We start from the raw sequence: 54,928 nt of genomic DNA, 5'->3' as shown, positions 1-54,928 counted from the left end.
TCGAGGTCCGCCGGGCTGGTAAGGAACACGGTGACGCCCTCCTCGCCCGGCTCGAAGTCCTGGGCCCCGGCCTCGATGGCCGCGAGCTCAGGGTCGGCACCGGCCTGCCGGGCTTCGGCCTCGATCATCCCGAGGTGGTCGAAGTCCCAGGCGACCGAACCGGACGCGCCCAGTTGCCCCTTGCGGAACAGCACCCGCATCTCGGGCGCGGTGCGGTTGACGTTGTCGGTCAGGCATTCGACCATCACCGGCACCCGGTGCGGTGCGAAGCCCTCGTAGATCACGTGATCGAAATGCACCGACTCGCCGGTCAGGCCCGCGCCCTTCTTGATGGCACGCTCGAGCGTGTCCTTGGGCATCGAGACCTTGCGGGCCTGCTCGACCACCAGCCGCAGCCGCGAGTTTGACGCCGGGTCGGCGCCGCTGCGGGCGGCGATCATGATTTCTTTCGCGAGCTTGCCGAACAGCCGGCCCTTGGCGTTGGCCGCCAGGTCCTTGTGCTTGGCTTTCCATTGCGCGCCCATGTGTTGTGTTCCTTAGTTTTATCTGTGGCCGGCCTCGGAGGCTCGACATCAATGGGGCCGGCCGTCGAACGGATTCTCGATCGTCAATCGATCCTCGACGCGAAGCCCGGCATGCATGTCTTCCGAGTACAGCGTCTCACACCCAGCCAACAAGGCGGAAGCAGCGATCATCGAGTCGTAGACGGACAGTTGATATCGCTCGGCCAGTTGGCGGCCGAGGTCATGGGTTGCGATTGTGATCGGTTCGACGCGACACAGTGCACGCAGCAGTTCCGAAAAGTCGCCGATGTCAGTCCATGACATGCCCAGCTTGCGGCGCGCCACATTCGTGAACTCGTTCAACACCTGAACGCTCACAACCGGCCCCTCCGCCAGCACCGCTTCGGCACGATCCGCCTTCTTGCCGTCGTGCGACAGCAGGTACAGCACGACGTTCGTGTCGACAAACCGCTCAGCGCTCATTTGCGCCATCGCGATCGAATGAGAAATCAGCGGGCAGTCGGCCGCGGAACTCGCGCAACGCCGCAAGAACTTGTTCTTTTCCCGGCTTCTTGCTCAGCACCAGTTGGCGAGGACCACGCACGCTCACTTGCACGTCATCGCCATCGGCGAGTTCCAACTCCTTGACCAACGCCGCAGGCAAGCGAATCGCCAGGCTATTGCCCCACTTCGACACTTGCATCGGCGCTCCTCGTTGATTGGATATACAAGATAAAATGTATATCTATATCACACTGGGGTCAAGCTCAAGGCCACACAGCCGGATCCGTCCCCGGCGGCACCGAAGGCCGCGTCCACCCCGCCGGCGTCCGCGCCAACTGCGCGCTGTGCCTCAACCCGCAGAACTCGCCGAAGCCCGAGGCCGAGGTCTCCAGGTACGGCGTCCGATCGGGCACGGCCACGCCGAGACCGCCTTCGGTCCGCCCCAACCCGCGCAGCCAGCGCCCGGTCTGCGCCAGCGACACCTGCACGTGCCAGCTGCCGCCCTCGCGCTGCTGGCGCCACAGCGCCGCCGCCGCGCCCATCGCGATCAGGTAGCCGGTGGCCTCGTCGAGGATCTGCATCGGCAGCGGCCGGGGCTTGCCGTCGCCGGCGGCCTCGCCCTCGGCGTGGTTGAAGCCCATGGCCGTCTGAACCAGCGAATCGAAGCCGCGCCGCCCGGCCCAGGGCCCGCGCGTGCCGTAGGCCGAGAGCGAGACGTGGACGATGCCGGGCCGGATGCGCGACGTGTCTTCAGGACCGAAGCCGAGCGCCGCGAGCCCGCCGGGGCGATAGCCCTGCACGAACACATGCGCGTCCGCCAGCAGGCGCGCCAGCGTCTCCTTGCCTTCGGCGCTCTGGAGGTCGACATGCGCCGACAGCTTGCCGCGGCTGGTGTCGGCGATGGCCTCGATGTTCGGCAGCTTCGGCGAGTTGACCAGCATCACCTCGGCGCCATAGGCCGCAAGCGCGCGACCGCCCACCGGGCCGGCAAGGATGCGCGTGAGGTCGAGCACGCGCAGGCCGGTGAGCGGGCGCTGGTCGTCCGCCAGCGGCAGCAGTGACAGGGGCGATGCATCGCCGATGCGCTCGATGGTGAACAACGGCTGATCGGCCAGCGCCCTGCCCTGCGGGGTCGCATCCCACTCTTCGAAGCGCCGCAGCGCGGTCGCGACCAGGCCTCGCGCGGCCGCGGCTTCTTCGAAATCGACCGCCTTCCAGCCCCGCATCGCAGCTTCGGCATCGGCCCGCTGCGCGCGCTGCGGGTCCAGCCCCAGCAGCCGCAGCGCGCCTTCGCGATGGTGCGCGAAATTGGCATGGATGCGCACCCAGCCATCCGAGCTGCGATAAAGGCCCGAGAAGGCATCCCAGAGCTCGGGCACCCGGCCGTCGAGGCTGAACCAGCCGGTGCATTCGAGCGCCGCATGCCGCATGTCGACGCTCACCGCCTGGCGCGCGGCACCGCGCTGGTGGCCGAGTTCGCAGGCCGCCAGTGCCGCCGCCGCGATGCTGCATTGGGCCGCGGTGCCCACCGCAAAAGACGAAGGCAGCACCGGGTCGGCGCCCGGAAGCTGCGCAGAGGCCAGTGCCTCCTCGGGCAATCCGGCCTGCAGCCACAGGCTGCGCAGGGCATCGAAGGCGTTCATGGCGCGGCCTTTCGTCGGGTCGTTACTGCAGCAGTTCGAATCCCTGCTCGCGCACGCTCTGCGAGTCGAACCCGATCTGCACGTTGAAGCGGCCCGGCTCCGCCACGCGGCGCAGCTGGGCATTGAAGAACTTGAGCTTGTCCTCGTCGACCGTGAAGCGCACCTGGCGCTCCTCGCCGGGCTGCAGCATGAGCTTGCGAAAATCCCTCAGCTCCTTGACCGGACGAACCACCGACGCGGCCACGTCCTGGATATAGAGCTGCACCACGGCCTCGCCCGCGCGCTGGCCCGTGTTCTTGACGGTCACGCTCGCTTCCACCTTGCCGTTGCGCGCCATGGTCGGGCTCGACAGCGTGACGTCCGACAGCGTGAAGTCTGTGTAGCTCAGGCCATAGCCGAAGGGATACAACGGGCCGGTCACCTCCTCGTAGTACTGCGAGGTGTAGTTGCCCGGCTTGCCTTCCGTGAAGGGGCGGCCCAGCCGCGGATGGTTGTAGTAGGTCGGGATCTGCCCGACCGAGCGCGGGAACGAGATCGGCAGCTTGCCCGCCGGGTTGTAGTCGCCGTAGAGCACGTCGGCGATCGCGTTGCCGCCCTCGGTGCCGGTGTACCAGGTCTCGAGGATCGCGTCGGCCTCCTGCTGCTCGCGCACCAGCGCCAGCGGGCGACCGTTCATGAGCACCAGCACCAGCGGCTTGCCGGTGGCCTTGAGCGCGGTGATCAGGTCGCGCTGGCTCTGCGGCAGGTCCAGGCTGGTGCGGCTCGACGACTCGTGCGACATGCCGCGCGCCTCGCCGACCGCCGCCACGACCACATCGGCCTGCTGCGCGGCCTTCACCGCCTCGGCGATCATCTCGGCCGGCGTGCGCGGGTCCTGCGTCACCTCGGGCGTGTCCCAGTTGAGGAAGTTGAGGTACTTGACAACACCCTCGTCGTTGGTGATGTTGGCGCCGCGCGCATAGATCACGCGGCCCTTCCCGTCCTTCGCGACCGCGGCGTTCAGGCCCGCGCGCAAGGTGACCGCGTTCTTCGAATAGCCCGCCGCCGACCAGCTGCCGAGCATGTCGATCGGCGCGTCGGCCAGCGGGCCGACCAGCGCGATGGCGGCCGAGCGCGCCAGCGGCAGCGTGCGGTTGCGGTTCTCGAGCAGTACCATCGACTTGCGCGCCACCTCGCGCGCGGCCGGACGGCTCAGGCGGCTGTCTGCATTGAGGTCCGGCGGATCGTCCTTGGCCACGCCGATGCGCAGGTACGGGTCGCGGAACAGGCCCATGTCGTACTTCGCGCCCAGCACCTCGCGCACCGCGTTGTCGATCGCCTTCATGCTCACCTCGCCGGACTTGACCAGGCCCGGCAGCTCCTTCAGGTAGACCGAATCGGCCATGCTGAGGTCGATGCCGTTGTTGATCGCGAGCTTGGCGGCCTCGCGCTCGTCCTTGGCCACGCCATGGCGGATCAGCTCGATGATGGCGCCGTGGTCGCTGACCGCCACGCCCTTGAAACCCCAGTCCTTGCGCAGCAGGTCCTGCATCAGCCAGGTGTTGGAGGTGGCGGGCACGCCGTTGATCGAGTTGAGCGCCACCATCACGCCGCCGGAACCGGCATCGATCGCGGCGCGGTACGGCGGCAGGTAGTCCTGGTACATCCGCATCGGACTCATGTCGACCGTGTTGTAGTCGCGCCCGCCTTCCACCGCGCCGTACAGCGCGAAGTGCTTCACGGCCGTCATGATGCGGCCGGCGGGCACCGGCAAGGTGCCGCCCTGGAAGCCCTTGACCGCGGCCTTGGCGATCTCGGACACCAGGTAGGGGTCTTCGCCGAAGCCCTCCGAGGTGCGGCCCCAGCGCGGGTCGCGCGCGATGTCGACCATCGGCGCGAAGGTCATGTCGATCGAGTCGGCGCTGGCTTCGCGGGCAGCGGTACGCGCCATCACGTCGACCGCGCCCAGGTCCCAGCTCGACGCCAGCCCGAGGCCGATCGGAAAGGTGGTGCGATGCCCGTGGATCACGTCATAGGCGTAGAACATCGGGATCTTCAGCCGGCTCTTCATGGCCGCGTCCTGCAGCCGGCGGTTGTCGGGGCGGTTGACCGAATTGAAGGTGCCGCCGACCCGGCCGGCCGCGATCTCGTCGGCCAGCTGCGCGATCGGCATTTCGGGGCCGATGCTGATCAAGCGGAGCTGGCCGATCTTCTCGTCCAGCGTCATTCTTGAAATGAGGTCGGCGACCAAGGCCGTTTTGCTTTTCGGTGCGGCGGGCTGCGCCTGGGAGAAAGCCAGCGGGCTGGCCAGTCCGGCCGCCAGGGCCAGCACAAACGACATCTTCATTCAGTCTCTTTCATGGATTCGTCGCCGCGTGCGGCGATGCGTCTCGCGCACGGCCCCTCTCTCGAGGGGGAAGGCTTGTCTAGCCCTGGATGCTAAGCTAAGCCGATATTTGTCGACTCGGACAGATCCGAGATACGACAGGAAGTTTCCATAAGTTGATTCTCATGATTGCTCACGCCGCCCGCCGCCGGGGACCGAAGCCCGCGCTGCTGTCCCTGGCCTCCGCCGCCCTGCTGCTCTGGGCCTGCCAGGCCCAGGCCTTCTCGCTCGACGACGTCACGGCGCAGGCACGCACCCTGATGAACAAGCCCTACGTGGCGCCGGTGAACAACCTGCCGCCGGCTTTCAGCGACATGCAGTTCGCCGACTACCAGAAGATGCAGCCGCGCGCCGACCGCTTCGAATGGAAGGACCTGGACACGCCGTTCCGGCTGAACTTCTACCACCAGGGCATGCAGTTCAATTCGGCCGTGCGGATCAACGAGATCACCGCCGACGGCGTGCAGGAGATCAAGTACGACCCCGACCGCTTCGACTTCGGCGGCCTCGCCTTCGACCGCGGCGCGACCCAGGCATTGGGCTACGCCGGCTTCCGGGTGCTCTACCCGATCAACCAGCCCGACAAGCTCGACGAGATCGTGAGCTTCCTCGGCGCCAGCTATTTTCGCGTGATCGGCAAAGGCCAGGTGTACGGGCTGTCGAGCCGCGGGCTGGCGATCGACACCGCGCCGCCGGGCGGCGAGGAGTTTCCCAACTTCCGCGAATTCTGGATCCAGCGGCCGGCGCCGCAGGATCGCCAGCTGGTGATCTACGCGCTGCTCGATTCGCCGCGCGCCACCGGCGCCTACCAGTTCATCGTGACGCCCGGGGGCAAGGACGCGGTGGTCGACGTGCAGGCCAACATCTTCGTACGCGGCGACATCAAGACGCTGGGCATTGCGCCATTGACCAGCATGTTCCTCTACGGCCCGAACCAGCAGTCGGACCTCAAGCGTGGCTTCAGGCCCGCGATCCATGATTCGAACGGCCTGGCGCTGCGCACCGGCAGCGGCGAATGGCTCTGGCGGCCGCTCAACAACCCGCGCCAGCTGGCGATCAGCTCGTTCGAGGTCGAGAACCTGAAGGGCTTCGGCCTGCTGCAGCGCGGCCGCGAGTTCTCGCGCTACGAAGACCTCAAGGACCGATACGACCTGCGCCCGAGCGCCTGGATCGAGCCGCAGGGCCAATGGGGCAAGGGCCGCGTCACGCTGATGGAAATCCCGACGCCGGACGAGACCAACGACAACATCGTGGCCTTCTGGACGCCCGACGCGCCCACCCGGCGCGGCCAGATGCTGCAGTTCGCCTACCGCATGCACTGGACCACCGACGAGCCGGCGCTGCACGATGCCGCCAACGCCTGGGTCCGCCAGACCTTCCACACCGACAGCGAGCAGCTGCAGGCCAACCTGATCCGCAAGCTCGACGGCAACAGCGCCTTCCTGATCGATTTCGAAGGCCCGGCGCTGGCCAGCCTGCCGGCCGGCACCGAGGTCAGGCCGCGGGTCAGCGTGGGCGACAACGCCGATCTGATCGACGTCGGCATCGAGCGCAACCCGGCGACCAAGGGCTGGCGCGTGTCGCTGCGAGTACGGGTGAAGAACCCGGCCCTGCCGGTCGAGATGCGGGCCGCCCTGGTGCAGGGCGACCTGCCGATCAGCGAGACCTGGAGCTACCAGCTGCCGCCGAATCCGCCGCCGGCGGCAGCAGCGCCGCCAGCGCCCGCGGCGACGCCCTGAGCGGCTCGCGGCCTCAGGCCAGCAGCTTGGCGCCGGTCTTGGCCTGGAGGGCGTCGAAGCTCACGCCGGGCGCGAGCTCGACCACCTTCAGGCCCTCGGGCGTGACGTCCATCACGGCCAGGTCGGTGATGATGCGATCGACCACGCCGACACCGGTCAGCGGCAGGCTGCACTTCTCGAGGATCTTGAGGTCCTCGGTGCCGTCCTTCTTGCGAGCGACGTGTTCCATCAGGATGATCACGCGCTTGACGCCGGCCACGAGGTCCATGGCGCCGCCCATGCCCTTGACCATCTTGCCGGGAATCATCCAGTTGGCGAGGTCGCCCTTCTCGCTGACCTGCATGGCGCCGAGGATCGACAGGTTGATCTTGCCGCCGCGGATCATCGCGAAGCTGTCGTGGCTGCCGAAGATGGCCGAGCCCGGTAAGGTCGTCACGGTCTGCTTGCCGGCGTTGATCAAGTCGGCGTCGACCTGGTCCTCGGTCGGAAAGGGGCCGATGCCGAGCATGCCGTTCTCGCTCTGCAGCCAGACTTCCTTGTCGCCGACGAAGTTCGCGACCAGGGTCGGGATGCCGATGCCGAGGTTGACGTAGAAGCCGTCTTCGAGTTCTTCTGCCGCGCGTGCGGCCATCTGGTCCTGGGTCCAGGGCATGTCAGGCTCCTTTGGTGTTCTTGATGGGCGCGGGGACTTCGCTGCCGGCGGCGGCTTGCGCGATCGCGGCCTGGGCCTCGACCTTGGCGGCGGCGGCATCGACCGAGGCGCTCACGGTGCGCTTCTCGATGCGCTTCTCGGGCGTGGCGTTGAGCACGATGCGGTGCACGTAGATGCCCGGCAGGTGGATGTCGTCGGGCGCCAGCTCGCCGACCTCGACGATCTTCTCGACCTCGACGATGCAGATCTTGCCGGCCATCGCGGCGGCCGGGTTGAAGTTGCGCGCCGTCAGGCGGAAGCGCAGGTTGCCCGACTTGTCGGCCACGTGGGCCTTGACCAGCGCCACGTCGGGCACCAGCGAGCGTTCCATGACGTAGGTCTCGCCATCGAACTCGCGCAGTTCCTTGCCCTCGGCGACTTGCGTGCCGACGCCGGTCTTGGTGAAGAAGGCCGGGATGCCGGCGCCGCCGGCGCGCAGCTTCTCGGCCAGCGTGCCCTGCGGCGTGAATTCGAGCTCGAGTTCACCGGCCAGGTACTGGCGCTCGAACTCCTTGTTCTCGCCGACATAGCTGGCGACCATTTTCTTGATCTGCCGGGTCTCGAGCAGCCTGCCGAGGCCGAAGCCGTCGACGCCGGCGTTGTTCGAGATGCAGGTCAGGTTCTTGACGCCCGAGTCGTGCAGCGCGTCGATCAGCGCCTCGGGGATGCCGCACAGGCCGAAGCCGCCGACGGCAAGGGTCTGGCCGTCGGCCACGACGCCCTTGAGCGCCGCGTCGGCGGAGGGATAGATCTTGTTCGCCATGGTTCCTCGCTGGGTGATGGGATGGGGGTTGAATCGGGTCGAAATCCGAACCCGGACGATACTACGTACTGGCATACGTAGTATTTCGTAATGGACACACCCGACACCGCGCTCGCCGCCATCGACTACCGGCTCGCCTTCGAGCAGGCGCCGGTCGGCATGGTGCTGTCGCGCCATCGGATCATCGTCGACTGCAACCTGCGCCTGTGCGAGATGTTCGGTGCCACGCGCGATGCGCTGGTCGGACAGTCGTTTCGCGTCCTGTACCCGAGCGTCGTCGAATTCGAGCGCATCGGCAAGCGCATGGAGCCGATTCTGAACGCCAGCGGCCGCTATGCCGACAACCGCATGATGAAGCGCCTGGGCGGCCTGCACGGTGCCTTTGCGGGCGAAACCTTCTGGTGCCACGTCAGCGGCCAGGCGCTGAACCGCGAGGTGCCGCACGAGGCCGGCATCTGGACCTTCGAGGACCTGGGCTCGCGGCGGGCCGCAAAGGCCGACCTGACGCCGCGCGAGCGCGAGGTCGCGGCGCAGCTGATGAAGGGGCTGACCTCGAAGGAGATCGGCCGGGTGCTGGCGATCAGCCACCGTACGGTCGAGATCCACCGCGCCCGGCTGATGCGCAAGTACACCGCGGCGACCACGGCCGAACTGGTGCAGAAATTGATTGCTGGCTAGCGTCGGCGCCACACGATGAATCCGTACCACGACCCCGGCAAGTCGCACCACCGCCCGAACGGCTTCCAGAACAACTACCTCGAGTTCGAGCCCAAGAGCCTGTCGGAGCTGTTGCGCTGGCGCCGCGAGGCGGCGCGACTGCGCCTGCCGCCGCCGCCGCAGGCAGCGACGCCGCGCGTCGCGCCCGAACTGGACTGGCTGCGTGCCAACGCACTCGCGGGTGCCGCGATGCAGCCGGCCGTCACCTGGATCGGCCACGCGACGGCGATGGTCCAGATGGGCGGACTGACCCTGCTGACCGATCCGATGTTTTCACAGCGCGCCTCCCCGCTGCCGCTGCTCGGCCCGCGCCGCCATGCGGCCCCGGGGCTCGCGCTGGCCGAACTGCCGCACGTCGACCTGGTCCTGGTCTCGCACAACCACTACGACCACCTCGACGCGGCCTCCGTGGCGGCGCTGAACCGGCAGCCGGGCGGCCCGCCGTTGTTTGTCGTACCGCTGGGCCTCAAGGATTGGCTGGCGGCGCGCGGCATCACGCGCTCGATCGAACTCGACTGGTGGGACCGCCAGCGCCTCGAAGGCCCGCGGGGCCCGGTCGAAGTGGCCCTGGTGCCGGCCCAGCACTGGTCCTCGCGCAGCCCGCGCGACGCCATGGCCACGCTGTGGGGCGGCTTCGCCGTGCTGGCGCCCGACTGCCACCTGCTGTTCACGGGCGACACCGGCTACTCGCGCGACTTCGGCGACATCCGCCAGCACTTCAGCGACCGGCAGACCGTGACCCAGGGCGGCGGCTTCGATCTGGCGCTGATCCCGATCGGCGCCTATGCGCCGCGGTGGTTCATGCGCGATCAGCACGTGGATGTGGGAGAAGCCTTGCGGATCCACGCCGACCTCGGCGCCAAGCGCTCGCTCGGCATCCACTGGGGCGTGTTCCAGCTGACCGACGAGGCGCTGGACGAACCGCCGCGCAAGCTGGCGGAACTGCGCGAGCTCAGAGGGCTGGCGGAAGAGGAATTCTTCGTCACCGCGATCGGCGAGACGCGCCGGCTGCCGCCGCGCCGCGCGTTCAACCCGCTTTCCGAAACGTGAGGTTGATGCGCGAGGCGCCGAGCATCGGGTGCTCGCCCTCCTTCAGCGGCAGCACGCCGTGGAAATTGAGTCGGGCCGGCCCGCCCCACACCACGACGTCGCCGTGGGCGAGCGGCACGCGCCGCGGCCTGTCGCTGCGCGTCGGGCTGCCGAACTGGAACACCGCAGGCAGGCCGAGCGACACCGAGACGATCGGCTGGCCCAGATCGCGCTCGTCGCGGTCCTGGTGCAGCGACAGGCGGGTGCCGGGCAGGTAGCGATTGACGAGGCAGGCATCGGGCACGAAGCCGTCGAAGCCGGCCTCCGCGGCCGCCTGCGCCGCCAGCGCGGCAAAGGCGGCCGGCATCGAAGGCCAGGCCCGCCCGCTGTCGGGATCGATCGGGTCATAGCGGTAGCCGGTGCGATCGCTGACCCAGCCCAGCGCACCGCAGTTGCTCATCGCGACCGACATCGTGAAGCCGCCCGGGGTCACGAGATGGCGAAACGGCGCCCGCGCGGTCACGGCCTGCACGGCCGCGAGCAGGGCCGCATCGTGCCGGCACGCGAAGCGCCGCAGCACGACCGCGCCGGGCGCCAGCGGCTCCATCGACGGCGCATCGGGTTCGAACAGGTCCAGGGTCATTCAGGTGGCGTCGTGAAAGATGATGCCCAGCGTGTGCCGGCGGCCTGACCTCACGAGGCTCACGCCGTGGCGCAGGTTGACACGGTAGGCGCCGCGCGTGCCCTGCACCGGGCGGTGATGCACCGCGATCACCGCGGCGTCGCCCTGCCGCAGCGGCAGCACCATCGGCCGCGACTGCATGCGCGGGCGCTGCTCGGTCATGACGAATTCTCCACCGGAGAAATCGCGCTCCGGCTCGGACAGCAACACCACCATCTGCAACGGAAAGACCTGCTCGCCGTAGAGATCCTGGTGCAGGCAGTTGTAGTCGCCGGGGCCGTATTGCAGGAGCAGAGGCGTGGGCTTGCATTGCCCCGCCGCATGGCAGCGGGCGATGAACTCGGCATGCTGCGGGGGATAGCGCACATCGACGCCCATGGCCTCGTTCCAGCGGTTGGCGATCGGCGCGAGCCGCGGGTAGACCGATTCGCGCAGTCCCGCGACCAGGCCCGGCAACGGATGGTCGAAGTACTTGTACTCACCGCGTCCGAAGCCGTGGCGCTCCATCACGACCCGGCTGCGAAACGGGCCCGCCCCGGCGTAGAGCGCGGCCGTCGATCGGCACTGTTCGGGCGTCAGCAGTGCCTTGATGACGGCATGGCCCTGTTCGTCCAGGTCGCTTGCGACCTGCGCCCAGTCGACCGTGTCGATGTCGCGTGCGCTCACTGGGAAACCTCCGTGCTTCGCACTGCGGTGCGAGCCCCCTTCGGAACGGCCGGGCGGGGGCTCACGAGTGTTCCGCCTCTCGTTGCAGCAGCGCGCTCTTGCGCTCCACGCCCCAGCGATAGCCCGAGAGGCTGCCGTCGCTGCGCACCACGCGGTGACACGGGATCGCCACCGCCAGCGCGTTGGCGCCGCAGGCCTGGGCCACGGCGCGCACCGACTTCGGCGCGCCGATGCGCTCGGCGATCTGGCTGTAGCTCGCGGTCGCGCCGGCCGGGATCTCGCGCAGCGCCCGCCACACGCGCAGCTGGAAGGCCGAGCCGCGCAGGTCCAATGGCAGGTCGAGCCCGAGCGCCGGCGCCTCGACAAAGCCGACCACCCGGGCCACCAGCGCCTCGAAGGCCGGGTCGGCGCCGATCAGCAGGGCCTTCGGGAAGCGGTCCTGCAGATCGCGCGCCAGCGCATCGGGATCGTCCCCGAGCGCGATCGCGCAGACGCCGCGCGCGCTCTGCGCCACCAGGATGGCGCCGAGCGCGCAGGCGCCGATGGCAAAGCGGATCTCTGTGTCGGCACCGCCGGCACGCCAGGCCGTGGGCGTCATGCCGAGCGTCCGGTCGGCATCCTCGTAGAAGCGGCCGTTGGAGTTGTAGCCGGCGTCGTAGATGGCGCTGGTGACCGATTCGCTGCGGCCCAGCGACTCGCGCACGCGGTGGGCGCGGTGCGCGGCCGCGTAGGCCTTCGGCGTCAGCCCGGTCACCGCCTTGAAAAGCCGCTGGACGTGCGATGCGCTCAGGCCGGCACGCTCGGCCAGTTCGTCGAGTGTGGGGGCCTGCTCGGCGCATTCGATGAAGCGACACAGGTCGGCGACTTGGACCGCCTGCCGCTCGGCGCGCGCCGGCTGGCCGGGCTTGCACCGCATGCAGGGCCGGAAGCCTGCGCGCTCGGCCTCGGCCGGGCTGGCGTGGAAGTCGACGTTCTCGGGCCGCGCGGGTCGGGCGCCGCACGAGGGCCGGCAGTAGACGCCGGTGGTCCGCACCGAATAGACGAAGCGGCCATCGGCGGCCGGGTCGCGCGCGGCCACCGCCGCCCAGCGCGGATCGCTCACCGTCGCGAGGGCCCGCATCTCGTTGCTGTTGCTCATGTTCATCTCTGTCCTCGGCATGTTGTGGATCGGTGCCTCCACTGTAGGAAAGGCCGCCGCGCCGCGCACTCCGTGTCTTGCTTTCGAATTCGACTGTAGGACCAGGGCGCCCCTGCGGCGTCATCAGCCTTCGGCCTACGGAGTGCCGCCTATGCCGCCGCTAGATTGGGCCTCCATGATGGATCGTCGCTCACTTCTGGTCGCCGGTGGGGCCTCCCTGGCGCTGGCTTCCCTCGGACTGCCCGCGGGCGCGCGGGCAGCCGCCGGCCTTCGTTTCAGTCAACCCTCGCCCTTCTCTTTCGAACGCCTGGTTGCATTGTCGAAGTCCCTGGCCGCCAAGCCCCGGGTGGCCGATGCCTCGCTGCCAGCCGACGTACTGCAGCGCATCGACTACGACGCCCAGGGAAAGATCCGTTTCGACACCCGCAACGCGTTGTTCCGGGACGGTCCCGGCGCGTTCCCCGTGACCTTCTTCCACCTGGGACGCCTGGCCCCGGTACCGGTCCACATGTACCTGCTCGAAGAAGCACGCGGCGACAGCTTCGCGCGCGAGATCCTCTACGACGCGGCGCTGTTCACGATGCCCGCCGACAGTCCGGCCAGGCAGTTGCCCGCCGGCGCCGGCTTCGCGGGCTTCCGCCTGCAGGAAAGCCGGCTCGGCGAACAGGCCGGGCGGCCCTGGCAGGACAACGACTGGGTGGCTTTCCAGGGCGCCTCCTACTTCCGCGCCATCGGCGAGCTCTACCAGTACGGGCTGTCGGCGCGCGGCATCGCACTCGATGCGGCGGTGCCCGACCGGCCGGAGGAGTTCCCCGACTTCACGCGCTTCTACTTCGAGCCGCCCACCGCGGGCTCGGACGCCATGACGGTCTACGCGCTGCTCGAAGGGCCCAGCGTCACCGGCGCCTACAAGTTCCTGCTGCGGCGCGGCAAGGGCGTACTGATGAACATCGAGTGCCGGCTGTTCCTGCGCCGCGATGTCGAGCGCTTCGGCCTGGCGCCGTTGACCTCGATGTACTGGTACTCCGAGACCGTGAAGCCGGCCGGCATCGACTGGCGGCCCGAGGTGCACGACTCCGACGGCCTTGCGATGTGGAACGGCGCTGGCGAGCGCATCTGGCGGCCGCTCAACAACCCGACCCAGACCCGTGCCTCGACCTTCACCGACAACAACCCCAAGGGCTTCGGCCTGCTGCAGCGCGACCGCAGCTTCGATCACTACCAGGACGGCGTCCACTACGAGAAGCGGCCGAACCTGTGGGTCGAGCCGCTCGGTGCCTGGGGCGAAGGCGAGGTGCAGCTGATCGAGATCGCGACCGACGACGAGATCCACGACAACGTGCTGGCCTGCTGGGTGCCCAAGGCGCCCGCCAGCGCGGGCTCGAGCGTGACGCTCAAGTACCGCCTCCACTGGAGCGCCGAGGAGCCCTTCCCCTCGCCCTTGGCACGCTGCATCGCCACCCGCATGGGCCGCGGCGGCGAGCCGGGCAAACCTCGGCCGGCGGGGGTGCGCAAGTTCATGGTGGAGTTCATCGGCAAGCCGCTGGAATCGCTCGCCTCCGGGGTCAAGCCCGAACTGGTGCTGACCGCGGCGCGCGGCAAGTTCTCGTACGTCTTTGCGGAAGCGGTTCCGAACGGCGTGGCCGGACATTGGCGGGCGCAGTTCGACTTCACGCCGGAGGGCAATGAGGCGGTCGACATGCGGCTGTTCCTGAAGAATGGGGAACAGACGTTGTCGGAGACCTGGCTGTATCAGTTTCAGCCGGGTTGAGATCGTTCGTTGGTGGGGGCCCGGCAAGCGGTGCGGGCCATCCCGACGTCTCCAACGCCGATGCCACCCCAACGTATCAGCGGTGGTGGGCGGTATGCCCTGGGCTGGCCGTTGAGGCACCGCCGAGCAGCGGAGCGGCAGGCGGATCAGGGCCGCGCGTGTTTGAGTGGAGCGCAGCGGAGCGAGTTTGCGCGGACCCCGCCTGCCGCGAGCAGCGCAGGGAAGCCCGAAGGGCCGGTGACGTCGGCCGGCCCAGGGCATACCGCCCGCCGCCGCCGCCCACCGCCGTCAAACGTCCCCGATTCCCTACTTCCCCTTCACAGCAATCAACTCGATCTCGAAGTTCAAGGTCGCGTTCGGCGGAATCACCCCGCCCGCCCCGCGCGTGCCGTAGGCGATGCCCGGCGGGCAGGTCAGCTTGGCCTTGCCGCCGACCTTCATCAGCTGCACGCCCTCGGTCCAGCACGGGATCACGCCGTTGAGCGGGAACTCGGTCGGCTCGCCGCGCTTGTAGGAGCTGTCGAACTCCTTGCCGTCGGGGAAGGTGCCTCGGTAGTGCACCTTGACCACGTCGGTCGCGGCCGGCGAGGCGCCCTTGCCGTCGACCAGCGACTGGAACACCAGCCCGCTGGGCTTGGTGACCGGCGCCGACTGCGCAAAGGCGCTCGGCAAGACGAACAACGAAACGACGGCGGCACAAAGAACTGATCGCACGGCAAACCCTTGGTTGATTGGACGAAGAGCGTCATTATTGCCGGGTGGCGCCTGCCTGGCACCGCTCTTGCACATCGTCGCCGCCACCCATCGACTCTCTGCTCGCACCATGCGCTACCGCACCACGATCGACTCCCAGGTCTTCGACTTTGACGACCTGAGGCAGGTCATGGCCTTTGCCAGCCCCGCACGTTCGGGCGACTACCTGGCGGGCATCGGCGCCGCCACCGCGCAGCAACGCATGGCCGCGCGCCACGTGCTGGCCGAGACGCCGCTGAAGCAATTTCTGACCGAAGCGCTGATCCCCTATGAAACCGACAACATCACGCGCCTGATCATCGACGGCCACGACGCCGCGGCCTTCGCGCCCGTGGCGCACCTGACGGTCGGCGACTTCCGCAACTGGCTGCTGTCCGACCGCGCCGACACCGCGGCATTGAGTGCGCTGGCGCCCGGCCTGACGCCAGAGATGGTGGCCGCGGCCTCCAAGCTCATGCGCAACCAGGACCTGGTCGCAGTGGCCCGCAAATGCAGCGTGGTCACGCGCTTCAGGGACACCATCGGCCTGCCCGGCCACCTCTCGGTGCGGCTGCAGCCCAACCACCCGACCGACGACCTGCGCGGCGTCGCCGCCTCCACGCTCGACGGCCTGCTGATGGGCGCCGGCGATGCCGTGATCGGGCTCAACCCGGCGTCCGACAGCATGCCGGTCCTCGGCGAGCTGCTGCGGCTGCTCGACGAAGTCATCCAGCGCTTCGAGATCCCGACCCAGAGCTGCGTGCTGACCCATGTCACCAACACGCTGAAGCTGGCCGAATCCGGGGCGCCGATCGACCTGGTGTTCCAGTCGATCGGCGGCACCGAGCAGACCAACCTGTCCTTCGGCGTCACGCCCGAGCTGCTCGACGAGGCCCATGCCGCGGCGCAGTCGCTGCGGCGCGGCACCGTCGGGCGCAACTGCATGTACTTCGAGACCGGCCAGGGCAGCGCGCTGTCGGCCAACGCCAGCTTCGGCGTCGACCAGCAGACTTGCGAGGCACGCGCCTACGCGCTGGCCCGCCGCTACCAGCCCCTGCTGATCAACACCGTTGTCGGCTTCATCGGGCCCGAGTACCTGTACGACGGCAAGCAGATCATCCGCGCCGGCCTCGAGGACCATTTCTGCGGCAAGCTCCTCGGCCTGCCGATCGGCTGCGACATCTGCTACACCAACCACGCCGAGGCCGATCAGGACGACATGGACACGCTGCTGGTGCTGCTCGGCACGGCAGGCATCAACTTCATCATGGGCGTGCCGGGCGCCGACGACGTCATGCTCAACTATCAAAGCACTTCCTTCCACGACGCGCTGTTCCTGCGCCAGACCCTGGGCCTCAAGCGGGCGCCCGAGTTCGAGGCCTGGCTGCAGCGCATGCAGATCAGCGACGCCGCGGGCCGGCTCCATCCGCCTTCGTCCAATCGCCTGCTCGCCGACATGGGCGCCCTCGCGGCACTCGCCCGATGAACGACATCGTCACCGCCAGCCCCTGGGGCGCCTGGCGCAGCGCCACCCCGGCGCGGCTCGCGCTCGGCCGCGCCGGCGCTGGCATGCCGACCGACGAGGTGCTGCGCTTCGGCTGGGCGCATGCGATGGCGCGCGACGCGATCCACGCCGCGCTCGACGTGCCGGCGCTCGAGTCCGCCCTGCGCGACGGCGGCTGGGCCGTGGCACAGGCCCGCAGCCGCGCGCCCGACCGCACCGCCTACCTGCGCCGCCCCGACCTCGGCCGCCAGCTCGATGCCAGCGACGCCGAGCGGCTGCACGCCGCCGCCGGACCGCCGGCCGACCTCTGCATCGTGGTGGGCGACGGCCTGTCCTCGCTGGCGGTGGCGCGCCATGCCGTCCCGCTGCTGGCCGCGCTGCGCGCCCATCTGCCGGCCGGAATGACGCTGACGCCGGTGGTGGTCGCGACCCAGGCCCGGGTCGCCCTGGCGGACGAGATCGGCGAGGCCTTGGGCGCGCGGCTGTCGGTCATGCTGATCGGCGAACGCCCGGGGCTGAGTTCGCCCGACAGCCTCGGGATCTACATCACGCACGCGCCGCGCCGTGGCCGCCACGACGCCGAACGCAATTGCATCTCGAACGTGCGGCCCGAGGGGCTGGCCTACGCGACGGCGGCCTTCAAGCTCGGCTGGCTGCTGCGCGAAGCCCTGCGCCGGGGACTGACCGGCGTCGCACTGAAGGACGACAGCGAGCTCCATCTTCCCTCCTCCCTATGATGATCGGGAACAAGGAACCAAGGAGACGCTCATGACCGACCGCTATCCCCTCGCCGAGCTCAAGGACCTGCCCGACGACATCCGCGCCGCGGTGCTCGCAGTCCAGGAGAAGGCCGGCTTCGTGCCCAACGTTTTCCTCGGACTGGCGCGCCGCCCGGCCGAGTGGCGGGCCTTCTTCGCCTACCACGACGCCCTCATGCTGAAGGAGGAAGGCTCGCTCACCAAGGGCGATCGCGAGATGATCGTCACCGCCACGAGTGCGGTCAACAAGTGCCTCTATTGCGTGGTGGCCCACGGTGCGCTGCTGCGCGTCTACGAGAAGAAGCCGCTGGTGGCCGACCAGGTGGCCGTCAACTGGCGCAAGGCCGACATCACGCCGCGCCAGCGCGCGATGCTCGAATTCGCGATGAAGGTCTGCGAGCGATCGCACGAGATCGACGACAGCGATTTCGCGCCACTGCACTCCCACGGCTTCGACGACGAGGACATCTGGGACATCGCCGCCATCACCGCCTTCTTCGGCCTGTCGAACCGAATGGCGAGCTTCAGCGGGATGCAGCCTAACCCGGAGTTCTTCCTGATGGGCCGACTGCCGCGCGAGAAGAAGTAGCCATCGCATCTCGCCCGCGGCACGACGCCAGCGCATCGAGCGCGGGTAGGTAGGTGGGCGTCTTGACGTCCATCAGGCCGAGCACCGTGTGATAGAGGTTGTCGTGCGTGAGCGGCGTGTCGAGCCCCGCCGACATGCAGCTGGCGGACAGTTGCCGGCGGGCCGTCATTCCTTCGCCGAACCAGGCCACCATCGGCACGTGCTTCTGCACCTCCGGCGCGAAGCTGTAGGGCACGCCGTGCAGGAACAGGCCGTACTCGCCGAGCGATTCGCCGTGGTCGCTGAGGTAGAGCAGCGCCGGATCGAACGCCGCCGACTGGCCCTGGAGCCAGTCGATGGTCTTGCCCAGGAAGCGGTCGGTGTAGGCGATGGAGTTGTCGTAGCCGTTCAGCAGCTCGGAGTGACTGCACTCGGCCAGCGCATTGCTCCGGCATTCGGGCAGGAAGCGCTTGGAGTCCGGCGACGAGCGCTTGAAGTACGAGGGGCCATGGCTGCCCATCTGGTGCATCACCAGCACCACGCCCTTGGCGCGGCGCTCGGCGGGCAGTGCGGCCAGGCGCTGGTCCAGGCCCTTGAGCATGACGTCGTCCAGGCACTCGTCGCCGTCGCACAACGCGCTCTTGACGCCGACGTCGAGCGGGTCGAAGGCCGACGCATGGGGAATGCGATCGCACACGCCCTTGCAGCCGCCGGCCTGGTTGTCGAGCCAGAACACCGCCAGGCCCGAGGCCTGCAGCACGTCCATCAGGTTCTCGTAGTCGTCCTTGCGCCCCTCGAAGGCCTGCTTGCCCAGCGGCGAAAACATGCACGGCACGGAGGCCAGGGTGTTGGTGCCGCAGGAATGAACGTCGCGCCAGCTCAGCACCTTGCGCGCCGCGAGCTGCGGCGTGGTGTCGCGCGCATAGCCGTTGAGGCCGAAGTGGTCGGAGCGCGCGGTCTCGCCCACCACCAGCACGAACAGCGGCGGCTTGGCCTGTCCGGCATAGCTGGCGCCCAAGGCCGCACCGCCGCTCATCGGAATCAGGCGGCGGTTGTGCTTGAAGACCGGTCCGAAAGTCACCGACCCCGCGGAATACAGGCTCGCCAGCGGATTCATCATGTAGCGCAGGTTCGCGTTGTTGCGCATCAGCGGCGCCAGTTGCCGGTTCATGGCCATCGCACCGCCCGCGGCCAGCAGCGCCACGGCCAGCAGCAGCACGCCATTGCGCCAGGCCTGCGAGACCAGCCGCTGCGGTGCCAGCCGGAGGCACCAGAGCGCCCAGCCCGGCAGCGCAGCGACCAGGATCACATTGAGCAGCAGGCGCCAGCTCATCAGGTCGCGCACCTCGTTGGCATCGGTCTGCATGGCGTTGGCCAGCATGCTCGGGTCCATCACGACGCGGTAGCTCAGCATGTAGTGCTGGACCACCGCCGCCAGCACGACGACGCCGAACCAGACCGGCTTCATCCAGCGCGACCAGGCGGTGAACGACAGCAGCGCCACGGTGCCGCACACCGTGAGCAGCAGCATCGATGCGATCGAGGGCAGGTACACGCTGGGTGCGCCGCCGATGCGCGCGAGCTCGATCCACAGCGGCCAGTTGGCCACCAAGGCGAGATAGAGGCTCAGCCAGACGACGACGCGCCGAGCAGTGCGGGGACGTGCCAGCCAGGCGTCGACGGCCCGCCAGTGCGAACGTAGCGCGCCCACGGGCGCGGGAACGAGCGGGTCGTCGACCGCAGGCTCGCCCTGTGGCCGCGCAACGGAAGACGAATTGGAACCAAGCATCGGCGGAGACTACGGACCCGGACTGAAACGTCCCTGAATCGAGCGGTCAGGCTTCATTCAGCTTCGGCGACACATTCGGCCGCGTGCGCCGGTCGGACAGCACCCGAACGAGCGCATCGATCGCGAAGGCCGCCACCCAGCAGAACCATGCGGTCCACAAGGTGTGGCTCATGAAGTGGGCGCCCCGCATCTGCTGGGACAGGCCCAGGGCCAGCCCCGCGACCAGCGTGCAGGCGAACCAGGCCCGCGCGACACCGGGTGAGGCGCGGCGAAAGACGAAGTAGCCGCCCAGGTAGGCGAAGGCCGCCGAGGCATGGCCGGCTGGAAAGCAGTTGCCCGAGCCCCCGTCGCGCACGCCCCAGGCCCAGTGCGACACGTATTGCGCCACGCCGCCGAAGGCCTGGAGATCCCAGGGGCAGCTGGTCTTGCTGGTGAACTTGAGCAGCGAGATGAGGATGACGCTGGCCAGCGCGGTCGCGGCCAGTTGCACCCGCTCGCCCTGGCGCAGGCGTCGAAGCAGGCCGACCGGCCACCGGATGGCGGCAAAAAGCCCGATCACCAGCACCCAGCTGAGCGTCTTGGCGCCCTCGTGCATCACCTTGTTCAGGAACCAGTCGTCGCGCCACGGAAAACCCGTCGGCGTGCCTGCCATCCGGGCCAGCACGAGGTCCAGCCCGCTCGCATCCCACAGAAGCAGCAAGCCGAGGGCGACCAGCGTGAGGACGAGCAAGCGAGCGTAGGCAGAGCGAATCATGCGGCGCAAGGCTAGCCCACGGGCATGAACCCAGGCTGAAGGCCGGACCGGCAGGCTCTAGACTCCTCCTTTTTGAAAGGACGCAGCCGTGCGCATATTGCTGGTCGAAGACGACACCGGACTGGCCGACGCTGTCTGCAGTTATCTTCAGGCAAAGGCCTTCGTGGTCGACGTGGCACCTGGCTTGGCGGAAGCACGCGCCGCCCTGACCGCGGTGCAGTACGCGGCCGTGCTGCTCGACCTGCACCTGGGCGACGGCGACGGCCTGTCGCTGCTGCCGACCATCCGCGCCCTGCGAGAGCGGCCGATCGTGATCGTGCTGACCGCCCGCGACCAGGTGACCGACCGCATTCGCGGCCTCGATGCCGGCGCCGACGACTACCTCATCAAGCCCTACGACCCGGCCGAACTGCTGGCCCGGCTGCGGGCGGTCGAGCGCCGCCGCAGCACCAGCAGCGCCCCCGTGCTGCGGCTCGGGACGCTCGAGATCGACCTGGCGCGCGACCTGGTGCGCAAGGACGGCTTTCCGGTCACGCTGACCCAGAAGGAATGGGCCCTGCTGCGCGTCATGGCGACCCGTCCCGACCGCATCCACACGCGCGAGAACCTGGCCGATGCGCTGTACGGCTTCGGCGACGAGGCCGACAGCAACACGCTCGAGGTCTTCATCAGCCGGCTGCGCCGAAAGCTCGGGCGAAACCACATCCAGACCCTGCGCGGCCTGGGCTACCGGCTCTCGTTCGCACCGGAAGAAGAGCAGGAATGAAGCTCGGGCTGATGCAGCAGGTCGGCTTCGAGCCGCTGGGCCGCCGCGATTCGCTCGCCGGCCGGCTGACGCGCACGCTGATCGTCTGGGTCGGCGGGGTCTGGCTGCTGTGCGTGCTCGGGGTGGTCTGGTATGTGGACCGCGAGATCAACCACAACTTCGACAGCGAGCTGATCGAGGTCTCGCACCGGATGTTCGACATGGCGGTGCACGAGCTCGACAAGCTGCAGAGCGAGAACCCGGATGCGCGGCCGCCCCTGATCGCACCGCGGCAGCTGTACCCGACCGATGCGGTGATCTACCAGGTGGTCAGCCTGCATGAACAGGTGATGCTGCGTTCGGCCGAGGCGCCGATCAGCGCCTTCGACGTCCCGCTGGCGGCCGGCTTCGCCAACGCCGAACCCTGGCGCATCTACACCGTCCGGCATCCCACGCGCGAGCTGTTCTTCCAGGTCGCCGATCCGCTGGACGAGCGTCGCACTGCGCTCAACCGTACCCTTTTCGGCCTCATCATCCCGCTCGGCGCCGTGCTGCCGCTGCTGGCCCTGGTGCTGCGCAACGTGGCGCGCAACGAACTGCGCGTGCTGCAGCAGTTGGCCGGCGAGATCGAGCAGCGCAGCGGCGCCGACCTGCGCCCGATCCAGATACCGGGACTGCCGAAGGAACTGCGCTCGGTGGCCGACCACGTCAGCCAGCTGCTGGAACGCCTGTCGCAGGCCCTGGACGTCGAGCGGGCGCTGGCCGCCAATGCCGCGCACGAGCTGCGCACGCCGCTGGCCGCCGCCCGCCTCAGGTTGCAGACCGCGCTCGACCACGACCTCAAACACGACGACGTGCGGGCCGCGCTCGATGCGCTGCAGATGCTCGGCCACCGCACCGAGAAGCTGCTGCAGTTGTCGCGGGCCGAGTCCGGGGCCTCGCTGACCCGGGCGCCGATCGACCTGGTCCAGCTCGCCGGCACGGTGGCCCAGGAGTTCTGGCAGGATCCGCGCGTCAACGAGCGCCTGTCGCTCAGGGTCCCGGACAGCAAGGCGCCCGTGACGCTCGGCGACGTCGACGCGCTCGCGATCGCGCTGCGCAACCTGGTCGAGAACGCCTTGCGCTACGGACGCGGCCGCGTCGTGGTCGAAGTGCTGGAGCCCTGCACGCTGGCGGTCCGCGACTTCGGACCCGGCGTCAGCGCAGAGCAGCTGCGCACCCTGCAGCATCGCCATGTGCGCCACGGTTCCGACCGCGCCGGCTATGGGCTCGGGCTGTCGATCGTCGGCACCATCGTCGACAAGCTGGGCGCACGGCTCGAGCTGAGCTCGCCGCCGTCGGGCGCGCCCTCGGGTTTCGAGGCGCGGATCGTCCTGCGCCCGGCTTGAGGCTTTCCGGTCATCGGTGGGCCTTGATGGACGCCACGATGCCCAGCACGAACAGCAGCGCCGCCACCCATTCGGTCGCCAGCGGCCAGCGTCCGTCCCACATGAACGCATAGAGCAGCGCGAACAGGGTCTCGCTCACGATCAGCTGGCCGCAGAGGCTGGCGGACAGCCGTTGGCTGGCGACGTTCCACAGCACCGTCGCCAGCCATGACGAGCCGATGCCCCCGGCCAGCGCCAGCAGCACGAACAAGCCGCCGTTGGGCTGCGCCCGCATCGCCTGGTGGCTGGAACCCGCCAGCAGCCACAGCACGGCGGCGCCCAGTCCGGTCGCGATGCCGAGCCAGTTCGCCCAGTCGGCGGCGTGGACCTCGGGGTGCCGCCGCAGCCATGCGGCATTGAGCAGACCGAAGGCGGTCCAGCTCGCCATCGCCAGCAAGGCCAGCAACAGGCCCCAGCCGAAGCCGGCGCCGCCCGCGGCCTCGACGCCGCTCTGCGGCCATGCCGCCGCGACCATCAGCCCGATGCCGGCGGCGGTCAGCGCCAGGCCCGGCACAAGGGCCCGCAGCGCCAGGTCCGCAGGCCGGCCCAGCAGCATCATCCAGACCGGGATGGTGCCGATGATCAGGCTCGGCACCGCGGTGCCCGCGCCTTCGATCGCAAAGGCGAGCAGCACGTAGTAGCCGGTGAAGCCGAGCACGCTGAGCGCGAGCGCCGCGGCCGCCTGCCGCCCGCTGGGCCAGCGCCGCGTCGCCGGCCGGGTGGCGACGGCCAACCCGGCGACCGCCCCGAAGACCAGGAAGCGCGCGGCCGCGATGTCGACCATGCCGAAATTGCCCACCATGCGCGGCGCCACGAACACCAGGCCCCAGAGCGCCCCTGCGGCCAGCCCGGCGGCGACGCCGGCGAGCGAGCGCCGCGTCAGAGCGCGAACCCGTCGTCGGCCGCGATCACGGCGCCATTGACGAAATGGCTCTGGCTACTGGCCAGCAGCACGATCAGCCCGTCGAGGTCCTCCGGCTTGCCGACCCGCTTGCGCGGCAGCATGCCGACCAGCTTCTGGCCACCGTCCGTGACCCAGTGCTCCTCGTTGAGCTCGGTGGCGATATAGCCCGGACACAGCGCATTGACGTTGATGCCGAAGCGGCCCCACTCGAGCGCCATGGCCTTGGTCATCTGCACCAGCGCCGCCTTGCTCATGCAGTAGACGCCGATCTGGGGCAGCACCTTGAGCGCCGCCACCGAGGCGATGTTGATGATGCGCCCGCCGACGTAGGTGCCCGGCGCCGCCCCCTGGGCACGGGCCAGCATGCGCTTGCCGATCTCCTGGGCAACGAAGAAGGAACCCTTGACGTTGGTGTCGAAGATGAAGTCATAGTCATCGACCGACACGTCCTGCAATCGCCGGGTGTGGCTGACGCCGGAGTTGTTGACCAGCACGTCGATCGGCCCGACCTCGGTCTCGGCCCGCGCCACCGCCGCCTTGATGCTGCCGAGGTCGGTGACGTCGAGTTCGACCACGTGGGCGTCGCCGCCCTCGCCTTCGATGCGGGCGCGCAGTTCCTTCAAGCGGTCGGTGTTGCGGCTGGCCAGCACCACGGCGGCGCCGGCGCGCGCCAGCGTCTTCGCGAACTGGGCGCCGAGACCGGTTGACGCGCCCGTGACGAAGGCGACGCGGCCGGAAAGATCGATGCTGTAAGCCATGGGAAAAGCTCCTGTGGGAGTCGCCGAGGCGACGCCCCGGAGCGCGGGCGGGTGACGCATAAAATGGCCCGGCCCGCCGCGGTGCCTCGCACCCTCAAACCATTATCGACGAGACCCCCACATGACGAATGACGAAATCCTCGCCCAGTTCGGACCCCGCGAATCCATGGAATACGACGTGGTCGTGGTCGGCGCCGGCCCCGGCGGCCTGGCCACAGCGATCCGCCTGAAGCAGCTGGCCGCCTCGCACGGCAAGGACATCTCCGTGGTGGTGCTCGAGAAGGGCTCCGAGCCCGGCGCGCACATCCTTTCGGGCGCGATCATGGATCCGCGCGCGCTCTACGAGCTGCTGCCCGACTGGGAAGAGCTCGGCGCGCCCCTGAACCAGCCGGTCACGCGCGACACCTTCCTCATGATGACCGAGACCGGTGCCACCCGGACGCCCAACTTCATGCTGCCGAAGAACTTCCACAACGAAGGCAACTACATCGTGAGCCTGGGCAACGTGGTGCGCTGGCTGGCGCAGCAGGCCGAGGCGGCTGGTGTCGAGATCTTCGCCGGTTTCCCGGCGGCCGAGGTGCTCTACACCGACGACGGCAAGGTCCGCGGCGTCGCCACCGGCAACCTCGGCATCGGCAAGGACGGCGAGCCGACCGAGAACTTCCAGCTCGGCATGGAGCTGCACGCCAAATACACCATCTTCGCCGAGGGCGCGCGCGGCCACCTGGGCCGCCAGCTGATCGCCAGGTACAAGCTCGACGACGGCAAGGACCCGCAGAGCTACGGCATCGGCATCAAGGAGCTGTGGGAGATCGACCCGGCGCGCCACGAGCCCGGCCTGGCGGTCCACACGGCCGGCTGGCCGCTGCCCTCGGACACCTATGGCGGTTCCTTCCTGTACCACGCCGAGAACAACCAGCTGATCATCGGCTACGTGGTCGGGCTCGACTACCAGAACCCGTACATGAGTCCGTTCGAGGAGTTCCAGCGCTTCAAGACCCATCCCAACATCCGCTGGTACTTCGAGGGCCAGGACAAGGGCCTGAAGGCGCCCAAGCGGCTGAGCTATGGCGCCCGGGCGATCACCGCGGGCGGCCTGTTGTCGCTGCCCAAGACCGTGTTCCCGGGCGGCGCGCTGGTCGGCTGCGAGGCCGGCTACCTCAACGCCAGCCGCATCAAGGGCAGCCACGCCGCGATCAAGACCGGCATGCTGGCCGCCGAGGCCGCCTACGAGGCCGTGATGGCCGGCCGCCAGCACGACGAGCTCTCGGCCTACCCGGCCGCCTTCGAGAAGAGCTGGCTGCACACCGAGCTCAACAAGGCGCGCAACTTCAAGCAGTGGTTCAAGAAGGGCCTGGCGGTCGGCACGGTGATGACCGGCATCGAGCAACTGGTGCTGCGCGGCCACATCCCGTGGACCATCCACCGCCACCAGCCCGACAACGAGCGCCTCAAGCCGGCCGCCCAGTCCAGGAAGATCGCCTACCCGAAGCCCGACGGCAAGCTCACCTTCGACCGGCTCTCTTCGGTGTTCATCAGCAACACCAACCATGAAGAGAACCAGCCCGCGCACCTGACGCTGAAGAACGCCGCGGTGCCGACCACCATCAACCTGCCCGAGTACGCCGGCCCCGAAAGTCGCTACTGCCCGGCCGGCGTATACGAGTTCGTGCCGGACGCCGAGGGCAAGGAAAAGCTGCAGATCAACGCCCAGAACTGCGTCCACTGCAAGACCTGCGACATCAAGGACCCGACGCAGAACATCGTCTGGGTCACGCCAGAGGGCGGCGGCGGCCCGAACTACGTCGGGATGTAAGGGCCCCCACGCTCCCCACTGCGTGTGGTTCGCTGCCCCCCGAGGGGGCCGCAGGCCGCCTTGGGGCGGCCCGGTGCCGGCCTGGTCCCACGCGGGCCGCGTCTGGACTACTTGCCGACCAGCTGCGTCAGCCGCTCGGCCTCGAAGCACTCGTCCCGGGCCGCATCGCCCGGCACACAGTCCTTCTTGCCGGGCTGCTTCGACAGCGCCTCGATGGCCTGCCAGAGCAGCGCGATCTGGTGCTCCTGGCCGGCGGCGTTGTCGATCAGGCCGCGCATCGCGAGCGACAGCGGGTCGTCCTCCAGCGTGATGCCGTAGGCCGAGAACTTGCCCTCGGTGCCCGTGACATCGGCGCTGGTGTCCGACTTCGACGGGATGATGCGCGCCGGGATGCCCACCGCCGTGGCGCCCGCGGGCACCGGCTTGATGACCACCGCGTTGCTGCCGATCTTGGCGCCGTCGCCCACCACGAAGCCGCCGAGCACCTTGGCGCCGGCGCTGACCACGACGTTCTTGCCCAAGGTCGGATGCCGCTTGGTGCCCTTGTAGAGCGAGGTGCCGCCCAGGGTCACGCCCTGGTAGATGGTGCAGCCGTCGCCGATCTCGGCGGTCTCGCCGACCACCACGCCCATCGCATGATCGAAGAACACGCGATCGCCGACGACCGCGCCGGGATGGATCTCGATCCCGGTCAGCCACCGCGACACCTGCGAGACGAAGCGGCCGATCCACTTGAGCCCATGGCCCCAGCACCAGTGCGCCAGCCGATGCAGCACCACGGCATGCAGGCCCGGGTAGAGGGTCAGCACCTCCCAGCGCGTGCGGGCCGCCGGGTCGCGGTCGAGGATGCACTGGATGTCGGAGCGCAGGCGCGAAAACATGCTTTGTCGTTATATCGATAGGGGCTGAAAGTCTAAGCCGCCGGGTCTTCGCGCACCGCGGATGGGGTTTTCGGGGCGCCCGGGCGGCCCTGGGCCGCTTCGGTCATGGCCTTGGCGATGCCGCGCAGGATGTGGATTTCCTCCGGCGTCGGCCGGGCCCGGTTGAAGAGCTGCTGCAGCCGCGGCATCAGCTTCTTGGGCGCCTCGGGGTCGAGAAAGCCGATGTCGACCAGCGAACGCTCCCAGTGGTCGAGCATGCCGGCCACGGCCCGGGCGTCGGCCGCGGCCGGCGCGGGGGCGGCGTCGCGCACCCCGTAGCCGCCCAGCGCCAGCCGCCATTCGTAGGCGATCACCTGGATCGCGGCGCCCAGGTTCAGCGAGCCGAACTTCGGGTCGGTGGGAATGCTGAGCGCGACGTTGCAGCGGTAGACGTCCTCGTTGCGCATGCCGAAGCGCTCGGAGCCGAACAGGAAGGCCACGTGCTGCGCCTCGCCGCCGGCCAGCGGCTCCAGGTGCTCGCGCGGCGTCCGGGTGGGCGGGCCGAAGTCGCGCGGGATCATCGCGGTGGCGCACAGGTGGGTGACGCCGTCGAGCGCCTCGTCCAGCGTCTCGACGATGCGGGCGTTGTCGAGCACGTCGAGCGCCCCGCTGGCGCGCTGGATGGTCTCCTCGCGCCGCAGCACGTTGGCCCAGCGCGGCGCCACCAGCACCAGGTCGTCGAAGCCCATGGTCTTCATGGCGCGGGCGGCGGCGCCGACATTGCCGGCATGGCTGGTCTGGATCAGGATGAAGCGGGTGCGCATGGCTGCGGGTAAAATCCCATGATTCTCGCCGCCCGCATCGCCGGGCCGCTTTTCAGGGGGCCACCGCATCAACCGATCGCCCCTTTTCCGTTCTTCACACAATTCATGTCGTCCCCCAACCTGCACCCCATGCTCAACGTGGCCGTCAAGGCCGCCCGCGCCGCCGGCGCCATCATCAATCGCGCCGCGCTCGACGTCGAAGCGGTGCGCATTTCGCAGAAGCAGGTGAACGACTTCGTCACCGAAGTCGATCATGCGAGCGAGCGAGCGATCATCGAGACGCTGCTCACCGCCTATCCGGGGCACGGCATCCTGGCCGAGGAATCTGGCACCGAACACGGCGCCAAGGATTCCGACTACGTCTGGATCATCGATCCGCTCGACGGCACCACCAACTTCATCCACGGCTTCCCGGTCTATTGCGTGTCGATCGCGCTCGCGGTGCGCGGCAAGATCGAGCAGGCGGTCATCTACGACCCGAGCCGCAACGACCTGTTCACCGCCACCAAGGGCCGCGGCGCCTTCATGAACGAGCGCCGGATCCGCGTCAGCAAGCGCACCCGCCTCAACGAATGCCTGGTCTCGACCGGCTTCCCGTTCCGCACCGGCGACAACTTCAAGCAGTACCTGGCCATCATGGCCGACCTGATGCCGCGCATGGCCGGCCTGCGCCGCCCAGGCGCCGCGGCGCTCGACCTGGCCTATGTCGCGGCCGGCTTCACCGACGGCTTCTTCGAGACCGGCCTCAACATCTGGGACGTGGCGGCCGGCTCGCTGCTGGTCACCGAGGCCGGCGGCCTGATCGGCAACTTCACCGGCGAGCCCGAGTTCCTCGACCAGCGCGAATGCCTGGCCGGCGCCCCGCGCATCTATGGCCAGCTGGTGCCGCTGCTGGCCAAGTACTCCAAGTTCGCGGGCCTCGACGACAAGCTGCGCGCCAGCGACCGGATGCGCGCGGTCGACCCCTCGGCCCAGGGCGGCGACACCTACGCCCGCAGCACCATCGACGCCACGCCGGCCGCGGCGCCCGAGACCGAGCCGGCCGCGGACGCGGCGCCGGCACCGCGCAAGCTCACGCGCATCCGCCGCGAAGTCCCCGTGGCGCCCGCCGAGGGCGACGCCGCCGCGAAGTGATGGAGGCGCCCCGCGCGGCCGCCGTCCGCAGCCGTGCCGCCCTGCGCGTGGCGCTGGGCCACTACATCGCCAACGGCATCTCGGTGGCCTTCGGGCTGCTGCTGATCTCCGGCGGCGTCCACCTGGTGCTCGGAACCCTCGCGGCGTCGGCCGCCTCGGTCGGGGTCATCGTGACCGCACCGCCCGACCTGCCCGCCCCCCGCCGCGGCAAGCTGCTGCAGATGCTGCCGGCGCCGCTGATCGGGCTGCCGCTGCTCTTCCTGGTGCAGCTGCTGCACGCCAAGCCGCTCGAACTCGGCCTGCTGCTGGTTCCGGCCACCTTCCTGGCCTTCGTGGCGATGGCCTGGGGCAAGCGGGGCATCCCGATCGCGATCGCCGTGATGTTCTCGATGATCTTCTCGATGGCGACGCCGAAGCCCGACGACATGGCCGAGGCGGTGCAGCGCACGCTGTATTTCGGCCTCGGCGCCGGGCTCTACGTGATCTACGCGGTGCTCGCCAACCTGGCGCTCAACGCCCGCTACCGGGTGCAGGTGATGGCCGACCTGCTGCTCTCGCTGGCCGCCCTGATGCGGACCGAGGCGCGCCAGTTCACGCCCCGCGACGACTCCGGCGACATCCGCGAGGTGCCGGCCTCGCTGCTCGGCCAGCTGCTGCGCGAACAGGCCGCGCTGGCCGACCTGCTGCAGGCGGCGCGCGACATCGTTCTCGAATCGCCGCGCACGCCCTACCGGCAGCGCCTCGCCGGCATGCTGATGACGGTGCTCGAACTGCGCGACCTGCTGCTGGCCAGCGAGCTCGACCTCGACGCCCTCAAGACCCATCCCGGCCATGCGGCGGCGCTGGTCGAGATGCGCCGCATCCTGGAGGCCCTGGCCGCCGACACCGCGGCGCTGGCCGACGCCCTGCTGCTCGGGCGCCCGCCGGCCACGGTGCCCGACCGCCGGCGCGAGCTGACGGCGATCCACCTCGACGAGGACCCGGCGCGCCCGCGCAGCTACACCGGCCCGACGCCGGCGATGCTGGCGCGCGGGCTGGCCAGCCGCATCGGCCACATCAACGACGAGGTGCTGCGCCTGTCGGCGCTGGCGCGCGGCGAGCGCGAGCCCGACCTGGCGGTGGTGCGGGCCAGCTGGCAGATGTTCGTGAGCCCGACCGAATGGTCGCTGCGGCCCTTTCTCGCGCTCTGGCGCTGGGACGCGCCGCCGCTGCGCCATGCAATTCGCGCCGCATTGGCGATCGCGGCCGGCTACGGCATCGCGCTGGCCCTGCCCTGGGGCTCGCACGACTACTGGATCCTGCTGACCATCGTGGTGGTGCTGCGCGGCAGCCTCTCGCAGACCCTGGAGCGGCGCAACAGCCGCGTGGCCGGCACGCTGCTGGGCTGCGTCTTCGCGGTGGCGCTGCTGTCGGCCCATCCGTCGCCGCTGACGCTGCTGGCCGCCATGACGCTGGCGCAGGCGATCGCCCACGGCTTCGCGGTGCGGCGCTACCTGATCACCGCGGTGGCGGCCACCGTGCTGGGCCTGGTCCAGGCCCACATGCTGAACACCGGCATGAGCACCACCTTCGCGCTGTTCGAGCGCGTCGCCGACACCCTGATCGGCGCTGCGCTGGCCTGGGCCTTCTGCTACGTGCTGCCGTCCTGGGAGCGCGGGCAGATCCCGGCCCTGGTGGCGCGGGTGCTCGGCGCCCAGGCGCGGCACGCGCGGCTGGCGCTGGGGCTGGGCCAGCTGCGCTCGGTCGGCGTCAGCCCCGAGCTCGAATGGCGGCTGGCCCGGCGCGAGGCCTACGACAGCCTGTCGGCCCTGGTGCAGGCCACGCAGCGCTCGCTCTCGGAGCCGCGCGCGGTGCGGCCCCCGCTGGAGCCGCTCGAGCACCTGCAGGCCCACAGCTACCAGCTGCTGGCCCAGCTGAGCGCGGTCAAGTCGATGCTGGTGCTGCGGCGCGACCGGCTGACGCCGGCCGAGATCGAAGGCCCGCTGGCCCGCACGGCCCAGCGCATCGAGGCCAGCATCGGCGCCGCACCCACCAGCGGCTCGGTGATGCCCGAGGGCGCGCCCGCCACCACGCTGGCCGGCCCGATCCCCCTGCCCGACCCCTTCGACAACGACGTCACGCCATGGCTGCTGCGCCGGCTCGATCTGGCAACCGGCATCGCCGCCCAGCTGCGCGACGACGCGGCGCGCATCCTGCAACCCGCCGCCGAGGACAGCCCCCACACCGCCTCATGATGACGACCTTGCTCGCCTATCCGTGGTCCGCACCGCTGCTCGCGGCCTTGCTGGCGGTGCCGCTGGCGCTGCTGGGCCACCGCCTCGCCGGCCTGGTGCTCGAACGCCTCACCCGCTCGGTGCCGACGCTTCACGCGACCCTGCTGGCGATCAAGCGGCCGGCGCTCTTCGTGCTCCCGCTGGTGGCGCTGCAGCTGGTCTGGCAGGCCGCGCCCGACGACCTGCGCTTCGTCGGCAACGTGCGCCACCTCAACGGCCTGGCGCTGATCGGGGCGGCGACCTGGCTCGCCGTGCGGGCGGTCAGCGGCTTCGCCGAGGGCATGGTCAGGCAGCATCCGTCGGACGTGCGCGACAACCTGCAGGCACGCCGCATCCTGACCCAGGCGCGGGTGCTGGCGCGCACCGCCAACACGGTGCTGGTGGTGGCCGGGGCGGCGTTGATGATGATGACCTTCCCGGGCGCGCGCCAGGTCGGCGCCAGCCTGCTGGCCTCGGCCGGCGTGATCGGCATCGTGGCCGGCCTGGCCGCCAAGCCGGTGTTCAGCAACCTCATCGCCGGCCTGCAGATCGCGCTGGCGCAGCCGATCCGCATCGACGACGTGCTGGTGGTCGAGGGCGAATGGGGGCGGGTCGAGGAGATCACCGGGACCTTCGTCGTGCTGCGCATCTGGGACGACCGCCGGCTGATCCTGCCGCTCACCTACTTCATCGAGAAGCCGTTCCAGAACTGGACCCGGCACGACTCTCAGCTGCTCGGCTCGGTCTTCGTCTACGCCGACTACGGCATGCCGCTGGCGCCGCTGCGCGCCGAGGTCGAGCGCATCGTCAAGGCGGCGCCCGAATGGGACGGCCGCTTCTTCAACCTGCGCGTGACCGACGCCACCGAACGCACGATGCAGATCCGCGTGCTGTGCACCGCGGCCTCGTCGGCGCTGGCCTTCGACCTGCGCTGCACGGTGCGCGAGGGACTGATCGCCTTCATGCAGCGCGAGTACCCGCAGTTCCTGCCGCGGATGCGGATCGAGGGCGACGACGCCCGCCCGGCGGTGCCGGCGGCGCAGCCCTGAGGCGCGGCATCCGGCTCAGCCGCTGCCGACGCCGCGCCGCGATCGGTCGGCTTTCGGCAGCACCGCCTCGCCGGCCATGCGTTCGGCTTGCGCCTGCAAGCGCCGGAGCGCATCGTCCAGGCGGGTGGCGGTTTCCTCGTCCAGTGTCCCCAGCAGGTCGGCGTTGATCCGCGACACCAGCGGAAACAGCTCGTCGTACAAGGCCTGCCCGCTCGCCGTGAGGCCCAGCAGTACCTGCCTTCGATCGCCCGCCGGGTGCGTGCGCGACAGCAGCCCCTTGGCGACCAGCGAGCCCACCGCCTTCGAGGTCCGGGCCCGATCGAGCTGGGCATGCCCGGCCAGCTGCGAAGAGCTCAGCTCGCCGCGGCTGGCCAGCGTGGCGATCAGCCGCCACTCGCGCCGCGTGATGCCGAAGCGCCCTTCGCACAGGCGGATGACCATGCTGCCGCCGACCGCGATCAGGCGCGACAGGCGGTACAGCAGCAGGTCGTCCAGGGGTCGGCGTGGCGCGCTCATCTAGTGGTAAATCCTTGGAATGGTTGATTAGAACAATCGAATGGCACGACTCTAAAGTCGATCCAAAGGAGACACGCACCCATGCACCACGCATTCGACCGCCGCCGCGCACTCGCGGCCCTGGGCGGCCTGGCACTGGCGCCCCTCGCTCGCGCCCAGGCATTCACCCCCGGCCAACCGATCAAGGTCCTGATCGGCGTGCCGGCCGGCGGCACGCAAGACGTGCTGACCCGCGCCATCGCCCACGAGGTGCGCGATTCGCTCGGTCCGCTGATCATCGACAACCGCTCCGGCGCCGCCGGCCGCATCGCGGCCGAGGCGGTGAAGAACGCCGCGCCCGACGGCCGAACGCTGCTGCTCGGCACCGCCAGCATGATGGCGATGTTCCCGAGCGCCTACCGCAGCCTCTCGTACGACCCGATCAAGGACTTCATCCCGATCGTCAACGCGGCCCGCTTCGAGCTCGCGCTGGTGGTGAGCAAGGACGTGCCGGCCAACACGCTGGCCGAGTTCATCACCTGGGCCAGGGCGCAGGGCGACAAGCTCAGCTTCGGCTCGTACGGCGCGGGCACGCCCTCGCACTTCCTCGGCGAGATGCTCAATCGCTCGGCGGGACTGAAGATGGTCCACGTGCCGTATCGAGGCTCCACGCCGGCGCGGCAGGACGTGATGGGGGGCCAGATCCCGGTGTATTTCGACACCGTCGGCGGCGCGCTGCAGATGCAGCCCGGCGGCCGCGTGAAGGTGCTGGCGACCAGCGGCGAGAAGCGCTCGCCGCTGATGCCCGACCTGCCGACCTTCACCGAGGCCGGCCTCAAGGACGTGGTTGCGACCGCCTGGTTCGCCTACTACGCGCCGCTCAAGACGCCGCAGCCGATCGTCGACAAGCTGCGCGCCGAGTTCACCCGCGCGGTCAATTCGCGCGAGGTGCGGCAGCAGCTGCTGCAGAACGGCATGTATCCGGTAGGCGATGGCCCCGAGGCCTTGTTGAAGACAATGCGCGAGGACACCGCCCGCTGGGGCGGAATCATGAAGGCCGTGAACTTCCAGGCCAACGACTGACCCTGACCTTGCCTCGCATCGGAGCTCCCATGTTTTCTCGTCGATACTTTCCCCGCCTCGCCGCCGCCCTCGCCCTGGGCACCGCGGTGCTCGGCGCCCAGGCCCAGGCCCTCGAAGGCGGCCCGCTGCACATCGTGGTCGGCTATGCGGCCGGCGGCGCCACCGACCGCGTGGCCCGCATCGTCGGCGACAAGCTGCAGGCCAGGCTCGGCGTGCCGGTGATCGTCGACAACAAGCCCGGCGCCGGCGGCCGGCTGGCGGCGCAGCAGGCCAAGGCCACGCCGGCCGGCCAGAACGTGCTGATGCTCGCCAATCCGGCCGTGATGGTGGTGGCGCCGCTGGTCTTCAAGGACAACGGCTACGACGCCGAGCGCGACTTCGTGCCGGTCTCGCACGTCAACGACTACGAGTTCGCGCTGGCGGTATCGACCGCGGTGCCGGTGCGCGAGCTGTCGCACCTGCTGGCCTGGATGCGGGCCAACCCCGAGAAGGCCAACTTCGGCGTGCCCGCCACCGGCAGCCTGCCGCACTTCTTCGGCCTCATGATGGGCGAGAAGGCCAAGGTGCGGGCCGAGGTGGTCGGCTATCGCGGCTCGGGCCCGCTGCTGACCGACCTGATCGGCGGCCAGGTGCCGATCGCCTTCGACACCTTCGACGTCGACCTGCCGCAGCACCAGGCCGGCAAGATCCGCATCCTGGCGGTTTCGGGGGCCAAGCGCTCGCCCTTCGCGCCCGAGATCCCGACCTTCAAGGAGGCCGGTCTCGACCTGGTCGCCACCGGCTGGAACACCTTCTTCGCGCCGGCGACCATGCCGAAGGACAAGGTGGCGCGCCTGTCGCAGGAAATCCGCGAAGTCATGCAGGACCCGGACACCCAGCGCCGCTTCAAGGACACGCTGATGACGCCAGTGGTCAGCACGCAGGCCCAGACCGAGGCCATGCTCAAGGCCTACCGCGCGCAATGGGCGCCGGTGGTGCAGAAATCCGGCTACCAACCCTGAACCCCATGCAACGACCCAACATCATCTTCATCGTGGCCGACGACCTCGGCCATGCCGACCTCGGCTGCTACGGCGGCCGCGATGCCGAGTTCGGCCCGGTCTCGCCGGTACTCGACGGCCTGGCGGCCAGGGGCATCCGCTTCACGCAGGGCTATGCCAACTCGCCGGTGTGCTCGCCGACCCGCTTCGCGATGATCACCGCGCGCTACCAGTACCGCCTGCGCGGTGCCGCCGAGGAGCCGATCAACAGCAAGAGCCGCGGCAGCGCCACCCTGGGCCTGCCGGCCGACCACCCCACCCTGCCCTCGCTGCTGCGCGGCGCCGGCTACCGCACGGCGCTGGTCGGCAAGTGGCACCTGGGCTATCCGCCCAACTTCGGTCCGCTGCGATCGGGCTACGAGGAGTTCTTCGGTCCGATGTCGGGCGGCGTCGACTACTTCACGCACTGCGATTCGAGCGGCCGGCACGACCTCTGGTCGGGCGAGGAGGACTGCCCGCAGGAGGGCTACCTCACCGACCTGCTGTCGCGGCGCGCGGTCGACTACGTCGAGCGGATGGCGCAGCAAGAGGCGCCCTTCTTCCTGAGCCTGCACTACACGGCGCCGCACTGGCCCTGGGAAACCCGCGACGACGCGGCCAAGGCGCCGGCGGTGAAGGACAACCTGTTCGACCTCTCCGGCGGCAACATCCACACCTACCGCCGGATGATCCACCACATGGACGAGGGCATCGGCTCGATCATGGCCGCTCTCGAAAAGCACGGCATCGCCGACAACACGCTGGTGGTCTTCACGAGCGACAACGGCGGCGAGCGCTTCTCCGACAACTGGCCGCTGGTGGGCGGCAAGATGGACCTGACCGAGGGCGGCATCCGGGTGCCGTGGATCGCGCATTGGCCGCAAGGCATCAGGGCCGGCGGCGTGACCGCGCAGCAATGCATGACGATGGACTGGTCGGCGACGATGCTCGCCGCCGCAGGTGTCGCGGCCGACCCGCGCTACCCGCTCGACGGCGTGTCGCTGCTGCCGGTGCTGCGCGACGCCGGCAAAACCTTCGCGCGGCCGCTGCACTGGCGCATGAACCATCGCGGCCAGCGCGCGCTGCGCGACGGCGACTGGAAATACCTGCAGGTCGACGGCAACGAGTACCTGTTCAACATCCCGGCCGACGAGCGCGAGCGGGCCAATCAGGCAAAGAAGGAACCGGAGCGCCTGGCCGCGATGCGCGCCGACTGGCTGGCCTGGAACGCCACCATGCCGCCGATCCCGGAGGATGCGACGGTGAGCCTGGGCTATTCGGTCAAGGACATGCCGCAGCGCTGAGCCAGCGCCGGGCCGCCCTGCATTAGCTGGCCTGGTAGCGCTGCTGGGGGCGCTGGGCCGATGCGCGCAGGAAGCGCACGGTCTGCGCAAATGCCGAGAGGCCGGCGCCCAGGCGCTTCAGCAGCGGCATGAACACCGACGGTTCGTTGCGGCCCAAGTGGCTGGCGTCGTCGTTGGCCAGCTCGCGTTCGAAGGTGTCGGTGAACTTCGGATTGCGGGGGAAATAGGCGTTGGAGTGGGTCATGGAGGCTATTTTAAGGGTTTACCCTAGATTCAAGCGCTCCCAGTCCCAACAACCCCGGCCAAATCCGGGACTCTGTCACGTTTTCGGCGCCGATTTGGCGGCCGCGACCCAGCGGCTCCGCCATGTGGTTGCCAATGGCGTCACCTTGACTTCGATATCATTTAGATATATCTTTTATAAAATCGATAATGACTTCAAGGACACACATGCGAGATTGCAGACACTTTCTACACGGCAGCCGGCGCGATGAACACGCCGACGGGCTCGGCGGCGGCGGCCGAGCCGAAGCGGGCGAGCACCGCGGCGGACGCGGCGGCGGCCGGATCTTCGGCCACGGCGGCCTGCGCTTCGTGCTGCTGCAGCTGATCGCCGACAAGCCGAGCCACGGCTATGAACTGATCAAGGCCATCGAAGAGCGCCTCGGCGGCCGCTACAGTCCCAGCCCCGGCATCGTCTACCCGACCCTGACACTGCTCGAGGAACTGGGCTGTGTCAGCGTCGATGCCGCCGACGGCGGCGGGCGCAAGCGCTACAGCGTCACCGCGGGCGGCCTCGACTACCTCGCCGCCCATCGCGCGACCGTCGACGAGATGATGGCCCGCATGGCCGGCGGCGTCGACGGTGCCGGCCCGCGCGCCGGCCGTCCGCCGCAGGTCGTTCGCGCCATCGAGAACCTCAAGCTGGCGATGCGGCTGCGCCTCGCCGGCGCCCCCCTCACCGAACAACAGGCCCACGAATTCGCCGCGGTGCTCGACCACGCCGCCCAACAACTGGATCGAATCGGAACCTCATGAACGACACCTCCATCGCTTCGTCCACCCCCGACCGGCTGCCGCGCCGGGTGCGCCACGACCTGCGCTTCCGCAAGCTCGAAGTCCGTCGCGTGCAGCGCCTCACGCCGCACCTGATCCGGATCACGCTTGGCGGCGACGAGCTCGCCGGCTTCACGAGCCCGGGCTTCGACGACCACGCCAAGGTCTTCTTTCCCGATGCCGCGACCGGCCAACTCACGGTGCCCACGACCGGCCCCGAAGGCCCGGTCTGGCCGCCCGGTCCGAAGCCGGCCATGCGCGACTACACGCCGCGCCGCCACGATGCCCAGGCCGGCACGCTCGAGATCGACTTCGCGCTGCACGATGCCGGTCCGGCCACGCAATGGGCCGAAGCGGCCCGGCCCGGCGACCTGGTCGGCGTCGGCGGCCCGCGCGGCTCCTTCATCATCCCGACCGCCTTCGACTGGCACTTGCTGATCGGCGACGACACGGCGCTACCCGCGATCTCGCGGCGGCTGGCCGAACTGCCCGCCGGCGCGCGCGCCGTGGTGCTGGCCGAAGTCGACAGCGAAGCCGACCAAATCTCCTTCGACACCCAGGCCGGCCTCGACCTCCAGTGGGTGCACCGCCGCGGCGCGGAGCCGGGCACCGGGTCGCCGCTGCTCGATGCACTGCGCGGACTGACCCCGCCCGAAGGCGACTTCCACGCCTGGGTGGCCTGCGAGTCCAGCGCCGCCAAGGCCATCCGCGCCCATCTCGTGGGCGAGCGCGGCGCCCACCCGAAATGGGTCAAGGCGGCCGGCTACTGGCGCCGCGGCGCCGCCGCCACGCACGACACCCACGAGGACTGACCGCCGGCGGCTCTCCCCCAAACGCGCTATGCCGCGCGGCCGTTTGACGATGACGGCCCATGGTCCCAGAATTCCAGAAACTGAGTACTTTGGAATTAGGCGGCGCGTGCGCCGAGGGGGTTGAACGATGAGCACCGGAGCTGCGCACTGGCAGATATTGATCGCCGTGCTGACTGGCGCGCTGCTGTTGGCCCTGATGTGGGCATGGCGACGGGTCGCCGGTCGCCGCGAAATGGAACGCCGCATCGAGGCCGCGAGGGTTCGTTCCGGCCATGTGCCGTTGGAAATCCCGACCGTGCGCGGCGGGACCAACCCCTCGGGCGACTCGGTGCCCGACACGCTGCCCGAGTGGTTCATCCAGGGCAAGGGCGAACACGCGATCGTCGACGAGACGCCGCGCATCCGGGTCAGGTACTTCGATGGCCAGGACCGGAAGATCGAGTGCATCCTGCAGGTCGACCAGCTCGACCTGCAGAAGAAGATCATCGTCGGCCACGGCGAACTGCCGGGCGACACGCGGCGCTTGCCCCTGCACCGCATCGCGTCGGCGCGCATCGCCGAATCGGGCCAGCGCTTCAACATCGACACCTGGGTCGAGGCCGTCCGCGTGGCCCGCCGCCGGCGCGGCCAGGCCTGAGCGGCAACCTTCAGCCGACTCGGCGCATCCTGCAGACCGTCAGGGCGTCCCGCCTTGCTGGGGCTTCGGCTCCGCCACCGGCGGCGGTGCGCCGGTGCCGGGCGCGCGGACCCGCTGGCAGATCATCCGGCCGGTCTGCCGGTCCCAGTGGCAGGCCCTGTTGGACTTGGTCGCCGGTGGGGTCGAAGGCTCCGCCGACCAGGCAAGGCCTGCGAAGACGACGGCACCGAAAAGTAGGAGTGGTTGGAGGTGCTTCACGCCGGCAGCTTACTGCAGCCTTTGCGCCTCGCCTCATCATTTGTTGGGACGCGGATCGTCAGGCCTTGCGGATGCCGCCAGCGCGCGCCGGCTCGGGGCGCGGCGCCCGCTTCGCCGGCTTCCTCGGCCCCAGCTGAATGAGGCTCGCCGCTGTCGGCAGGGGCGTCTCGAGGATCCGGGCCATGCCACGCGCGAAGCGCTCGCACCCGGCGTCGAACTCGGCGACTGCCTGGAGGTATTCGCGGCGGGCGGACTTCTTGCTCATGACCCGGAAGTTAGCGCAAAAGGCCGACCCTCGCCGCATTCATTCCGAAGCAAAATGTCACCGGCCCGAGCCACCTACTCTTGAAGGGGATCGACGTGAAGAACGAGATGTCGCTCGCGCAGTTGCGTGGCCAGTTCATCGCCGGCAACGTCCTGCTCGAAAGTCTTCTGCAGTCATTGCCGGTGGAAACGCTGCGCACGCTGTACGCGCGGCACGAAACGAACACCCGGGAGGTCGCTGAAGCGCTCCGGCGTGCCAATCGCTCGCAAGAGGAACTGGACGCCTACAACGACTTCAGCTTGAACAACCAGGTCGTGATCGGCCGCATCTGGCGAAATTCGGCTTAGAGCCCGCAGGATCAGCCGATCACCTCGGGCCATTCGGTGTGGAAGAACCGCCCTTCGGGCTGGTCGGTCCGCTCGTAGGTGTGGGCACCGAAGAAGTCGCGCTGCGCCTGCAGCAGGTTCGCCGGCAGGCGCTCGGTGCGGTAGCTGTCGTAGTAGGCCAGCGAGGCGCTGAACGCAGGCACCGGGATGCCGTTGCCGACCGCCAGCGCGACCACTTCGCGCCAGTTCTGCTGGGTGCGGTTCAGCAGGTCCTTGAAGAAGGGGTCGAGCATCAGGTTGCCGAGCGCGGGGTCGGTGCGAAAAGCGTCGGTGATGCGGTTCAGGAATCGCGCCCGGATGATGCAGCCGCCGCGCCAGATCGCCGCGATGCGGCCGAGGTCGAGGCCCCAGTCCTTCTTGTCGCCCATGGTCTTGATGAGATCGAAGCCCTGGGTGTAGCTGATGACCTTCGACGCATAGAGCGCATCGTGGACCTTGGCCACCAGGGCCTTCTTGTCGAGCGACAGCGCGATCTTCGGGCCCTGCAGCAGCCGGCTGGCCGCCACGCGCTGCTTCTTCTGCGACGACAGCACCCGTGCCTCGACAGCGGCGTTGATGGTGCTGATGACCACCGCGTTCTCGGCGGCGTTGATCAGCGTCCACTGGCCGGTGCCCTTCTGGCCGGCCTTGTCGAGAATGACATCGATGATCGGCTTGCCGGTCTCCGGGTCTTTCTGTCCGAGCGCCTTGGCGGTGATCTGGATCAGATAGCTTTGCAGCTCGCCCTCGTTCCATTCATCGAAGATCGCGGCCATCTCGTCGGTCGAGAAGCCGGCCGCCTTGAACAGGCTGTAGGCCTCGCAGATGAGCTGCATGTCGCCGTATTCGATCCCGTTGTGGACCATCTTGACGTAGTGCCCGGCGCCGCCCGGCCCGATGTGGATCACGCAAGGCTCGCCGTCCACCTTGGCCGCGATGCTCTCGAAGATCGGCTTCATCACTTCCCAGGTGGAGAGCGGTCCGCCCGGCATGATCGACGGCCCCTTGCGCGCCCCTTCCTCGCCGCCCGACACGCCGGCGCCGATGAAGCGCAGGCCCTTGCCCGCCAGGTAGGCGTCGCGGCGCTCGGTGTCGGTGTAGAGGCTGTTGCCGCCGTCGATGACGATGTCGTCCTTGTCGAGCAGCGGGATGAGCTGCTCGATCACCTGGTCGACCGGTGCGCCGGCCTTCACCATGATCTGGATCTTGCGCGGCCTCGCCAGGCTCTGGACGAAGTCCTCAAGCGTCTTGGCGCCGACCAGCTTCTTGCCGGGGTTGGCGGCGACGAAGGCCTCGGTGGTGGCCTCGGTGCGGTTGTAGACGCTGACCTGGAAGCCGTGGCTCTCCACGTTCAGCACCAGGTTCTGGCCCATGACGGCCAGGCCGATCAATCCGAAATCGCTTTTGTCGTTCATCTGTAGATTCTCCGGCCCCTCGCGAAATGGCGCTGGCGGTGCAATTGATACAGATTGTGCGGACGTCAGGTGCCCGCAAGTTGAACCAGACCGTCGAAGACCGTGATATCCCTATTGAAATCAAAGGGATAGCGCAAAAAGGCCTTGCCCATCGCGCGCCTGCGAAGCCCGACCTTTCCGGTCACACGCCCATCACGGCTCGCGGTCGGCCAGAGGCGAAACAAACCACATCCCGAGCCACGCGGCGGGTGCCAACAGCACAGCCGCAAAAAGGAGCTCACCCGACACTTGCTGAAGCCGGTCGGCGACCGTTGGCATCCAAGCTAGTGCGCGCACGCGCCCCGCGCCCAGTGGGGTGAGGCGGCAGGCTACAGCTCCTCTTGGCGTAGACCGTTTACCCAAAGCCGAGCGTGACGCTGCTCGCGACTCTCGAAGCGATTCGTAAACCGATGGATCGCGGGCCGCTCTATCGCCGCGATGGTCATCCAGTCCGTCGTTCCAAAACCCGCTGACTCGTTGCTTCGCTCGACCAATGCAGGACGCAGCGCCACGATCGACTCGACTGGAATGTACGGATCTCGATCCAGGACTCGCAGTGCGATCTTGGCCGCCTTCGGAGAGAGCTCCCGGGCCTTGCGAAGGTAGTAATCCAAGTTCATCGCGCATCTCCTAAGCGTACGCAGGGTCACTTTGCGCTTAGATGGTAGCAACTTCACACACAAAATGTGAACTTTTCACATTTACGGCTTCGAGGTCCCACATTTGGCAAAGCGGCACTGGCGGCCACCCCTGATCGAGGGTCATGTCCTCGATGCCCAGGAAGTCCGAGTGCGTGTCTTGTCTCTGCTGTGAGGTTGTGAAACCGCTTGAGCACGAGGTCAAGGTGCCGCAAGACGAACTGGTTCCGGATCGACGCCCGAGTCCCGCATGCCCCGGAGCACCTCCCATTCGGCCGTCGCCTTCGCGGGCGACACCGCCGGCCAGCGGCCGAGCTTCTCCTGCCGCATCTAGCGGTAGTCCAGGTCCTGGTCGTTGCGGTGGCCTCGAGCCTCAGGCCCGGACAGGCGTCCACCATAATGTGCTGGCCCGGCTGCAAGAGCTTCGCAGTTCGCGCGTCGAAGTGCATGTGAATCACCTGCCAGCGTAGGTTTCCTGATGACCCGTTTCGCCTCCCAGCGCAACTTCCCAAACCAGCAGGTCAAAACCTACGCCCTTTTCGCAAGTGGAGCCAAGTTTTGTTAGGTGTCAGCAAGTTGAATCAGAACGTCGTCATTCGTGACATCCCCAATGAAATCAAAGGGATAGATCGCAAAGCCCTTGCAAATCAAGCACCTGCGAAGCCTGACCTTTCCGGCCACACGCCCATGATGGCGCAGTACCTCGGCCTCAAGGCCGACCACCCCGACACCCTCCTGTTCTACCGGATGGGCGACTTCTACGAGCTGTTCTACGCCGACGCCGAGAAGGCCGCGCGGCTGCTCGACATCACGCTGACCCAGCGCGGCCAGTCGGCCGGCCAGCCGGTCGTGATGTGCGGCGTGCCCTTTCACGCGGTCGATACCTACCTGGGCCGGCTGATCAAGCTCGGCGAATCGGTCGCCATCTGCGAGCAGGTCGGCGAAGTCGGCGCCAGCAAGGGACCGGTGGAGCGCAAGGTGGTGCGGGTGGTCACGCCGGGCACGCTGACCGATGTCGAACTGCTCAACGACAAGAGCGAATCGCTGCTGCTGGCCGTGCATGCGGGGGCGCGCAACTTCTGCGGCCTGGCCTGGCTCAGCGTCACGGGTGCCGAGCTGCGGCTGGCCGAATGCCCGTCCGACGCCCTCGAAGCCTGGATCGCACGGATCGCACCGAGCGAAGTGCTCTACAGCGCCGAGGTCACGCCCGCCTTCGAGCAGCGCCTGAAGGCAGCGCGCGGCGCCACCCCCTTCACCCTGTCGCTGCGGCCGGCCTGGCAGTTCGATGGCGGCCTCGGCGAGCGCAAGCTGTGCGAGCAGATGGGCAGCACCAACCTGGCGGCCTGGAATGCCGAATCGCTCGCCAACGCCCATGCCGCCGCCGCCGCGCTGCTGGGCTATGCCGAACACACCCAGGGCCGGGCGCTGGCGCACGTGCAGCGGCTGGCAGTCGAGCGCGACGGCGAACTGATCGAACTGCCGCCGACCACCCGGCGCAACCTCGAGCTGGTCCAGACCCTGCGCGGCGAAGAGTCGCCGACCCTGTTCTCGCTGCTAGACACCTGCATGACGGGGATGGGCAGCCGGCTGCTCAAGCGCTGGCTGCTGGCGCCCCGACGCGACCGCGGCGCGGCCCAGTCGCGGCTCGAAGCGATCGCCGCGCTGCAGGCCCCGCCGCCCGGCGGCACCGCGGCGCCCTGGCGCACCCTGCGCGACCAGCTCAAGAACACCAGCGACGTCGAACGCATCGCGGCCCGCATCTCGCTCAGACAGGTGCGCCCGCGCGAGCTGCTGGCCCTGCGGATGGCGCTGGCAAAGGCCGGGCAGCTGGCACCCGCCCTGCCCGGTGCGTCGGCGCTGCTGGCGCAACTGGCCGACCAGCTGGCGCCACCCTCCGGCTGCGCCGAACTGCTGGTCGCCGCGATCACCCCTGAGCCCTCGGCCCTGGTCCGCGACGGCGGCGTGATCGCCAGCGGCCACGATGCCGAGCTCGACGAGCTGCGCGCCATCAGCGAGAACTGCGACGACTTTCTGCTCCAGCTCGAGGCCAGCGAACGCGAGCGCACCGGCATCAGCAACCTGCGGGTGCAGTTCAATCGCGTGCACGGCTTCTACATCGAGGTCACGCAGAGCGCGCTGGCCAAGGTGCCCGACAACTACCGCCGGCGCCAGACACTGAAGAACGCCGAGCGCTTCATCACGCCCGAGCTCAAGGCCTTCGAGGACAAGGCGCTGTCGGCGCAGGACCGCGCACTGGCGCGCGAAAAGTGGCTCTACGAGCAGCTGCTCGACGCCCTCCAGCCCTCGGTGGCCGCGCTGACCCGGCTGGCCGGCGCCATCGCAACGCTCGACGCCCTCTGCGCGCTGGCCGAGCGCTCGCATGCGCTGCACTGGCGCGCGCCGAGTTTCGTCGCCCATCCCTGCATCGAGATCGAACAGGGCCGCCATCCGGTGGTCGAGGCCCGGCTGGCCGAGAAATCATCGGGCGCTTTCATCGCCAACGACACCCGCCTCGGCCCCCAGCAGCGCATGCAGGTCATCACCGGCCCCAACATGGGCGGCAAGTCTACCTACATGCGGCAGGTCGCGATCATCGTGCTGCTGGCGTCCATCGGCTCGCACGTGCCGGCCGCCGCCTGCCGGCTCGGGCCGATCGACGCCATCCACACCCGCATCGGCGCGGCCGACGACCTGGCCAACGCGCAGTCGACCTTCATGCTCGAGATGACCGAGGCGGCGCAGATCCTGCACGGCGCCACCGCCCACTCGCTGGTGCTCATGGACGAGATCGGCCGCGGCACCAGCACCTTCGACGGGCTGGCGCTGGCGGCCGGCATCGCCGCCCAGCTGCACGACCGCACGCGCGCCTTCACGCTCTTCGCGACCCACTATTTCGAGCTCACCGAATTCCCGGCCAGCCACCACGGCGCGGTCAACATGCACGTGAGCGCCACCGAGGCCGGCCGCGACATCGTCTTCCTGCACGAGATGCAGCCCGGCCCGGCCAGCAAGAGCTACGGCATCCAGGTGGCTCGGCTGGCCGGCATGCCGGCGGCGGTGGTCAACCACGCGCGGCAGGCGCTGGAGGCGCTGGAATCGCAGCAGACGCAGACCCGCGCCCAGGTCGACCTGTTCGCGCCGCCACCAGTGGCCGAGGCGCCGCTGGCGAGCGCCGTAGAATCCGCGCTGAGTGAGATCGACCCCGATGCGATGAGCCCGCGCGAAGCGCTCGAGGCCCTCTACACACTGAAGAAACTCCAGATGCGCGAGCAGGGCTGATGGCTCGATTCGTGCAAGAAGAACTCATGACCTACTGCGTCGGCATCAAACTCAACGCCGGACTGGTGTTCCTGTCCGATTCGCGCACCAATGCGGGCGTGGACCACATCAGCACCTTCCGCAAGATGATCGTCTACGAGCAGCCCGGCGACCGCGTCATGGTGCTGCTGTCGGCCGGCAACCTGAGCATCTCGCAGTCGGTGCGCGAAATCCTCCAGATCGAAGAGCTGCGCGAGACCAAGGAAAGCGGCGAGGAAAGCCCGCCGATCACCATCTGGAACGCCAAGAGCATGTTCGACGCCGCCCGCGTGCTCGGCTCGGCCGTGCGCCACGTGTACGACCGCGATGCCGAGGCGCTCAAGCACGCCGGGCTGGACTTCAATGTCTCCTTCATCTTCGGCGGCCAGGTCAAGGGCGAGGGCATGCGCCTGTTCCTGGTCTATGCAGCCGGCAATTTCATCGAGGCGACCACCGAGACGCCCTACTTCCAGGTCGGCGAGTCCAAGTACGGCAAGCCGGTGCTCGACCGCGTGCTGACCCCCGAGACCCCGCTCGACGAAGCCGCCAAGTGCGCGCTGGTGTCGATGGACTCGACCATGAAGTCGAACCTGTCGGTCGGCCTGCCGCTCGACCTGGTGGTGTACGAGGCCAACACCCTGCGCACCGACAAGGTGATCTGCATCGACGCCGACAACCCCTACTACCGAATGATGCACAACAGCTGGGGCCAGAAGCTGCGCGAGGTGTTCGACAGCATCGAGGACCCGGTCTGGGACGACGCCTACACCGAGCATCCGCTGAAGATGCCGGCCACGCGGCACAGCCCGCTGCGCAAGATCTCGACGCCCGAAGAAAAGCTGATCTGACCGTGCCCGGCGCCGCCCGCCGGTGCCCCCTTGCCATGCTCCCTCCAGTCATCTTCTCGCACGGGAACAGCTTTCCCGCGAGCACCTACCGCGTGATGCTCGACAGCCTGCGCAACCGCGGCTTCGACGTCGATGCGGTCGAGAAATTCGGCCATGACCCCAAGTACCCGGTCACCGACAACTGGCCGCACCTGGTGCAGCAGCTGGCGGACTTCGCCCAGGCGCGGGCCGACCGGGCCGGCGCCCCGGTGCTGCTGGTCGGCCATTCGCTCGGCGGTTTCCTGAGCCTGATGTGCGCCGCCCTGCATCCGGCGCTCGCCCGCGGGGTGGTGCTGCTCGATTCGCCGCTGATCGGCGGCTGGCGCGCCGGCACGATCAACCTCATGAAGCGCACGCCGCTGATGAAGAGCGTGTCCCCCGGCATGATCAGCCGCAAGCGCAGGAACACCTGGGAGCACCGCGAGGCGGTGTTCGAGCATTTCCGCAGCAAGAAGGCCTTCGCCAAGTGGGACGAACGCGTGCTGCGCGACTACATCGAGCACGGCACCTTCGATCTCGACGATGCGAGCGACGCCGGGCCGCCCCAAGGCGCGAGGGCCCCCTCGGGGGGCAGCGAGGACACGTCAGTGCCGAGCGTGGGGGCCAGTTCACGCGCCTTGAGTTTCGACCGCGATGTCGAGACCGCGATCTACGACACCATCCCGCACAACCTGGGCGCCCTGCTGCGCGCCCATCCGCTGAAGTGCCGCGCGGCCTTCGTCGGCGGCCGCCAGTCGGTCGAGATGAAGCGGGTCGGCATGGCGATGACCCAGCAGGTCACCAAGGGGCGGATCATGATGCTCGACGGCACCCACCTGTTTCCGATGGAAAAGCCGATCGCCACCGCCGCGGCGGTCGAGGCGGCGCTGCGCAACCTGCTCTGACGCGTCGGCGGCGGCCGGCACCGCCGCGGTCCCTTGCTATCATCCCGCCCCATCGGGAGGACGACCTCCCGGACGAGTGGAATCAATTCGGGACGGCCCGGCTTTTTCTTGAAGTGAGGGACACATGGCCTGGATCTATCTCGTCATCGCCGGCATTCTCGAAGTGGCATGGGCCTATTCGATGAAGCTCTCCGAGGGCTTCAGCCGCCCGTGGCCCACGGCCCTCACGCTGGTCCTCATGATCGCGAGCTTCGGCTTGCTGTCGATCTCGATGCGCTCGCTGCCGCTCGGTACCGCCTACACGATCTGGACCGGCATCGGCGCGGTCGGCGCCTTCGTGGTCGGCATCCTGGTACTCGGCGAGCAGGCCAGCCTCATGCGGATCGCCGCCGGCGCACTGATCGTCTGCGGCATCGTTCTGATGAAGCGCTCGTCGCCGCACTGAGCCCTTGCCGGCGTTCAGTCGGCCCAGGTGACGACGCCGCTCCACGCGGTCGCCAACACCACGATCCCGAAGGCGATCCGGTACCAGGCGAAAGGCACGAAATCGTGCGTGCTGATGTAGCGCAGCAGCCAGCGCACGCACAGCCATGCGCTCACGAACGAGAACACCAGGCCGACCGCGAACAGCGGGATGTCGGCCACCGACAACAGCGCGCGCTCCTTGTAAAGGCTGTAGGCGCCGGCGCCGATCAGGGTCGGGATCGCGAGGAAGAAGGAGAAGTCGGTCGCCGCCTTGCGCGACAGCCCGAGCAGCATGCCGCCGATGATGGTCGAGCCGCTGCGGCTGGTGCCGGGGATCATCGCGAAGCACTGCACCAGGCCGACCTTGAGCGCATCCCAGGGCGTCATGTCGTCGACGTTCTCGATCCGCACCGAGCCCGGCGGTCGCCGCTCGGCCCACAGGATGATGAAGCCGCCGATGATGAAGGTGCTCGCCACCACGGTCGGCGTGAACAGGTGGGCCTTGATGGCCTTGCCGAACAGCAGGCCCAGCACCACCGCCGGCAGAAAGGCGATCAGCACGTTGAGCGCGAAGCGCCGCGCCTTCGGCTGGCGCGGCAGCGCCACGACGGTCGAGTGGATCTTGTGCCAGAAGACCAGCACCACCGCGAAGATGGCACCGGTCTGGATCGCGATGTCGAAGACCTTGGCCTTGTCGTCGTCGAAGCCGAGCAGCGAACCGGCGAGGATCAGATGGCCGGTCGACGAGATCGGAAGAAATTCGGTCAGGCCCTCGACGATGCCCATGATGGCGGCCTTGGCCAGCAAAACGATATCCACGCGCGCTCCTTGAAAGAGCGTCGATTATCGCGATCGCGGCGGTCAGGTTCCGTTCAGATCAACACGGCGAGATGACGCGCACCACCACCTCGCGATGGTCCTTGAAGCCCATCCGCTGGTAAAGCCCATGGGCACCTTCGTTGTCGCGCATGACATGCAGGAACGGGGTCTCGCCTCGCTGCAGCTGGCGGCGAATCAGCTTCGCGGCCAGCCGGCGCGCCAGGCCGCGCCCCTGGTAGTCGGGATGGGTGCAGATGCCGCTGATCTCGCGCAACGTGCCGGCGCACATGCGTTCGCCGGCCATCGCGATCAGGCGGTCGCCCTCGAAGCAACCGAAGTAGTCGCCGAGCTCGGGTGTCCGCGGGCCGAAGGGCCCTGGGCGGGTCAGCGCGGCCAGTTCGACCGCCTGGGCCGCATGTTCAGGCCGCAAGGGCGTGGCATCGAGGGCCGGGTCGTCGTCCGGCATCGCGCCCTGCCACACCATCCTGAACATGGTCGAGTCCAGATCGATACGCCAGCCCGCGGGTGCGCTGCCGGACCAGTCCATGCAGTAGAAGTGATCGCCGGGGGCGCAGAACGGTATCAGGTCGTCGAGATCGGGATGGCCGGCATTCGCGAACCCGACGATCGGAGAAAAGCCGGGAGCGTAGCGGCGGGCGCGGTCGGTGCCGGTGGCGAAGCCGGCATGCGGGCCCGAGAGCGTGTTCCAGGCGATGTTGTCGAGCAGCGGGTTCATCGCGTTTCCAGTCGCCGCCGCAGGGCGCGCACCGCGCTGTCAACGGTGGTCAACACCGGCAGCCCCGAGGCCGCTTCGCAGGCCGCCCGGGCGCGTGCCAGGCTGAACTGCGCCAACGCGATGCGGGTGCAGCCGCGCGCGCGCAGGGCCCTGGCCTGGGCGGCGACCAGCGCATCGTGCCGCTCGCCGTCGCCGGCATTCAGGGCCTCGAGCGCGCCCTCGGCCAGCGCCAGTTCGAGCGCCACGCCGGGCGGGAATTCGGACGGCATCGATTCGAGCGTGGGCCCGAAGCTCGCGATCAGGCCCAGCGTGCCGGCGCCGGCCGCGGCCTCCTCGATCATCGCCTCGTTGGGCTTCAGCACCGGCATGCCGGCGTGGCGCCGCGCCACCGCCTCGATGCACGGACCGAAGGCCGAGCAGGTGAAGAGGATGCCTTGCGCGCCGCAGTCGACCGCGTACTGCGCCAGCCGCTGGAAACGCTCGTGCATGGCCTCGTCGAGCCCGCGCCCGCCGCGAGCGAGATCGCCCGACAGGCTGTCGTCGAGCAGGTTAGTGCGCAAGGCCTCGGGCCATTCGCGCGCCAGCGCTTCGTTGATCGGCGCGACCGAATGCGCCAGGGCGTGGATGAGTGCGATACGGGTCATCGGCGGTGCTCAGATCCCCTTCGACGACGGATTCGCGAAAGCGTCCCGGGTCTCGGCGTTGAGCGGGTAGTTGATGTTGATGTTCTTCGGCGGAATGGGCGACATGAACCAGCGGTTGTAGAGCTTTTCCATCTCGCCCGATTTCATCATGCCACCGACCACGCGGTCCACCAGCGCCTTGAATTCGGGATCGTCCTTGCGCAGCATCAGCGACTGGTTCTCGGTGCGCAGGCTTTCGCCGGTGATCCTGAAGTCCTTCGGGCTGCGGGCGTTGGCGATCTGCCCCGCCAGCAGGATGTCGTCCAGCACGAAAGCCTGAGCGCGGCCGTTCTCGACCAGCAGGAAGGACTCGGTGTGGTCCTTCGCCGCGACGTTCGTGACCTCGAGGTTCTTGCCCTTGTCGGCCTCGCGCAGCAGCCGGAACGAGGTCGTGCCGGTGGTGGTGACGACCGTCTTGCCCTGCAGGTCGGCGATGTCCCTGATGCCCGAATCGGCCTTCACCAGCATGCGCACGTTGTAGCGGAAGATGTCGGGCGAGAACGCCACCTGCTTCTGCCGCTCGACCAGGTTGGTGGTCGAGCCGCATTCGATGTCGACCGTGCCGTTGGCCACCAGCGGGATCCGGTTGGCCGAGGTCACGGCCTGGTAGCGGACCTCCAGGCTCGGCATCCGGAGCTCGGTCTTGATGGCGTCGACGATCCGCATGCAGATGTCGATGCTGTAGCCCACCGGTTTCAGGCTGGCATCGAGGTACGAAAAACCGAAGGACGACTCGCGGTAGCCGACGGTGATGGCGCCGCTGGCCTTGACCTTGGCCAGCGTGCCGCCCTCCTGGGCCTGGGCGGTCGTGAGCGGCAGCAGCGTGCAGGCCGCCATCAAGGCGGCGAAGGCGAACGGGGACAGGCGAGCGAAGGCCATGGAGCAACTCCTCGAAACAGGTGGGTGAAGGCGAAGGGGGAATTCGTTGCAGCGCGTCAGCGCAGCGCGGCGCGCGTGACGCTGTCGATCGCGCCGGCCAGCCGCGTCGCGATCTCCTGCAGATCCTGCCGGGTGGCAATGAAGGGCGGCGCCAGCAGCACGTGGTCGCCCTGCCGGCCGTCGACCGTGCCGCCGAAGGGATAGCACAGCAGGCCGCGCGCCATCGCGTCGTTCTTGATCCGGGCGTGCAGCTTCAACCCCGGCGCGAACGGCGACTTGGTGGCCCGTTCGGCCACCAGCTCGACGCCCCAGAAGAAGCCGCGGCCGCGGATGTCGCCCACGTGCGGATGGTCGCCGAGCGCCTCGCGCAGCATCGCGCCGAAGGCTTCGCCGTCATCCCGCACCTTGGCCAGCAGGCCGTCGCGCCGGATCACCCGCTGCACCGCCAGTGCGGCCGCGCAAGCCACCGGATGACCGAGGTAGGTGTGGCCATGCTGGAAGAAACCGCTGCCCTGCGACATCGCCTCGACGATGCGGCGCTGCGCGAGCACGGCGCCGATCGGCTGGTAGCCGCCGCCCAGGCCCTTGGCGACCGTCACCAGGTCGGGCACCACGCCCTCCTGCTCGCAGGCGTACAGCGTGCCGCAGCGGCCCATGCCGCACATCACCTCGTCGAGGATCAGCAGCACGCCATGGCGGTCACAGACCTCGCGAACGGCCTTGAAGTAGCCCGGCACCGGCGTCAGCACGCCGGCGGTGGCGCCGCCGACGGTCTCGGCGACGAAGGCGATCACGCGGTCGGCGCCCTGCGCCAGGATCGCCGCCTCGAGCTCGGCCGCGAGCCGCACGCCGTACTGATCGGCGCTCTCGCCTTCGTGCTGCTCGCGGTACGGATAGCAGGGAGAGACGTGCGTGGCCGGCACCAGTATCGGCGCGAAGGGCTCGCGCCGCCAGGCGTTGCCGCCGACGGCCAGCGCCCCCAGCGTGTTGCCGTGGTAACTCTGGCGGCGGGCGATGAAGTGGGTGCGCTGCGGCTGGCCGATCTCGACGAAATACTGGCGCGCCATCTTGAGCGCCGACTCGACCGCCTCGGAGCCCCCGCTCACCAGGTAGACATGGCTCATGCCCTCGGGCGCGCCGCCGATCAGCTCGTCGGCCAGCTGCTCCGCCACCTCGGTGGTGAAGAAGCTGGTGTGGGCATAGGCCAGGCGATCGACCTGCGCGTGCATCGCGGCGATCACGTCCGGATGCCCATGGCCCAGCGAGGAGACCGCGGCGCCGCCGGAGGCGTCGAGGTAGTCGCGGCCGGCGGCGTCGCGGATCGTCATGCCGCTCGCGGCAATGGCGACCGGCGGGGTGTGGTGGAGATGGCGGTGGAAGACGTGCGTCATGGCGTCGGCTGAATGGAACTAATGTACCGAATGAATTATTGTTTGGAACATTTGTTCCGTCAAGGGATTCTGGAACACCTCCGTTCCATCCGGTACATTCGTTCCAAACCACGACAGGACTTCCATGGGCGTCAAGGACGATCTCCGCCAGCGCTTCGCCGGCCTGAGCCCCGCTCTGCAGCAGGTGGCCAGGTACGTGCTCGACCACCCCAATGACGTGGTCACTCATTCGATGCGCACGATCGGCACGCGCTCGGGCGGCACCCCCGCCACGCTGGTGCGCTTCGCCCAGCACCTGGGCTATGCCGGCTGGCCGCAGTTCAAGGAAGCGGTGGCGTCGGAGATGGGGCTCGGGCCGGAGGCCTACGGCGAGCGGGCCCGCACGCTGGTCGGCCGGGCGACCGACCGCGGCCTGGTCGAGGAGATGTTCGAGGTGCAGCGCCGCAACCTAGAGGCGACGCAACGGCAGAGCGCCGCCTCGTTGCAGAAGGCTTGCGCCCTGCTCGAAAAGGCGGCCACGGTGCATGCCGCCGGCTTCAGGGCCTGCTTCCCGATCGCCTTCTCGTTCGTCTACGTGTACCGGATGTTCCGCACCAGCGTGCAGCTGATCGACGGCCAGGGCGGCTCGCTGGAGATGCAGCAGCGCGCGATGAGCAAGGGCGATGCGCTGGTCGTCGCCAGCTTCGCCCCCTATTCACGCGAGGCGCTGCAGGTGGCCGAGGCCGCCCGGGCGGCGGGCTGCAAGGTGTTGGCGCTGACCGACAGCGCGGCCTCGCCGCTGTCGCTGCTGGCCGACGAGACCTTGCTGTTCGCAATCCAGAGCCCGTCGTTCTTTCCCTCGGTCGCGGCCGGCACGGCGCTGACCGAAGCGCTGCTGGAGCTCCTCGCGAGCCGCGCCGGCAAGCCGGTCGTGAAGCGCATCGACCAGGCCGAAACCCAGTTGTTCGAGTCCGGCGCCTACCTGCAGCCGCCGCGGCTGCGCGGCGCCTGAATCATGACTTGGGCAGCGCGGCCGCGGCGACCGGCTGCGGCGCCGGCGCCATCCACTCGGCGTGCCAGCCGCCACCCAGCGACTGGATCAGCGTGATGGCGGCCACCTGCCGGTTGACCTGAACCTGCAGCAGCGCGCGCCGGCTGTTGAGCGCCGACACCTGCGCCACCACCACGCTGGTGTAGTCGATGGTGCCGGCCCGGTAGCGGTTCAGGAACTGCTGCTCGGTGCGGTCGGCCGCGGCCGAGCTCTGGCGGCGCAGGTCCTCCTGCTGCGCCAAGCTGCCGCCCGCGGTCAGCTGGTCCTCGACGCTCTGGAAGGCGGCCAGCACGGTCTGGCGGTAGCGCGCCACCGTGGCCTCGTGGCCGGCCTTGGCGGCATCGACGCTGGCGCCGATCGCACCGCCGTCGAACACCACCTGCGCGACCGACAGGCCGAGCGACCACAGCGTGTTCGAGGCATTGAACAGGTCGCCGATGCGCGATGCGCTGGTGCTGATGCCGCCGCTCAGGCTGAAGTTCGGGTAGTAGGCCGAGCGCGCGATGCCGATCTGCGCGTTCGCCGCCGCCACCTGGCGCTCGGCCGCCGCGATGTCGGGCCGGCGCTCGAGCAAGGTCGACGGCAGCTCCGCAGGCACGCCGGGCACCGTCATCTTCCACTGGGCCACCGGCAGGCTGAAGTCGGCCGGCGCGACCCCGACCAGCACCGCGATCGCATGCTCGAGCGCATCGCGGTTGCGCTTCAGCGCCGCGCGCTCGGCCTGGGTGTTGGAGTAGAGCGTCTCGGCCTGCAGCACGTCGCTCTGGGCGGCGATGCTGGCGGCATAGCGGTTGCGCGTGATCTGCAGGCTGCGCAGGTAGCCTTCGAGCGTGTCGTCGAGGATCTGCAGTTCGGCATCGGCTTCGCGCAGCGAGAAGTAGTTGGTGGCGAGGTCGCCCACGGCCGACAGGCGCGCCGCCGCCAGGTCGGCCTCGCTGGCCTGTGCGTTGGCCTGCGCGCTGTCGACCGCCTGGCGCAGGCGGCCCCAGACGTCGGGCTGCCAGTCGACGCCCAGCGCGGCCGCGGAGGCGGTGGCGGCCGAGATGTCGCGGCCCCCGGTACGGCGCGCGCTGCCGTCGAGCGTGACCTGCGGGAACAGCGCGGCGCGCTGGCCGCGCACCAGTGCCTGGGCCTGCGCATAGTTGGCGACCGCGGCGGCAATGTTCTGGTTCGAGATCTGGACGCGCGCCGCGAGATCGTCGAGCGTGGCGTCGCCAAAGAGCTTCCACCACTCGCCGCGATCGAAGGCATCGGCCGGTGCCGCGGGTTGCCAGCCGGCAGCGGCCGGGGCCGACTTCCAGGCGGCCGGCGCCGCCACCGGTGGCCGCTCGTAGGCCGGGCCGACGGCGCAGCCGGCCAGCAGCGCCGCCAGGGCCAGTGCCAGGGGAAGGCGGGGGAAAGAACGTGTGGCTGCAGTCATGGATTCAAGGCGATATCGGGCGTGCCGGGCGGGGCGGAATCGGCGCCGCGGCTCAGGGACTTTTCATTGGCGGGCCGCCGGCGCAGCTTGTCGAGCAGCACATAGACGACCGGCGTGGTCAGGAGGGTCAGCAGCTGGCTGGCGATCAGCCCGCCGATGATCGCGACGCCCAGCGGCTGGCGCAGCTCCGAACCCAGCCCGAAGCCGATCGCCAGCGGCAGCGCACCGAGCGCGGCCGCCAGCGTGGTCATCAGGATCGGGCGGAAGCGCAGCAGGCAGGCCTCGCGCACCGCCTCCACGGCGCTGAGCCCGCGCGAGCGTTCGGCCTCGAGCGCGAAGTCGATGATCAGGATCGCGTTCTTCTTGACGATGCCGATCAAGAGGAAGACGCCGATCAGCGCGATGATCGAGAACTCCATGCGGAACATCAAGAGCGCCAGCACCGCGCCGACCCCGGCCGAGGGCAGCGTGGTCAGCACGGTGATCGGATGCACCAGGCTTTCGTAGAGCACCCCGAGCACGATGTAGATCACCACCAGCGCCGCGACGATCAGGAACCACTGCTGGCCCTGCGACTGCTGGGCCGCCAGCGCCGTGCCCTGGAAGCTGCCGCGCACGTTGATCGGCATCGCGATGTCGGCCTCGGCCTGCGCCACGATGCGCTTGGCGTCCGACAGGCTGACGCCGTCGGCCAGGCTGAACGACACCGTGCTGGCGAGCTCGGTGTCCTGGTGGTCGATCGAGGTCGGCACCGCCCGCTCGCCGAGCTTGGCGAAGGCCGACAGCGGCACCATCAGCGTGGTGTCGGTGGCGATCTGCTGCCCGGTGGACGCGGTGCGCAGGGCCGGATTGGCCGGCGGATTCAACCGGTCGTCGCAACACTTTCAATCATGGAGGTGTTTATGGGACGACCCGCGGGGTGGATGCAAAAGTTAACGGGGCGAGGTGCAATGCGCTCACCCGGTG

The 54,928-nt window shown here is 69.0% G+C and carries 53 protein-coding genes and 1 pseudogene (1 of these 54 cut by a window edge); 25 read left to right on the top strand and 29 right to left on the bottom strand.

Annotation, left to right across the window (positions count from 1 at the left end; translation table 11 throughout):
- From QZH52_RS15535 to bglX, 5 genes are all read right to left on the bottom strand, one after another.
- Window positions 1-524 carry the 5' portion of a YebC/PmpR family DNA-binding transcriptional regulator gene (locus QZH52_RS15535; RefSeq protein WP_301810630.1) on the bottom strand. 187 nt of this gene lie to the left of the window's left edge, so only the first 524 of its 711 coding nucleotides appear in the window; the start codon lies at window positions 522-524; its stop codon lies off the left edge, out of view.
- Between the two features lie 48 nt (window positions 525-572).
- Window positions 573-995 carry a PIN domain-containing protein gene (locus QZH52_RS15530; RefSeq protein WP_436411587.1) on the bottom strand — a complete coding sequence of 141 codons (423 nt, stop codon included), beginning with the start codon at window positions 993-995 and terminating at the stop codon, window positions 573-575.
- Window positions 976-1,206, bottom strand: a complete 231-nt coding sequence (locus tag QZH52_RS15525) for an AbrB/MazE/SpoVT family DNA-binding domain-containing protein (RefSeq protein ID WP_301810627.1) — start codon at window positions 1,204-1,206, stop codon at window positions 976-978. The genes QZH52_RS15530 and QZH52_RS15525 overlap by 20 nt, the downstream gene beginning before the upstream one ends.
- Before the next feature lie 64 nt (window positions 1,207-1,270).
- A complete protein-coding gene (locus QZH52_RS15520; RefSeq protein WP_301810625.1) occupies window positions 1,271-2,650 on the bottom strand; it encodes a CoA transferase in 1,380 nt (459 codons plus the stop codon).
- 22 nt (window positions 2,651-2,672) lie between these two features.
- Window positions 2,673-4,970 (bottom strand): beta-glucosidase BglX, encoded by a 2,298-nt coding sequence (gene bglX / locus QZH52_RS15515; protein WP_301810876.1) that lies wholly within the window; start codon window positions 4,968-4,970, stop codon window positions 2,673-2,675.
- Window positions 4,971-5,140: 170 nt separating this feature from the next.
- Here bglX and QZH52_RS15510 point away from each other — a divergent pair, with 170 nt between their 5' ends.
- The gene (locus QZH52_RS15510) at window positions 5,141-6,754 is read left to right on the top strand and encodes a glucan biosynthesis protein G (RefSeq protein ID WP_301810623.1); all 1,614 of its coding nucleotides are present in this window, start codon (window positions 5,141-5,143) and stop codon (window positions 6,752-6,754) included.
- Between the two features lie 13 nt (window positions 6,755-6,767).
- On the opposite strand, the gene QZH52_RS15505 is transcribed toward QZH52_RS15510, so the two are convergent.
- Window positions 6,768-7,406 carry a 3-oxoacid CoA-transferase subunit B gene (locus tag QZH52_RS15505; RefSeq protein WP_286522712.1) on the bottom strand — a complete coding sequence of 213 codons (639 nt, stop codon included), beginning with the start codon at window positions 7,404-7,406 and terminating at the stop codon, window positions 6,768-6,770.
- Between the two features lies 1 nt (window position 7,407).
- Window positions 7,408-8,208 carry a CoA transferase subunit A gene (locus QZH52_RS15500; RefSeq protein ID WP_301810621.1) on the bottom strand — a complete coding sequence of 267 codons (801 nt, stop codon included), beginning with the start codon at window positions 8,206-8,208 and terminating at the stop codon, window positions 7,408-7,410.
- 90 nt (window positions 8,209-8,298) lie between these two features.
- On the opposite strand from QZH52_RS15500, the gene QZH52_RS15495 reads away from it, so the two are divergent.
- Both QZH52_RS15495 and QZH52_RS15490 read left to right on the top strand, forming a co-directional pair.
- Window positions 8,299-8,886, top strand: a complete 588-nt coding sequence (locus tag QZH52_RS15495; protein WP_301810620.1) for a PAS and helix-turn-helix domain-containing protein — start codon at window positions 8,299-8,301, stop codon at window positions 8,884-8,886.
- 15 nt (window positions 8,887-8,901) lie between these two features.
- Window positions 8,902-9,975, top strand: coding sequence for an MBL fold metallo-hydrolase (locus tag QZH52_RS15490; protein ID WP_301810619.1), 1,074 nt, complete (start codon window positions 8,902-8,904; stop codon window positions 9,973-9,975).
- Here the strand turns inward: QZH52_RS15490 and alkB are convergent.
- From alkB to ada, 3 genes are all read right to left on the bottom strand, one after another.
- Window positions 9,953-10,597, bottom strand: coding sequence for a DNA oxidative demethylase AlkB (gene alkB, locus QZH52_RS15485; RefSeq protein WP_301810616.1), 645 nt, complete (start codon window positions 10,595-10,597; stop codon window positions 9,953-9,955). The genes QZH52_RS15490 and alkB overlap by 23 nt on opposite strands.
- Window positions 10,598-11,302: a 2OG-Fe(II) oxygenase gene (locus QZH52_RS15480; RefSeq protein WP_301810614.1), complete on the bottom strand. Its 705-nt coding sequence runs from the start codon at window positions 11,300-11,302 to the stop codon at window positions 10,598-10,600.
- Window positions 11,303-11,363: 61 nt separating this feature from the next.
- Entirely contained in the window at window positions 11,364-12,446 is a 1,083-nt protein-coding gene (gene ada, locus QZH52_RS15475; protein ID WP_301810612.1) for a bifunctional DNA-binding transcriptional regulator/O6-methylguanine-DNA methyltransferase Ada, read from the bottom strand.
- 169 nt (window positions 12,447-12,615) lie between these two features.
- On the opposite strand from ada, the gene QZH52_RS15470 reads away from it, so the two are divergent.
- A complete protein-coding gene (locus tag QZH52_RS15470) occupies window positions 12,616-14,211 on the top strand; it encodes an OpgD/OpgG family glucan biosynthesis protein (RefSeq protein ID WP_301810874.1) in 1,596 nt (531 codons plus the stop codon).
- Between the two features lie 306 nt (window positions 14,212-14,517).
- Here QZH52_RS15470 and QZH52_RS15465 read toward each other — a convergent pair whose 3' ends face one another.
- Complete coding sequence (locus QZH52_RS15465; RefSeq protein WP_286522726.1) at window positions 14,518-14,925, bottom strand: FKBP-type peptidyl-prolyl cis-trans isomerase; 408 nt, start codon at window positions 14,923-14,925, stop codon at window positions 14,518-14,520.
- A gap of 109 nt (window positions 14,926-15,034) precedes the next feature.
- Between QZH52_RS15465 and QZH52_RS15460 the strand changes: the two genes are divergently transcribed.
- From QZH52_RS15460 to QZH52_RS15450, 3 genes are read left to right on the top strand one after another with little or no spacing between them, the layout of a single operon-like run.
- A complete protein-coding gene (locus QZH52_RS15460; protein ID WP_301810873.1) occupies window positions 15,035-16,429 on the top strand; it encodes an ethanolamine ammonia-lyase subunit EutB in 1,395 nt (464 codons plus the stop codon).
- Window positions 16,426-17,184 carry an ethanolamine ammonia-lyase subunit EutC gene (eutC, locus tag QZH52_RS15455; protein ID WP_301810609.1) on the top strand — a complete coding sequence of 253 codons (759 nt, stop codon included), beginning with the start codon at window positions 16,426-16,428 and terminating at the stop codon, window positions 17,182-17,184. The genes QZH52_RS15460 and eutC overlap by 4 nt, the downstream gene beginning before the upstream one ends.
- Window positions 17,185-17,215: 31 nt before the next feature.
- Window positions 17,216-17,794 carry a peroxidase-related enzyme gene (locus QZH52_RS15450; protein WP_301810606.1) on the top strand — a complete coding sequence of 193 codons (579 nt, stop codon included), beginning with the start codon at window positions 17,216-17,218 and terminating at the stop codon, window positions 17,792-17,794.
- Here the strand turns inward: QZH52_RS15450 and QZH52_RS15445 are convergent.
- Together QZH52_RS15445 and QZH52_RS15440 are read right to left on the bottom strand one after the other, a co-directional pair.
- The gene (locus QZH52_RS15445; protein ID WP_301810604.1) at window positions 17,745-19,562 is read right to left on the bottom strand and encodes a phosphoethanolamine transferase; all 1,818 of its coding nucleotides are present in this window, start codon (window positions 19,560-19,562) and stop codon (window positions 17,745-17,747) included. The two genes, QZH52_RS15450 and QZH52_RS15445, sit on opposite strands and share 50 nt — an antisense overlap.
- Window positions 19,563-19,608: 46 nt before the next feature.
- Complete coding sequence (locus QZH52_RS15440; RefSeq protein WP_301810603.1) at window positions 19,609-20,316, bottom strand: phosphatase PAP2 family protein; 708 nt, start codon at window positions 20,314-20,316, stop codon at window positions 19,609-19,611.
- 88 nt (window positions 20,317-20,404) lie between these two features.
- On the opposite strand from QZH52_RS15440, the gene QZH52_RS15435 reads away from it, so the two are divergent.
- Together QZH52_RS15435 and QZH52_RS15430 are read left to right on the top strand one after the other, a co-directional pair.
- Entirely contained in the window at window positions 20,405-21,082 is a 678-nt protein-coding gene (locus tag QZH52_RS15435; protein WP_286531402.1) for a response regulator, read from the top strand.
- Window positions 21,079-22,449, top strand: a complete 1,371-nt coding sequence (locus QZH52_RS15430; RefSeq protein WP_301810600.1) for a sensor histidine kinase — start codon at window positions 21,079-21,081, stop codon at window positions 22,447-22,449. Before QZH52_RS15435 ends, QZH52_RS15430 begins: the two co-directional genes overlap by 4 nt.
- 10 nt (window positions 22,450-22,459) lie before the next feature.
- On the opposite strand, the gene QZH52_RS15425 is transcribed toward QZH52_RS15430, so the two are convergent.
- Both QZH52_RS15425 and QZH52_RS15420 read right to left on the bottom strand, forming a co-directional pair.
- Complete coding sequence (locus tag QZH52_RS15425) at window positions 22,460-23,371, bottom strand: DMT family transporter (protein WP_301810871.1); 912 nt, start codon at window positions 23,369-23,371, stop codon at window positions 22,460-22,462.
- Window positions 23,368-24,150, bottom strand: a complete 783-nt coding sequence (locus QZH52_RS15420; protein ID WP_353506689.1) for an SDR family oxidoreductase — start codon at window positions 24,148-24,150, stop codon at window positions 23,368-23,370. The genes QZH52_RS15425 and QZH52_RS15420 overlap by 4 nt, the downstream gene beginning before the upstream one ends.
- Window positions 24,151-24,271: 121 nt before the next feature.
- On the opposite strand from QZH52_RS15420, the gene QZH52_RS15415 reads away from it, so the two are divergent.
- Window positions 24,272-25,966: an electron transfer flavoprotein-ubiquinone oxidoreductase gene (locus QZH52_RS15415; RefSeq protein WP_301810598.1), complete on the top strand. Its 1,695-nt coding sequence runs from the start codon at window positions 24,272-24,274 to the stop codon at window positions 25,964-25,966.
- A gap of 107 nt (window positions 25,967-26,073) precedes the next feature.
- Here QZH52_RS15415 and cysE read toward each other — a convergent pair whose 3' ends face one another.
- Window positions 26,074-26,847 carry a serine O-acetyltransferase gene (cysE, locus tag QZH52_RS15410; RefSeq protein ID WP_301810597.1) on the bottom strand — a complete coding sequence of 258 codons (774 nt, stop codon included), beginning with the start codon at window positions 26,845-26,847 and terminating at the stop codon, window positions 26,074-26,076.
- Between the two features lie 32 nt (window positions 26,848-26,879).
- Window positions 26,880-27,650 carry an RNA methyltransferase gene (locus QZH52_RS15405; protein ID WP_301810596.1) on the bottom strand — a complete coding sequence of 257 codons (771 nt, stop codon included), beginning with the start codon at window positions 27,648-27,650 and terminating at the stop codon, window positions 26,880-26,882.
- Between the two features lie 105 nt (window positions 27,651-27,755).
- Here QZH52_RS15405 and QZH52_RS15400 point away from each other — a divergent pair, with 105 nt between their 5' ends.
- The 3 genes from QZH52_RS15400 to QZH52_RS15390 are packed head-to-tail and all read left to right on the top strand — an operon-like array spanning window position 27,756 to window position 32,085.
- Complete coding sequence (locus tag QZH52_RS15400; RefSeq protein WP_286531387.1) at window positions 27,756-28,784, top strand: inositol monophosphatase family protein; 1,029 nt, start codon at window positions 27,756-27,758, stop codon at window positions 28,782-28,784.
- On the top strand, window positions 28,784-31,018 hold the full coding sequence (locus QZH52_RS15395; RefSeq protein WP_301810593.1) for an FUSC family protein: 2,235 nt from the start codon (window positions 28,784-28,786) through the stop codon (window positions 31,016-31,018). Before QZH52_RS15400 ends, QZH52_RS15395 begins: the two co-directional genes overlap by 1 nt.
- The gene (locus QZH52_RS15390) at window positions 31,015-32,085 is read left to right on the top strand and encodes a mechanosensitive ion channel family protein (protein WP_301810592.1); all 1,071 of its coding nucleotides are present in this window, start codon (window positions 31,015-31,017) and stop codon (window positions 32,083-32,085) included. The genes QZH52_RS15395 and QZH52_RS15390 overlap by 4 nt, the downstream gene beginning before the upstream one ends.
- A 15-nt stretch (window positions 32,086-32,100) precedes the next feature.
- On the opposite strand, the gene QZH52_RS15385 is transcribed toward QZH52_RS15390, so the two are convergent.
- Window positions 32,101-32,601 carry a MarR family winged helix-turn-helix transcriptional regulator gene (locus QZH52_RS15385; RefSeq protein ID WP_301810590.1) on the bottom strand — a complete coding sequence of 167 codons (501 nt, stop codon included), beginning with the start codon at window positions 32,599-32,601 and terminating at the stop codon, window positions 32,101-32,103.
- An 81-nt stretch (window positions 32,602-32,682) separates the two neighbouring features.
- On the opposite strand from QZH52_RS15385, the gene QZH52_RS15380 reads away from it, so the two are divergent.
- The 3 genes from QZH52_RS15380 to QZH52_RS15370 are packed head-to-tail and all read left to right on the top strand — an operon-like array spanning window position 32,683 to window position 35,986.
- Window positions 32,683-33,663 carry a Bug family tripartite tricarboxylate transporter substrate binding protein gene (locus QZH52_RS15380; protein WP_301810588.1) on the top strand — a complete coding sequence of 327 codons (981 nt, stop codon included), beginning with the start codon at window positions 32,683-32,685 and terminating at the stop codon, window positions 33,661-33,663.
- 29 nt (window positions 33,664-33,692) lie between these two features.
- The gene (locus tag QZH52_RS15375) at window positions 33,693-34,664 is read left to right on the top strand and encodes a Bug family tripartite tricarboxylate transporter substrate binding protein (protein WP_301810586.1); all 972 of its coding nucleotides are present in this window, start codon (window positions 33,693-33,695) and stop codon (window positions 34,662-34,664) included.
- A 5-nt stretch (window positions 34,665-34,669) separates the two neighbouring features.
- A complete protein-coding gene (locus QZH52_RS15370; RefSeq protein ID WP_286531376.1) occupies window positions 34,670-35,986 on the top strand; it encodes a sulfatase family protein in 1,317 nt (438 codons plus the stop codon).
- A 22-nt stretch (window positions 35,987-36,008) separates the two neighbouring features.
- Here the strand turns inward: QZH52_RS15370 and QZH52_RS15365 are convergent, their stop codons facing one another.
- Window positions 36,009-36,230, bottom strand: coding sequence for a hypothetical protein (locus QZH52_RS15365; RefSeq protein ID WP_301810584.1), 222 nt, complete (start codon window positions 36,228-36,230; stop codon window positions 36,009-36,011).
- A 206-nt stretch (window positions 36,231-36,436) separates the two neighbouring features.
- Between QZH52_RS15365 and QZH52_RS15360 the strand changes: the two genes are divergently transcribed.
- From QZH52_RS15360 to QZH52_RS15350, 3 genes are all read left to right on the top strand, one after another.
- The gene (locus QZH52_RS15360) at window positions 36,437-37,024 is read left to right on the top strand and encodes a PadR family transcriptional regulator (protein ID WP_301810582.1); all 588 of its coding nucleotides are present in this window, start codon (window positions 36,437-36,439) and stop codon (window positions 37,022-37,024) included.
- Complete coding sequence (locus QZH52_RS15355; RefSeq protein ID WP_301810579.1) at window positions 37,021-37,854, top strand: siderophore-interacting protein; 834 nt, start codon at window positions 37,021-37,023, stop codon at window positions 37,852-37,854. The genes QZH52_RS15360 and QZH52_RS15355 overlap by 4 nt, the downstream gene beginning before the upstream one ends.
- Before the next feature lie 127 nt (window positions 37,855-37,981).
- Window positions 37,982-38,491, top strand: a complete 510-nt coding sequence (locus QZH52_RS15350) for a hypothetical protein (RefSeq protein WP_301810577.1) — start codon at window positions 37,982-37,984, stop codon at window positions 38,489-38,491.
- A 316-nt stretch (window positions 38,492-38,807) separates the two neighbouring features.
- On the opposite strand, the gene QZH52_RS15345 is transcribed toward QZH52_RS15350, so the two are convergent.
- Window positions 38,808-39,014, bottom strand: coding sequence for a hypothetical protein (locus QZH52_RS15345; protein WP_301810575.1), 207 nt, complete (start codon window positions 39,012-39,014; stop codon window positions 38,808-38,810).
- A 95-nt stretch (window positions 39,015-39,109) separates the two neighbouring features.
- Here QZH52_RS15345 and QZH52_RS15340 point away from each other — a divergent pair, with 95 nt between their 5' ends.
- Window positions 39,110-39,361: a hypothetical protein gene (locus QZH52_RS15340; protein ID WP_301810574.1), complete on the top strand. Its 252-nt coding sequence runs from the start codon at window positions 39,110-39,112 to the stop codon at window positions 39,359-39,361.
- Window positions 39,362-39,372: 11 nt separating this feature from the next.
- Here QZH52_RS15340 and gnd read toward each other — a convergent pair whose 3' ends face one another.
- Both gnd and QZH52_RS15330 read right to left on the bottom strand, forming a co-directional pair.
- Window positions 39,373-40,794 carry a decarboxylating NADP(+)-dependent phosphogluconate dehydrogenase gene (gene gnd / locus QZH52_RS15335; RefSeq protein WP_301810571.1) on the bottom strand — a complete coding sequence of 474 codons (1,422 nt, stop codon included), beginning with the start codon at window positions 40,792-40,794 and terminating at the stop codon, window positions 39,373-39,375.
- 368 nt (window positions 40,795-41,162) lie between these two features.
- Complete coding sequence (locus QZH52_RS15330; RefSeq protein WP_301810570.1) at window positions 41,163-41,453, bottom strand: hypothetical protein; 291 nt, start codon at window positions 41,451-41,453, stop codon at window positions 41,163-41,165.
- A gap of 705 nt (window positions 41,454-42,158) precedes the next feature.
- On the opposite strand from QZH52_RS15330, the gene mutS reads away from it, so the two are divergent.
- The 4 genes from mutS (at window position 42,159) to QZH52_RS15310 (ending at window position 46,984) form a co-directional block, all read left to right on the top strand.
- The gene (gene mutS, locus QZH52_RS15325; RefSeq protein ID WP_301810568.1) at window positions 42,159-44,750 is read left to right on the top strand and encodes a DNA mismatch repair protein MutS; all 2,592 of its coding nucleotides are present in this window, start codon (window positions 42,159-42,161) and stop codon (window positions 44,748-44,750) included.
- A 26-nt stretch (window positions 44,751-44,776) separates the two neighbouring features.
- Complete coding sequence (locus tag QZH52_RS15320) at window positions 44,777-45,616, top strand: proteasome-type protease (RefSeq protein WP_301810567.1); 840 nt, start codon at window positions 44,777-44,779, stop codon at window positions 45,614-45,616.
- A gap of 35 nt (window positions 45,617-45,651) precedes the next feature.
- Window positions 45,652-46,539: an alpha/beta hydrolase gene (locus tag QZH52_RS15315; RefSeq protein WP_301810565.1), complete on the top strand. Its 888-nt coding sequence runs from the start codon at window positions 45,652-45,654 to the stop codon at window positions 46,537-46,539.
- A gap of 124 nt (window positions 46,540-46,663) precedes the next feature.
- A complete protein-coding gene (locus QZH52_RS15310) occupies window positions 46,664-46,984 on the top strand; it encodes a DMT family transporter (RefSeq protein WP_301810560.1) in 321 nt (106 codons plus the stop codon).
- Between the two features lie 14 nt (window positions 46,985-46,998).
- Here QZH52_RS15310 and QZH52_RS15305 read toward each other — a convergent pair whose 3' ends face one another.
- From QZH52_RS15305 to QZH52_RS15285, 5 genes are read right to left on the bottom strand one after another with little or no spacing between them, the layout of a single operon-like run.
- Window positions 46,999-47,823, bottom strand: a complete 825-nt coding sequence (locus tag QZH52_RS15305; RefSeq protein ID WP_286531354.1) for an undecaprenyl-diphosphate phosphatase — start codon at window positions 47,821-47,823, stop codon at window positions 46,999-47,001.
- A 58-nt stretch (window positions 47,824-47,881) separates the two neighbouring features.
- Window positions 47,882-48,559, bottom strand: coding sequence for a GNAT family N-acetyltransferase (locus tag QZH52_RS15300; RefSeq protein WP_301810556.1), 678 nt, complete (start codon window positions 48,557-48,559; stop codon window positions 47,882-47,884).
- Complete coding sequence (locus tag QZH52_RS15295) at window positions 48,556-49,203, bottom strand: aspartate/glutamate racemase family protein (protein ID WP_301810554.1); 648 nt, start codon at window positions 49,201-49,203, stop codon at window positions 48,556-48,558. Before QZH52_RS15295 ends, QZH52_RS15300 begins: the two co-directional genes overlap by 4 nt.
- Window positions 49,204-49,212: 9 nt before the next feature.
- Window positions 49,213-50,121, bottom strand: a complete 909-nt coding sequence (locus tag QZH52_RS15290; protein ID WP_286531350.1) for a transporter substrate-binding domain-containing protein — start codon at window positions 50,119-50,121, stop codon at window positions 49,213-49,215.
- Window positions 50,122-50,177: 56 nt separating this feature from the next.
- A complete protein-coding gene (locus QZH52_RS15285) occupies window positions 50,178-51,512 on the bottom strand; it encodes an aspartate aminotransferase family protein (protein ID WP_301810551.1) in 1,335 nt (444 codons plus the stop codon).
- A gap of 124 nt (window positions 51,513-51,636) precedes the next feature.
- Between QZH52_RS15285 and QZH52_RS15280 the strand changes: the two genes are divergently transcribed.
- Window positions 51,637-52,503, top strand: coding sequence for a MurR/RpiR family transcriptional regulator (locus tag QZH52_RS15280; RefSeq protein ID WP_301810550.1), 867 nt, complete (start codon window positions 51,637-51,639; stop codon window positions 52,501-52,503).
- A 1-nt stretch (window position 52,504) separates the two neighbouring features.
- Here the strand turns inward: QZH52_RS15280 and QZH52_RS15275 are convergent, their stop codons facing one another.
- Window positions 52,505-53,962, bottom strand: a complete 1,458-nt coding sequence (locus QZH52_RS15275) for an efflux transporter outer membrane subunit (RefSeq protein ID WP_301810545.1) — start codon at window positions 53,960-53,962, stop codon at window positions 52,505-52,507.
- Window positions 53,959-54,816: pseudogene (locus tag QZH52_RS15270) on the bottom strand (efflux RND transporter permease subunit); the annotation flags it as partial. The gene QZH52_RS15275 and the pseudogene QZH52_RS15270, both read right to left, overlap by 4 nt.
- Window positions 54,817-54,928: the final 112 nt, after the last annotated feature.

The organism is Variovorax ginsengisoli, from assembly GCF_030486595.1.
Classification (GTDB): Bacteria; Pseudomonadota; Gammaproteobacteria; order Burkholderiales; family Burkholderiaceae_C; genus Variovorax; species Variovorax ginsengisoli_B.
Note: the sequence above shows the minus strand (reverse complement) of the source record. Positions and strands in the feature narration are given on the sequence as shown.

Bases quoted from the DNA above. Each gene is read 5' to 3' on its own strand.
- QZH52_RS15530 (WP_436411587.1), bottom strand. From the start codon at position 995: ATGGCGCAAATGAGCGCTGAGCGGTTTGTCGACACGAACGTCGTGCTG.
- QZH52_RS15525 (WP_301810627.1), bottom strand. From the start codon at position 1,206: ATGCAAGTGTCGAAGTGGGGCAATAGCCTGGCGATTCGCTTGCCTGCG.
- QZH52_RS15520 (WP_301810625.1), bottom strand. From the start codon at position 2,650: ATGAACGCCTTCGATGCCCTGCGCAGCCTGTGGCTGCAGGCCGGATTG.
- bglX (WP_301810876.1), bottom strand. From the start codon at position 4,970: ATGTCGTTTGTGCTGGCCCTGGCGGCCGGACTGGCCAGCCCGCTGGCT.
- QZH52_RS15510 (WP_301810623.1), top strand. From the start codon at position 5,141: ATGATTGCTCACGCCGCCCGCCGCCGGGGACCGAAGCCCGCGCTGCTG.
- QZH52_RS15505 (WP_286522712.1), bottom strand. From the start codon at position 7,406: ATGCCCTGGACCCAGGACCAGATGGCCGCACGCGCGGCAGAAGAACTC.
- QZH52_RS15500 (WP_301810621.1), bottom strand. From the start codon at position 8,208: ATGGCGAACAAGATCTATCCCTCCGCCGACGCGGCGCTCAAGGGCGTC.
- QZH52_RS15495 (WP_301810620.1), top strand. From the start codon at position 8,299: ATGGACACACCCGACACCGCGCTCGCCGCCATCGACTACCGGCTCGCC.
- QZH52_RS15490 (WP_301810619.1), top strand. From the start codon at position 8,902: ATGAATCCGTACCACGACCCCGGCAAGTCGCACCACCGCCCGAACGGC.
- alkB (WP_301810616.1), bottom strand. From the start codon at position 10,597: ATGACCCTGGACCTGTTCGAACCCGATGCGCCGTCGATGGAGCCGCTG.
- ada (WP_301810612.1), bottom strand. From the start codon at position 12,446: ATGAACATGAGCAACAGCAACGAGATGCGGGCCCTCGCGACGGTGAGC.
- QZH52_RS15470 (WP_301810874.1), top strand. From the start codon at position 12,616: ATGATGGATCGTCGCTCACTTCTGGTCGCCGGTGGGGCCTCCCTGGCG.
- QZH52_RS15460 (WP_301810873.1), top strand. From the start codon at position 15,035: ATGCGCTACCGCACCACGATCGACTCCCAGGTCTTCGACTTTGACGAC.
- eutC (WP_301810609.1), top strand. From the start codon at position 16,426: ATGAACGACATCGTCACCGCCAGCCCCTGGGGCGCCTGGCGCAGCGCC.
- QZH52_RS15450 (WP_301810606.1), top strand. From the start codon at position 17,216: ATGACCGACCGCTATCCCCTCGCCGAGCTCAAGGACCTGCCCGACGAC.
- QZH52_RS15445 (WP_301810604.1), bottom strand. From the start codon at position 19,562: ATGCTTGGTTCCAATTCGTCTTCCGTTGCGCGGCCACAGGGCGAGCCT.
- QZH52_RS15440 (WP_301810603.1), bottom strand. From the start codon at position 20,316: ATGATTCGCTCTGCCTACGCTCGCTTGCTCGTCCTCACGCTGGTCGCC.
- QZH52_RS15430 (WP_301810600.1), top strand. From the start codon at position 21,079: ATGAAGCTCGGGCTGATGCAGCAGGTCGGCTTCGAGCCGCTGGGCCGC.
- QZH52_RS15420 (WP_353506689.1), bottom strand. From the start codon at position 24,150: ATGGCTTACAGCATCGATCTTTCCGGCCGCGTCGCCTTCGTCACGGGC.
- QZH52_RS15415 (WP_301810598.1), top strand. From the start codon at position 24,272: ATGACGAATGACGAAATCCTCGCCCAGTTCGGACCCCGCGAATCCATG.
- cysE (WP_301810597.1), bottom strand. From the start codon at position 26,847: ATGTTTTCGCGCCTGCGCTCCGACATCCAGTGCATCCTCGACCGCGAC.
- QZH52_RS15405 (WP_301810596.1), bottom strand. From the start codon at position 27,650: ATGCGCACCCGCTTCATCCTGATCCAGACCAGCCATGCCGGCAATGTC.
- QZH52_RS15400 (WP_286531387.1), top strand. From the start codon at position 27,756: ATGTCGTCCCCCAACCTGCACCCCATGCTCAACGTGGCCGTCAAGGCC.
- QZH52_RS15395 (WP_301810593.1), top strand. From the start codon at position 28,784: ATGGAGGCGCCCCGCGCGGCCGCCGTCCGCAGCCGTGCCGCCCTGCGC.
- QZH52_RS15390 (WP_301810592.1), top strand. From the start codon at position 31,015: ATGATGACGACCTTGCTCGCCTATCCGTGGTCCGCACCGCTGCTCGCG.
- QZH52_RS15385 (WP_301810590.1), bottom strand. From the start codon at position 32,601: ATGAGCGCGCCACGCCGACCCCTGGACGACCTGCTGCTGTACCGCCTG.
- QZH52_RS15380 (WP_301810588.1), top strand. From the start codon at position 32,683: ATGCACCACGCATTCGACCGCCGCCGCGCACTCGCGGCCCTGGGCGGC.
- QZH52_RS15375 (WP_301810586.1), top strand. From the start codon at position 33,693: ATGTTTTCTCGTCGATACTTTCCCCGCCTCGCCGCCGCCCTCGCCCTG.
- QZH52_RS15370 (WP_286531376.1), top strand. From the start codon at position 34,670: ATGCAACGACCCAACATCATCTTCATCGTGGCCGACGACCTCGGCCAT.
- QZH52_RS15365 (WP_301810584.1), bottom strand. From the start codon at position 36,230: ATGACCCACTCCAACGCCTATTTCCCCCGCAATCCGAAGTTCACCGAC.
- QZH52_RS15360 (WP_301810582.1), top strand. From the start codon at position 36,437: ATGCGAGATTGCAGACACTTTCTACACGGCAGCCGGCGCGATGAACAC.
- QZH52_RS15355 (WP_301810579.1), top strand. From the start codon at position 37,021: ATGAACGACACCTCCATCGCTTCGTCCACCCCCGACCGGCTGCCGCGC.
- QZH52_RS15350 (WP_301810577.1), top strand. From the start codon at position 37,982: ATGAGCACCGGAGCTGCGCACTGGCAGATATTGATCGCCGTGCTGACT.
- QZH52_RS15345 (WP_301810575.1), bottom strand. From the start codon at position 39,014: ATGAGCAAGAAGTCCGCCCGCCGCGAATACCTCCAGGCAGTCGCCGAG.
- gnd (WP_301810571.1), bottom strand. From the start codon at position 40,794: ATGAACGACAAAAGCGATTTCGGATTGATCGGCCTGGCCGTCATGGGC.
- QZH52_RS15330 (WP_301810570.1), bottom strand. From the start codon at position 41,453: ATGAACTTGGATTACTACCTTCGCAAGGCCCGGGAGCTCTCTCCGAAG.
- mutS (WP_301810568.1), top strand. From the start codon at position 42,159: ATGATGGCGCAGTACCTCGGCCTCAAGGCCGACCACCCCGACACCCTC.
- QZH52_RS15320 (WP_301810567.1), top strand. From the start codon at position 44,777: ATGACCTACTGCGTCGGCATCAAACTCAACGCCGGACTGGTGTTCCTG.
- QZH52_RS15315 (WP_301810565.1), top strand. From the start codon at position 45,652: ATGCTCCCTCCAGTCATCTTCTCGCACGGGAACAGCTTTCCCGCGAGC.
- QZH52_RS15310 (WP_301810560.1), top strand. From the start codon at position 46,664: ATGGCCTGGATCTATCTCGTCATCGCCGGCATTCTCGAAGTGGCATGG.
- QZH52_RS15300 (WP_301810556.1), bottom strand. From the start codon at position 48,559: ATGAACCCGCTGCTCGACAACATCGCCTGGAACACGCTCTCGGGCCCG.
- QZH52_RS15295 (WP_301810554.1), bottom strand. From the start codon at position 49,203: ATGACCCGTATCGCACTCATCCACGCCCTGGCGCATTCGGTCGCGCCG.
- QZH52_RS15290 (WP_286531350.1), bottom strand. From the start codon at position 50,121: ATGGCCTTCGCTCGCCTGTCCCCGTTCGCCTTCGCCGCCTTGATGGCG.
- QZH52_RS15285 (WP_301810551.1), bottom strand. From the start codon at position 51,512: ATGACGCACGTCTTCCACCGCCATCTCCACCACACCCCGCCGGTCGCC.
- QZH52_RS15280 (WP_301810550.1), top strand. From the start codon at position 51,637: ATGGGCGTCAAGGACGATCTCCGCCAGCGCTTCGCCGGCCTGAGCCCC.
- QZH52_RS15275 (WP_301810545.1), bottom strand. From the start codon at position 53,962: ATGACTGCAGCCACACGTTCTTTCCCCCGCCTTCCCCTGGCACTGGCC.